The following is a 55546-nucleotide window of genomic DNA, read 5'->3' as shown; positions in this document are numbered from 1 at the left end:
TCCCGTAGCAGCGCGACCCGCTGTTCCTCCTCGTGCCGGTAGGTGATGGGCCACTCGACGCCGGTCAGCGGGCCGACCGCGTCGAAGTACTCCCAGACCTTGTCCAGGACCCGTTCCGGCATGAAGTGCGTGTGGACGTCGACCAGTCCGGGCAGCCCGAGGCGCTCCCGGAAGGCGCGGACCGCCTCAGCCGTTGCGGACAAAGCCGTGGCTCCGCTCGACCGTCGCGACGTGCAGGGTGTAGCTCTCGTACCAGTCGGCGCGGCCCTGCTTGATGGCCGCCCGGTGCTCCAGGTCCTCCCGCCACGCGGTGAGGGACTCGTGGTCGCGGAAGTAGGCGACGGTGATGCCGAGACCACCGGGGGTGCGGGCGGACTCGTACCCGAGGTATCCGGGATTCGTCGCGACCATCTCCTCCATGCGGGAGAGGGTCTCGGGATATCCGCTGTCGTCGTCGGTCCGGACATTGCTGAAAACGGCCATGACATAAGGCGGTTCGAAGGCCGGTACCGGCTGAATGCTCATGCCCTCCACCCTCCGCGGACCGCCCCGGCGTGTCCACCGCAAACAGCGCCGGAAGGCCAAAGGGATCCAAGTTTTGACCTTGGCCGACCACGTCTGACCGGGGCGGGCCGGGACGGGCGGTACGCCTCAGAACAGCCCGTCCTGCTCGGCGGGCGCGCCGGCGGCCGACGGGATCTCCGCCACCGGGACCGATGTCACCGCCCCGTCCCCCGGCGCGGTGAGCTCCCACCCGGCCAGCAGCCGGGTGTCCACGACGAGCCCGTCCCCGAGGTGCAGATCGGGACCGGCCGCGCCCACCAGCCGCCCCACGACGGCCCCGCCGGGAACCATCTCGGTGAGCACCCGCGCGGCGGCCGGCAACCCGTCCAGCCCGAACGCCCGGGCATGGTCGACGACTTCGCACCCCACCCGCTCCAGCGACTCCGGCCACCCGGACAGCGCCGCCGCCCGCGCGTGCAGCTCGGCCACCTCCCGGGCCCGGTCCGGTCCCGGCGGCAGCTGGGCCCGTACAGCGCGCTTACGGGCGTACGCGATCCGGTCCGGTACCCCGAGCGCCGCCCTCAGCAGCTCCTCGGTGCGCCGGGTCGCCATCAACGGACCGCGTCCCAGCCAGGTCCAGGCCACCGCGCCCTGCTCCAGCAGCCGGGCGGAGCCGCGCTCCTCGGCGGTGATCCCGACCTTGACCATGCCGGGCCCGAACCAGGCCAGGTAGACCCGGTAGGTGCGCGGGTCGGCGGCGTTGGTGTCGGCCGCCACGGAGAACGACCTGTCGAGGCGGGCGCATTCGGGGCACTGCGCGTTCCCGGCACGGCCGGGCACGAGGGCCGCGGTCGGACAGGGTGTCCGCCTCCCCGCCCGCCACACACCGAGGCAGTGCCGCTCCCCGATCGCGGCGAAGGCCAGCTCCTGCCCGTACGCCGGCACGCTCGTCCGCTCGCCGCGCCCCTCTCCGTACCACCCGATGGCCGGCCGGCCGTCCTTCCACCGGATCCCGGTGCACCACCAGGTCACAGCGGGAGCGGCCGTTCGAAGAAGGTGTCCAGCACGACCGTGGCGTGCGTGCCGCTGACTCCCTCGATGGCGTAGAGGCGGCGCAGGACGTCCTGCAGCTGCTCGGTCGAGGCCGTGCGCACCTTGACCAGCACGGAGGAACTGCCCGCGATGATGTGCGCCTCCTGGATCTCGGGGATCGCGGCGAAGTCGGCGCCGGACTCACCCATCCAGGCGTTGGAGTCGACCATCACATAGGCGAGCACCCCACTGCCCACGGCCGCCGGGTCGACGTCGATGGTGGTCCGCCGGATCACCCCGCGCTCCCGCAGTTTGCGTACGCGCTCGTGAGTGGCCCCGGCCGAGAGCCCGACGGCCGTGCCGAGAGCGGCGTACGACTGGCCGGCGTCCTGCTGCAGGCGCAGGACGAGCGCACGGTCGATGTCGTCCACGCAATCTTCCTCTCTTGGGCCTGTCGACCCTTGCGAAGACGGTACCTGATCCTGCAATCTCACCATCAGACCGAACAGAATTCGGTAGAACTGTCTCAGGGGGAATCATGTCTGCCATTGCCGACCTCACCTTGTACGAGATCCTGGACGAGCGCTTCCGGACCGGCCGCTGCGCCAACGGCGACGCCCGGCTGGAGCGGCTCTACGACGACTGCCGCTGGGCGGAGGGCCCGCTGTACCTCCCTGCCTGGCGGCAGCTGGTGTGGAGCGACATCCCCAACGACCGCATGCTCCGATGGGACGAGGAGAGCGGCGCGGTCTCGGTCTTCCGCTCCCGGGCCGGCCACTCCAACGGCAACACACTGGACCGCGAAGGCCGCCTGATCACCTGTGAGCAGGGCAACCGGCGCGTCACCCGCACCGAGCCGGACGGCACCATCACCGTCATCGCCGACCGCTTCGACGGCAAGCGGCTCAACAGCCCGAACGACGCGGTGGTCCGCTCGGACGGCTCCGTCTGGTTCTCCGACCCGGACTTCGGCATCACCAGCGACTACGAGGGCCACCGCGCCCCCAGCGAGATCGGCGCCTGCAACCTCTACCGGGCCGACCCCTCGACCGGCGAGGTCCGCATGGTCGCCGACGGCTTCCTCGGCCCCAACGGCCTCGTCTTCTCCCCCGACGAGAGCGAGCTGTACGCCGCGGACACCCGCGCGGGCCACATCCGCGCCTTCAAGGTCACCGACGACGGCGCCCTCACCGACGACCGCGTCTTCACCGCCTGCCCCCGCGTCGACAACATCCGCTTCGACGACGAGGGCCGGCTGTGGGCGGCCGCGATGGAGAACGGCGTCCAGTGCCACGCCCCGGACGGCACCCTCATCGGCCGCGTCCACGTCCCCGAGCCGGTCTCGAACATCACCTTCGGCGGCGCCAAGAACAACCGCCTCTTCATCACCGCCACCACCTCCCTCTACTCCCTGGTGATGTCGGTGACCGGCCTCCCCCGGGTCCTCTAGGCCGTCTCTTTCGGATCCAGCCCCCGCTACCGGGCCACGAACTGCGTCAGGATCGCCTGCACCTCGTAGATGTCGACACCCTTGGTGAAGGTCTTCTCGATCGGCGCCGGGCTCCCGGATATCCAGATCTTGAGCTCGGCGTCGAGATCGAAGTGGCCGGCGGTCTCCACGGAGAAGTGGGTGATGCTCCGGTAGGGGACGGAGTGGTACTCCACCTTCTTCCCCGTGAGCCCCTGCTTGTCGACGAGCACCAGCCGCCTGTCGGTGAACAGGATCGTGTCGCGGATCAACAGGAAGGCGGCGTGCACCTGCTCCCCCTGCCCCAGCAGTCGCGCGTAGTCCCGCTGCGCCGACACGGGGTCGACGGTGTGCGCATTCCCGAACAGTCCCATGAGTGCCCCCGTTTTCCAGCTTCGGACGATCTTCGAAAACCGTACCGAGGCCGGCGCGTGGTCGGCATCACCCGCCAGAGCCATCCCACCCCTGAGTACCTCCGGGGGACCCCCTCCCCATCGAGGAGGAGAGGCCCCCGACAGGACGTGCGCCGTCGATGTCACCGATCACCGGGGGCGGGGTGCGGGGTGCGGGGTGCGGCCAGCCTCCCTCGATGGCCGGGCCACTGCCCGCGGGAACGTTCGCGGCCACCAACGCCGCGGCTTCGCGAGCGCCGAGGCGGGAACCAAGGACGCGTGAGGGTATCTGCGGCGACCACCGCGAGCAGCGGAGAACCACGTTCCACAGATCGTCTCCGCTTGGCTCTACCCGCGGAACCTCCTCGTAGAACGGAACCTTGGTACTGCTGAGCAGGCTGAACTGACCGTGCGACGGGAAGGGGAAGAAGACGCGCAGGGTCGGCTGCGCGTACAGGGCCTCGGCCAGTTCGGCGTCGCCCAGCCTGATCGCCGGCGAGCGATCCAGAGTCAGCCGCCAAGCGGTCGACACCACCCTCCCGGGAGGTGCCGCATCCAGAGGATCCGCCGCCAGCAACGTCCACTCACGGCGTAGTTGATCGATCGGCGCCCCGTCACGCCAGGCGTGCAGGATGGCGCTCACCACCGCGAGGTCGTCGGTACTGCCGAAGGCACCCCAAGGCCGTCCGTGTACCGCTGAGATCTCGATACGGAACTCGCGTTCGTCGGCATTGGTGGCGTACACGGCGAACCGCGCCTCACCACGTGTGCCGCATGCGGCAACCGCGGGGTCGAACCCCTCGACGGGATCCAGCGGACCGGCATCGTGCCCGCGGCGAGCCGCCTCGCCGGCCAGCGCTTCCCGCAGGCCGCCCGGCGCCGCCAGCTCCGGATAGAGGCCGGACAGCGCTTCCCTCGAAGGTTCGATCATGCACGTACCGTATGCAGCGGGACCGGCAAACGGCAGAAGCCCCAGACTTTCGTCTGGGGCTTCTGGCCTGCTGTGCACTCGGCAGGATTCGAACCTGCAACCTTCTGATCCGTAGTCAGATGCTCTATCCGTTAAGCTACGAGTGCTTGGGCTTCTCGGGGTTTTGCGCCCCGTTGGCCTTGCGAGAACAACAATACATGGACCTCGCCGGGACGCGAAATCCATTAGCCAAACCCCTGCTGACCTGCGGAAACACCCCGGACGAAGATCGTCCGGATGGGTTCGCACAGAGGTCGGAGCCGAGCGGATTGCCCCGGAAAAGCATCGAAGCCCCGGTCCGTCAGGACCGGGGCTTCGATGAGGTGCGGAGGCGGAGGGATTTGAACCCTCGATGGGGGGTAAGCCCCAAACCGCATTAGCAGTGCGGCGCCATAGACCGGACTAGGCGACGCCTCCAGCACACCCCCGCGTACGAAGGTGCGTGCAGATGATGACACAGGCGCAGGGCCCCTCACCAATCCGCTCCCACGGTACTAGGCGGGACGGGCAGAGGGCAAAGCCTTAAAGCAGCCGCAGCACGCAACGTCGGCGGGCCCCCGTCGTTGGTCAGGCGTACGACGTACGGACGACCTGGAGTGCCCCATGCTGCGTCTCGCCGCCTTCGCCGTCACCTCCGCCCTGGCCGCCGCGGCCGCGGGCCCGCTCCCACCCCTGACCGTGCCCCTGGGCGGGCTGCTGGCGCCGCCCGACCGCCTCACCATCGCCATGGCCGACACCGGGAACCGCCAGTTGGACCGGGAGTACCGGCTCGAATGCGACCCCGTCGGCGGCGACCACCCCCAGGCCGCGGGCGCCTGCGCACGGCTGGACCAGCTCGCCAAGGAGCGGAGGGACCCCTTCGCCCCGGTCTCCAAGCGGCAGCTCTGCGGCATGCAGCACGGCGGCCCCGCCACCGCCCGCATCACCGGAACCTGGAACGGCCGCAAGGTGGACGCCACGTTTCGGCGGACGAACGGATGCGAAATCAGCCGCTGGGACGAGTTGGAACCTCTGCTTCCGAGTGGGCGTTCCTGACCTGGGAGGATGCGCGGAATGTGCGGTATCCACCGCACATCGGCCGCCCCGCCGCGGGCCTGTGGCCTTAGACTCCTCCCGTGACTTGCCGGTAGTTGTGGTCAGGGAGGAAGCTCGTCGTGAGCAGCAGGCCATCCCGAGGCGCTGCTCGCCTCGCAGCAATACTCGACGCTCTTCCGGACGCGCTGTTGCTCGTCAACGCCAACGGCACGGTCGTCAACGCCAATTCGATCGCTCTCGAGGTCATGGAGAGTCCCGGCACGGGACTCGTCGGCCGGGGCGTGCTCGACCTCCTGCCCGAGTTCGACTCCAAGCTGATCCCCGGCTCCATGCGCCGGCCCGGCGAGGACGACGGCGGCCGCGCCAAACCCAAGCGGATGATCGCGCGCCGCACCGACGGCTCCGAGTTCCCCGTCGAGATCACCAGCGCCCATCTCGACGGCCGCGACGCCTACCGCGAGCCGCAACCCTCGTACACCGGTGACGAGCTGCTGATGCTCGTGGTCCGGGACCTCTCGCAGACCGTGGACACCGAGGCCGAGCTGGCCCGCTCCCAGCGGCAGACCGAGATGATCCTGCGCGCCGCCGCCGAGGGCGTCGTGGGCACTGACACCGACGGCCGGGTGGTGCTGGTCAATCCGGCCGCCGCCCAGATCCTCGGCTACCGCGCCACCGACCTCGGCAACCGCGAACTGCACGGCCTGGTCCAGCACTCCCGCGCCGACGGCTCGCCGTTCCCCTTCGAGGAGTCCCCGCTCGCCGACACCCTGCGCAGCGGGCGCAAGCACCGCGTACGCGGGCAGGTGTTGTGGAACAAGGCCGGGCAGCCGGTCGCCGTGGACCTGACGACCTCTCCCGTACGGGACGGGGAGCAGCTCGTCGGCGCGGTCATGACCTTCACCGACCGGCGGCCCTACGACGCTCTGGCCGCGCGGCACGCGCAGCTGCTGGCCGTCCTCGGCGACTCGCTGCGCGGCCCGCTGGACGAGCTGCGCGGTGAGCTGGCGACCCTGGCCGCCGACGACGCCGGACAGCTGTGGCCCGAGGCCAACCAGCTGCTGCACCACCTGGCCGCCGGGTACTCGCGGATGACCACGCTGGTGGACAACGTGCTCGGCTTCCAGCGCCTGGACTCCGGCGGCGCCCGGCTCGCCAAGAAGAAGGTTCTGATCAACACCGTCGTGACGGCGGGCGTCGACGGCGCGGTCGATCTGATCGGTCCGGGCCGCGTGCAGTTCGCCGTCCACGCGCCGACCATCGAGGCCGAGGTGGACGGCGCCCGTATCGCGACCGCGCTCGCGCACCTCGTGGCGGACGTCGCCGGGGTGGACGCCACCGGCAAGACCGCCCAGGGCAGCGGGTACGGCGACTCGACGATCGTGGTGGCCGCCGCCCAGCGCGGGGACGTCGTACGGATCGAGGTGCGCGGGCCGTACGAGGGCGGGAACCCGGTCCACGAGCCGATCGTGCGGGGGATCGTGACCGCGCACGGAGGCGTGCTGCAGACGGTGGAGGTTCCGGGCGCGCCCGGCGGGGCGTACGTGCTGGAGCTCCCGCTCGGCTCGGGTGCCGGGACGGTCACGCTGCCGGAGCCCCCGGAGGAGCCGCCGGCCGGTCCGACCACGGACGGCGCCGGCACGTCCGGGGGCGCCGCCCCCGGCAAGGTCTCGGGCGGCCGGCGGGGCCGGCGGGGAGTGGACGCCTTCCTGGACGACGAGGCCACGGGTCCGGCCGCCGCGCCGGCCGGCCAGGGCGGGGGCGCGCTGGCGCTGCCGTCCGGACGGCGGCGCGCGGGAGAAGCGGGCCTTCCCGACGCGGGCCCGGAGCTCGCGCAGTCCCCGGTGAATCCGGCCGGACTCGGTACCGGGCGCAGGCGCGGCCGGGCCGGCGACGGCAGCGGCGAGGCCGACGGCACCGGTGGTCCGGGCGGAGTCCGTGGCCCCGGCGCCATCGGAGGCCCGGGCGGTCCCGAAGGCCACGGCGGATCCGGGCGGCCCGTGCCCCCGCAGGGCACCGCCGTGCCCGCGCTCCCGCCCGTGCCCGCGGTGCCCCCGGTTCCGCTGACCGAGCATCCCGCCGGGCGACGGCGGGCGCTGGGTCCGGCCGGTCCGGCGCAGCCCGGCGGCCCCGTTCCGGCGACCGGGCTCGGGCCGACGCCCGCTCCCGCGCGGCCCATCGCCCCCGAGGGCGGCTTCGCGCTGCCCGCCGGTCCGACTCCGGCCCCCTCCGCTCCGCAGACCCCCGCCATGGCCGGCCCCGCCGCTGCTCCCGCCGAGGGCGACGCCGACACCCCGGCCGGGCGCCGCGGTCGGCGCCCGCTGGGCGCTCCGGGCGGCGAACCCGAGGCACCCGCCGCGCAGCCCGCCGAGTCCGCCGAGAATCCGACCGGGCGGCGCCGAGCGCTGTCCGGCACCCCGGCCTGGCCGGTTCCGGCGGCCCGTACCGCTGCCGAGGACGACGAGGCCTCCGGCCCGGCCGCCGTGCCCGGGGCGCGTCGGCCGCAGGACACTCCGGCGGAGGGTCAGGCCGCGCAGCCGATCAGCGTGCGCGCCCTCGGCACCCTCGGGCAGGGCATCTCCGTGGACCCCAACGCCACCGGCGCCGGGTCGGGTGGCGGCTCCGGCCGTCGGCGCCGGCTCGCCGAGCCCGCCCCGCAGGGCCGGGCGTTCGCCATAGGGGCCCCGGAGGCGGGCTCCGACGAGGGCCCCGAGCCGCTCGACGGCCCGGGCGGCGCCGTCGAGGTGGTCAACCGGCCCGTCCCCCAGCCCGTGGACGACGAGCTCCCGCCGGAGCCCCTGGACAACCCGCGCCGGCTCCTGGTGTGGCCCGCGCCCGATGTGCAGACGCAGCAGGCGCTCAGCGACCGCGGCTACCGCCCGGTGATCGTGCACTCCCGCGAGGAGGTGGACGCGCAGATCGCCGCGTTCCCCGCCGCGCTGTTCGTCGACCCGCTGACCGGGCCGATCACCCGGACCGCCCTGCAGTCGCTGCGCCAGGCCGCGGTGGCCGCCGAGGTGCCCGTACTGGTCACGGCCGGGCTGGGGCACGCCACGCGCGAAGCGGCGTACGGCGCCGATCCGGCCGTCCTGCTCAAGGCGCTGGCACCGCGCGACAGCGAACAGCACCCCTCCCGGGTCCTGCTGATCGAGGAGCACGACGAGATCGCGACCGCGCTGACGGCGGCCCTGGAACGGCGCGGCATGCAGGTCGCCCGGGCGGGCGCCGACACCGACGCCGTGGAGCTGGCGACCCGGATGCGGCCCAACCTGGTGGTCATGGACCTGATGCAGGTGCGCCGCCGCCGGGCCGGGATCGTGGACTGGCTGCGTGCCAACGGGCAGCTGAACCGCACCCCGCTGGTCGTCTACACGACGACGGGCATCGACCCGGCGGACCTGCCGCGGCTGGCCTCCGGCGAGAGCGTGCTCTTCCTCGCCGAGCGGGCCACGACGGCGGACGTACAGGGCCGCATCGTGGACCTGCTGGCCAAGATCGGCACCAACTAGTAATCCTGGCCCGATGGCCATCACCAAAACGACCGAGCACACCGTCCCCGCCGACAACGGGGAGGTGAACCTGCTCATCGCGCGCCAGGTGGACCCGGGGCACGAGGAGACCTTCGAGGCCTGGGCCCACGGGATCCTGGAGACGGCCGCCGGCTTCCCGGACCACCTCGGGTACGGGCTCTTCCGCCCGGCGACGGAGGGCGGGCCGTGGTTCCTGGTCCACCGCTTCCGCAACCAGGCGGCGTTCCAGCGCTGGCAGGACTCCGCGGAGCGGGCCCAGTGGTTCTCCAACTGCCTCGGTCACCACCACACGGAGATAGCCCGCCGGGAACTGCACGGCATGGAGACGTGGTTCGCCAAGCCGGGTACGACCCGGCCCGCGCCGCCGCGGTGGAAGATGGCGATCAGCTCGGGGCTGGCCATCTTCCCGATCTCGCTCGCCGGCAACGCGGTGCTCGGGCCGTACCTGGTGGATCTGCACTTCGTGCTGCGGACGGCGGCCTTCGCCGTCGTCTTCAGCACCCTGATGACCTACGTGGCCATGCCCGCCGTCAGCAAGCTGCTGCGGCCGTGGCTCACCCGGGGCTAGCGGGCGGCGGCGCGTCAGTCGAGCTTGGTGACTTCCAGTACTCCGTCCGCGTACTGCTGGCGGATCACCTTCTTGTCGAACTTGCCGACACTGGTCTTCGGCACGGCCTCGATGACCGTCCAGCGCTCCGGCAGCTGCCACTTGGCGATGGACTGCGAGAGGAACTCGCGCAGCCCCGTGTAGTTCACGGTCGCGCCCTCCCTGAGGACGACGGTGGCCAGCGGACGCTCGCCCCACTTCTCGTCCGGGACGGCGACGACGGCGGCCTCGGCGACCTCGGGGTGCGCCATCAGCGCGTTCTCCAGCTCCACGCTGGAGATCCACTCACCGCCGGACTTGATGACGTCCTTGGCGCGGTCGGTGAGGGTGAGGAAGCCGTCGGGGCTGATGACACCGACGTCCCCGGTTTTGAGCCAGCCGTCGGCGCTGAACTTGTCCTCGGGCCGGAAGGGTTCGCCGGACGCGCCGCCGTAGTAGGAGCTCGCGATCCAGTTGCCGCGCACCTCCAGCTCGCCCGCCGACGCTCCGTCCCAGGGCAGGAGGTCGCCGGCGGGACCGACCAGGCGGGCCTCGACGCCTGCGGGGAAGCGGCCCTGGGTGATCCGGTAGGGCCACTCCTCCTCGGCCGTCAGTCCGGCCGGCGGGTGGGCCATCGTGCCCAGCGGGGAGGTCTCGGTCATGCCCCAGGCGTGGCAGACGCGGACGCCGATCTTGTCGTAGGCCTCCATCAGGGAGGGCGGACAGGCCGACCCGCCGATGGTGACGTGCTTCATCGAGGTCAGGTCACGCGGGTTGGCGGTGACCTCGGCCAGCAGGCCCTGCCAGATGGTGGGGACGGCCGCGGCGTGCGAGGGCTTCTCCCGCTCGATCATCTCGGCGAGCGGCGCGGGCTGCAGGAAGCGGTCCGGCATCAGCATGTTGACGCCGGTCATGAAGGTGGCGTGCGGCAGCCCCCACGCGTTCACGTGGAACTGCGGGACCACGACGAGGGTGGTGTCCCGGTCGGTCAGTCCCATCGACTCGGTCATGTTGACCTGCATGGAGTGCAGGTAGAGCGAACGGTGCGAGAAGACGACGCCCTTGGGGTCCCCGGTGGTGCCGGAGGTGTAGCACATGGCCGCTGCCTGGCGCTCGTCCAGCTCGGGCCAGTCGTAGCTGTCGGGCCGGCCCTCCAGCAGCTCCTCGTACTCGTGCACGCGCACGTTCAGACCGTCCAGCGCGGAGCGGTCGCCGACGCCGGAGACCACCACGTGCTCGATGGTCGGCAGGTGCGGCAGCAGGGGCGCGAGCAGCGGCAGCAGGGTGCCGTTGACCAGCACGACGCGGTCTGCGGCGTGGTTGACGATGAAGACCAGCTGCTCGGGAGGGAGCCGCAGGTTGAGCGTGTGCAGAACGGCGCCCATGGAAGGGATCGCGAAGTACGCCTCGACGTGCTCGGCGTTGTTCCACATGAGCGTTGCGACCCGGTCGTCCTGCTGTACGCCGAGTTCGTCGCGCAGGGCGCTTGCGAGGCGGGTGGCGCGGGTGCCGATCTCGGCGAAGCTGCGGCGGTGCGGCTCAGCCTCCCCGGTCCAGGTGGTGACCTGGGACTTCCCGTGGATCGTCATTCCGTGACGGAGTATGCGGGTGACGAGGAGCGGTACGTCCTGCATGGTGCTGAGCAAAGCGTCCTCCCGATGAGCGCTGCGGCGCTGCGGCGGCTACGGATGCTGCCGATTCTGCGCACATACCGCTCGGCATGTCACTACCCGGGGGTAGAAACCGCGTCGTGTTTCACGTGAAACATCCTCTGGTTTCACGTGAAACATTCCCCGCCTCACCGGACCGGAGTGAGCTCCGGATCCTCACGGAGCTTGCCCAACGCGCGGGAGACCGCGCTCTTGACCGTGCCGACCGAGACGCCCAGCAGCTCCGCGGTCTGCACCTCGCTCAGGTCCTCGTAGTAGCGCAGCACGACCATGGCCCGCTGCCGGTCCGGCAGCCGGGTCACGGCGCGCCACATCGCGTCGCGCAGGGCCTGCGCCTCCGCGGGATCGGAGGCCGGCGCCTCCTCGGTCTCCGGAAGCTCGTCGCAGACGAACTCGTCGACCTTGCGCTTGCGCCACTGGGAGGTACGGGTGTTGACCAGGGTCCGCCGGACGTAGCCGTCCAGGGCCCGGTGGTCCTCGATGCGGTCCCAGGCCACGTACGTCTTGGCCAGGGCGGTCTGGAGCAGGTCCTCCGCATCGCACGGGTTGGCGGTGAGGGAGCGCGCAGTGCGCATCAGGACCGTGCCGCGGGTCCGGACGTACGCCGAGAACGACGGGTACGGCGTCGGGTTCGAGGCGAGCGTGCACACAGGCGTGGTCATGTCTCCACGCTAGGAGCGCCCGCCCGCCGTGGGATCGGCCGCAGGTGCCGATGGGGGATCCATCTCAGGTTGTAGGAGTAGGGCGGGCCCCACCCCCTGAAGGTGGAGGGGGTGGGGGCCCTGAGGACCGGGTCTCAGCCGTCGGCGCCGAGGATCAGTCCTGAGGTCGGCACCCCGGTCCCGGCCGTGACGAGGGCGTGCGCCGCGCCCGCCACCTGGTTGACGGAGGTGCCGCGCAGCTGGCGGACGGCCTCGGCGATGCCGTTCATCCCGTGCAGGTACGCCTCCCCGAGCTGACCGCCGTGGGTGTTGATCGGCAGTGCGTCCGCGGCCACGAAGTCGGCGGCCTCGCCGGGCTTGCAGAAGCCGAACTCCTCCAGCTGCATCAGCACGAAGGGGGTGAAGTGGTCGTAGAGGATGCCCACGTCGATGTCCGAGGGGCGCAGTCCGCTGGTCCGCCACAGCTGGCGCGCGACCACGTCCATCTCCGGCAGCCCGGTGAGGTCGTCGCGGTAGAAGGAGGTCATGGCCTCCTGGCGGCGTCCGGCTCCCTGCGCGGCCGCGGTGATCACGGCGGGCGCGTGCCGCAGGTCCCGGGCCCGCTCGGCCGTGGTGACGACGAGGGCCTGGCCGCCGTCGGTCTCCTGGCAGCAGTCCAGCAGCCGCAGCGGCTCCACGATCCAGCGCGAGGCGGCGTGGTCGGCGAGGGTGATGGGCTGGCCGTGGAAGTAGGCGGCCGGGTTGTTCGCGGCGTGCCGGCGGTCGGTGACCGCGACGTGTCCGAAGGCCTCGGGGGTGAGGTGGTAGGTGTGCAGGTAGCGCTGGGCCGTCATGGCCACCCAGGAGGCGGGGGTCAGCAGCCCCCAGGGCAGCGACCAGCCGAGGGCCGCCCCCTCGGCCGAGGGCTCCCGCTGCTGGACGCCGGATCCGAAGCGGCGCCCGGAGCGCTCGTTGAAGGCGCGATAGCAGACCACGACCTCCGCGACCCCGGTGGCGACGGCGAGGGCGGCCTGCTGGACGGTGGCACAGGCCGCGCCGCCGCCGTAGTGGATGCGGGAGAAGAAGGACAGGTCCCCGATGCCGGCCGCCTGCGCGACGGTGATCTCGGGGCTGCTGTCCATAGTGAAGGTGACCATGCCGTCGACGTCGGCGGGGGTCAGCCCGGCATCGTCGAGGGCGGCGTGCACGGCCTCGACGGCCAGCTTGAGCTCGCTGCGGCCGGAGTTCTTGGAGAACTCGGTCGCGCCGATGCCGGCGATGGCGGCCCGGCCGCCGAGCTCGTCCCGGGTGCGCACGCTCATGCCGGCACCTCCGCGGTGACCGTCCCCGACACGTGGTGGCCGATGCCGTTGGCACCGACGACCCGGATCTCGACGGTGCTCCCGGACACGGCGGTGACCGTCCCGCTGAGGGTCATCGTGTCGCCCGGGTAGTTGGGGGCGCCGAGGCGGATGGCCACCTTGCGCAGGACGGCGTGCGGCCCCAGATGGTCGGTGACGTACCGGCCGACCAGGCCGTTCGTGGTCAGGATGTTCATGAAGATGTCCGGGGAGCCCTTCTCCTGCGCGAGCGCCGCGTCGTGGTGCACGTCCTGGTAGTCGCGGGAGGCGATCGCGCCCGCGACGATCAGCGTGCGGGTGACCGGGATCTCCAGCGGCGGCAGCGTGTCGCCGATGTTCATGCGTGTTCTCCCTCGGCTGTCGAAGCGATCGAAGCTCCCAGTTCGGCCAGCAGCTCGCTGCCACAGCCCAGGTAGGCGTCCAGCTGGCGCCCCCACAGGAAGTGCCGGTGGACGGGATGGTCCAGGTCGGCGCCCATGCCGCCGTGCAGGTGCTGGCCGGCGTGCACGACCCGCTTGCCCGCCTCCGAGGCCCACCAGGCCGCCGTCAGCGCGTGCTCACGGGCCGGCAGGCCCTGGTCGATGCGCCAGGCCGCCTCGTACGTGGTCACCCGGATCGCCTCGGTGTCCATGTAGGCGTCGGCCGCGCGGAGCATCACCCCCTGGTTGGTGGAGAGCGGCCGGCCGAACTGCTCACGGGTGGAGGTGTGTTCCACGGCCCGGGCGAGCGAGCCCGCGCAGACGCCCGCCTGGAGCCCGGCGAAGGCGGTCCGGGCGGCGGCGAGCGTGTCCTCGTAGGCGCTGTCGCTCCCGATGCGTTCGGCCTGGGCACCGGTCAGGGTCAGCCGGCCCGCCGACCAGGGGGCGGTGGTCTCCACCGGTGCCGTCCCCACTCCGGGCGCGTCGGTCCGTACGAGCCACAGAGCCCGGTCCGCGTCCGGGACCAGGACGTGCGTGGCGTCGCGCAGCCAGGGCACGGCGGGGGCGGTGCCGGTGAGGCGGCCGTCGGAGGAGGCGGCGATCCGGCCGCGGGCCGGGAAGGCTCCGGTGGCGACGGCCTCGCCCGTGCCGAGGGCGGGCAGCAGCCGGGCGCGCTGCTCGGGGCTGCCGTGCGCGGCCACGGGGAGGATCCCGTACGCGCAGGTGGCGGCGTACGGGACCTGCGCGGTGGTGCGGCCCTGTTCCTCCAGCAGCAGGACCAGCCCGAGCAGGCCGATCTCCTCGACGGCGGCGGTCAGTCCGGCCGTGGTGAGGGCCTTCCACAGTTCGGCGTCGCTGCCGGTGCCGACGGCGGCGAGGCGTTCGTGGGTGGCGAGATCGGCGAAGATCCGGGCGGCGAGACCGGCCGCGGCGGCCTGTTCCTCGGTGGGGTGGAAATCCATCAGCCCTCACTCCCGCGGAAGACGGGGAGTTCGAGGTCGTCGTCGACGCGCAGGAACTCCAGCTGGACGGGCAGGCCGATGCGCACCTTGTCGTACGGCACGCCGGTGATGTTGCTGATCATCCGGACCCCCTCGGCGAGCTCGACGAGTGCGACCGCGTAGGGCGGGTCGAACGCGGGGAAGGGCGGGTGGTGCATCACGACGTAGCTGAACACCGTCCCGGCTCCGGAGGCCTCGACGGTGTCCCAGTCGGGGCTCGCGCAGGCGTTGCAGCCGGGCAGCCACGGGAAGCGGAGGGTGGCGCAGGAGGTGCAGCGCTGGATCAGCAGCTTGTGGTCGCGCACTCCGTCCCAGAACCCCTGGTTGTCGCGGTTGACCACCGGGCGGGGGCGCCGGGCCTCGGGCTTCTTCTCCCGCTTGGCCGCGGGGGCGTACTTGAGGATCCGGAAGCGGTGGGTGCCGGCCGGTTCCCCGTCCGCCCGGACGTCCATGCGGGTGGTCACGAAGTGGCCGGTGCCCAGCTTGGTCGTCTTGCGGGGCGACACGGATTCGATGACGGCGTCGAAGGTGATCGCGTCACCGGGGCGCAGGGGACGGACGTACTCCTGCTCGCAGTCGGTGGCGACGACGGAGGTGAAGCCGGCTCCGTCGAGGAGCGCGAACAGGTCGTCGTAGGCGGAGGAGCGGTCGGAGTGGCCGGAGAGACCGCCCATCGTCCAGGCCTGGAGCATGGTGGGCGGGGCGATGGCCTCCGGCCCGGTGTAGGCGGGGTTGGCATCGCCCATCGCCTCGCACCAGTGGCGGATCATGGGTTCGTTGACCGTGTCCTTGCCCCGGCCCGCGGTGGCGGCAGGCTGTCCCTCGAAGGCCGCCAGCAGTGCGTGGAACCGGGCTGCCTCCTCGGCCGTGCCGGTTCCGGCGTCGGTACCCACGCCGGTGCCGGTTCCCGTGCCCGTGCTCGTGGCGTCCGCCGTCATCGCTTCCTCCCCTTCATGCCGAGCCGCATCATGGCGACGATCTCCCGCTGGACCTCGCTGACCCCGCCGCCGAAGGTGTTGATCTGGGCGGCCCGGTTCATCCGCTCCAGCTCGCCGCCCGCGAAGGCGCCGGGCCCCGGCCCGCGGATCAGGGCCTCCTCGCCCACCACCTCCTGGCACATCCGGTACACCTCGACGGTGGACTCGGTGCCGAGGAACTTCACGCCGCTGGCATCGCCGGGGGCCAGGCTGCCGCCGGCCACGTCCTGGACGAGGCGCCAGTTGAGGAGGCGTACGGCGGCCAGTCGCGCGCGGGCCTCGGCCAGGCGGGCCTGCACCCAGGGGAGGTCGGCGGGCCGGTCGCCGGTGACCGGGTCGGGGGTGCGGGCACGGCTGAGGGCGTACCCGTAGAAGTCCTCCGCCTGCATGCCGATGGCGGCGAGGGCCACGCGCTCGTGGTTGAGCTGGTTGGTGATCAGGCCCCAGCCGCCGTGCTCGGGGCCGACGAGGTTGCCGGCGGGCACGCGGACGTCGTCGTAGTACGTAGCGGTGGTCGTGAGGCCGCCGACGGTCTCGATCGGGGTCCACGAGAAGCCGGGGTCGTCGGTGGGCACCAGGATGATCGAGATGCCCTTGTGTTTGGGGGCCTCGGGGTCGGTGCGGCAGGCGAGCCAGATCCAGTCCGCGTTCTGGGCGTTGGAAGTGAAGATCTTCTGCCCGTCGATCAGCCAGTCCGCCCCGTCGCGGACCGCGCGGGTGCGCAGGGAGGCGAGGTCGGTGCCGGCCTCGGGTTCGGAGTAGCCGATGGCGAAGACGATGTCGCCGGCGAGGATCCGGGGCAGGAAGTAGTCCTTCTGCTCCTGGGTCCCGTACTTCATCAGGGTCGGACCGACCGTGTTGAGCGTGACCATGGAGACGGGGGCGCCGGCCCGGTAGGCCTCGTCGAAGAAGACGAACTGCTCGTCGGCGCCGCGGCCTTGGCCGCCGTACTCGACGGGCCAGCCGAGGCCGAGCAGCCCGTCGGCGCCGATGCGGCGCAGCAGTTCGCGCTGGAGGGCCGGGTCCTCGGGGACTCCGTCCGGCAACAGGTCCTGGAAGTACTCGCGCAGTTCGGCACGCAGCCGCAACTGGCCTTCGGTCGGGGCGAGGTGCACGGCGCTGGCCTCCCGGCATCACATCATCGAGGGAACCTGACTGTCCGTCAGATTCACCCGTGGTGTCAAGGTCGGGAAAGGGGGCGGGAGCGGCGAACTCCCCTCGGCCCCGGAAGGCGGGCATGCGCGAGGGCGCCTGCGCTACCGGACCCCAGCCGGTCCGGTCGCACAGACGCCCTCAAGAATCGGAGCGGCTCAGGCCGCATCTACCACCAGGGGTGGAAGTTGACCGCCACGTTCGAGTTGGCCTGGTGGATCGCCGTGAAGGCCGAGCCGTTGACCTGCGCGGTGTTGTTCTGGTTGGAGGCGCCGGAACCGGTGGCCACCTGCTGCGAGGTGGACGAGTTGCCGGCGTTGTTTCCACCCACGCCGCTGCCGATGATGCTGGCGACGCTCGCATTCGATCCGTCGTTCGCGAAGGAGCCGTTGTCGGCCGATGCCACACCGCCGAAGAGTGCGACGGCGAGGGGGAGAGCGGCGACGGCGGCGATGACGCGGGCGGTACGGATGCTTGCCATGTCTTTATCCTCCAGAAAACCGAAGTGGGACTCGCTCCAAGGCAGTTGGCCGACCGCCTCGGTCGTTCGTGGTGACGACGTCGCGAGACCAGAGTTGCCCACCGAATCCCCGGCGAACCACCCCGGAATCCCCGATTCCCCCGCAAGTATGACCAACATCGGATAAACCTCATTCGCGCCCCCGAAGGCCCAGGCCAGCCCCCTGGAACGGACTACCCCCCGTGGCACACAAGGGAGGAAGCGTTCCGCCAGACCGACCGGACCCGGACATGCCGAAAAGGGCCGCGCCGTCCGGGAACCCCACCGTCTCCCGGGCCTGCGGCCCTGCAATGCCAAGCTTCACGCCCCCTGCGCCCCCCGGCGCACGCCGGGGTGTTCCATCCGTGCCCCGCTCCGGGGGCACCACGCGGCGCGATCCACGGTCGCGACGACCGGGCTCCAGCGCCGTACAACTACAACTGCGGGTACGACGACAGACACGACTACGACTACGACTACGACTACGGCTACGGCTACGGCTACGAGTACGGCTACGACTCCGAGTACGGGATCACGCGGCCAGCGCGAGCGCTCCTCGGGCGGGGGCCACGGGGGCTCCGGCTGCGGCTCCGACTGCGGCTCCGACTCGTGCTCCGGCAGGGGATGCGACCGAGGTAAGGAGCGGAGCGGCGGTTCCCGCTCCGGCACCCATGGCGGCCGCGGTGGTCGAGCGGCGGACCGAGGGGGTCTTGCCGTGGGCCTCGGCGCGGATCCGCTGCTTGATGGTCGGCGGCAGCGAGCCGCCCCGCATCATCGCCCGCCAGGTCCGCCGCGCCGCGACGGCCGGCCGGGCGACGGGGACCACGGCCGCCGGGGCCGGGACTTCGACAGCCGGGGCGGCGGCCAGAGCCGCCTTGCCGCCGAGGCCGAGGGAGGAGAGGAAGGCCACGAGGACGGTGAGGACGGAGGTCCAGATCGACGTGAGGACGCTGCGGTGAGCCATGACGGGGTGCCTCGATTCGCGATGTTCCGACGGGCGGATCTGCATACATTCGTCATGATGTGTTCGCAACCGGAGCGCCCCCGCCTTCCGCGCCGATGTTCCGACAAACACCACCCGGAAAGACGTATGAACGCGAAAGCAGACCCGGGTCTTCGACCCGGGTCTGCTTCGGAACAGCGGAGTACGACGGAAGACGGGGAGCCTGGCGGGGGGGCCTGGTGCGGATCAGAGCCAGCCCTGCTGGGCTGCCTTGAGGCCGGCCTCGAAGCGGCTGGTGGCGTGGAGGCGTTCCATCAGCGCGGCCATCTGGCGTCGGACGGTACGCAAGGACACCCCGAGGCGTTTTCCGGCCGCTTCGTCCGTCATGCCCGAGGCCAGCAACTTGAGGAGTTCGAGCTCACCCGCCGAAGGGGTGGAGTCGGTGGCGCGGGGGCGGTCGGCGCCGAGGGGAACGGCAGAGTCCCAGGTCTGATCGAACAGGGTCAGCAGGGACGCCACGATGCCCGGCGCGCTGGTGCACAAAGCCCCCAGGCGCGAGTTGGCCGGGTCGATCGGGACGACCGCCACGCTGCGGTCGAAGATCAGCAGACGGGGCGGCAGCAGGGGGCTGGTGCGCACCTGGCCCCCTTCCTGCGTCAGCCACCGGGCGTAGGCCAGGGTCATCGGATCATTGCGCGCGCTGTCCTGGTAGATCGAGCGCATCTCGATGCCACGGCCCAGTGCTCGTCGGTCGAGCGGGCGTGACGCCTCCAGACTGGCCTCGGACAGGGCACCGCCGGGCAGGATGGCCAGGCACTCCCGCGTCAGCCCGTGGGCGAGCCCTTCAAGCCGGCTCTGGATGGCGTCTATGCCCACCAGCCGTTCCGCGCCGTCGACCTCGGTATTGGGGCGGAGCTCGGCGAATTCGGACACGGCCTGGGCGGCGGCGGCCTTGCTGCGGGCCAACTCCCCCTGACGTCGAGCCAGCTCCTCCTCCTGGCGGCGCAGCAGCAGTTCCAGACCCAGCTCGGGACTGACCGCGCGCAGCGAACCGGGGGTGTCCCGCGAAGGCCTCAGCAGGTCGAGGTCGACGAGCCGGTCCAAGCCCTCCCGTACCTGCGCCTCGGTGAGTCCGAGGCTCGCGCACAGCTCCGCGATGCCCCCCGACGGATCAGCCAGCATCCCCCGGTACACGGCTTCCACGTCCGGTCCCAGCCCCAACGATTGCAGCATCCCAGCCCCCCAGCCGATGTCGACCGCATGAGGGCGGCCGCTTCCATGATCGTAAGCGCAGAGTGGCACCAAGGTGACAGTCCCCTTGGTGCCAGCTCAAACCCCTTCTGCGCAGGTCAGGCGCACAGCAACATAGTGATCACCGGAACGGCGGGGGCGAAAGTCCCCGACTCAGGCCAGAGCCGCAAGGACGATCCGGAGCAGCGCGCAGCAGCAGTCACCCGAACCGCCTCACACCTTCGTCCCAGGGGAGATCCGATGTCCCGCACCGCCCGCATCACCGCTGCCGCCGCCCTGTCCGCTCTGCTCTGCGCCGGCGTCGCCACGACCGCCGTCACCGATGGGAGCACCAAGATCAGCGCCTCGGGTCCGAGCAGCATCAACTGGGACACCGCCCCGAAGGCCGGCGCCAACAGCATCAACTGGGACTAGCTCTGATGCGCGTCATCCGCGCCTCGATCGCCGGGACTCCCATGGGTCCCGCCCAGGACGACGTGCTGGCCCTCGTCTCCGATCTGATCTGGGCACACACCGCCCCGTCCCACGGCCTGGAGCACCTGCGGGCCAAGGCCTCCGACGAAGGCATGGACGTCTACTTCTTCCTGCGAGCCCCATCCGAGGACGCGGCCCTGAAACAGGCGCACGCCATCCTCACCGGCGCGCACGCGCCTCTCAGCGCGCACGGCTACCACGCCGCCACGATGCACCGCTGACGCCTTCTCCGTGCAGCGCCCCCGATTCCCCCGCTCAGCGCCCCCTGCTTCCCTGCACCGAGGCCCCCTCGGCCTGCCCACTTCCAGGAGACCCGCCATGTCCCGCACCGCCGCGTCCCGTCGCGTACGTACCGCCGTGCTCGCCAGCGCGGGCGTCCTCGCCGCCGCCACCGTCTATGGGCTGGCCCAGCACGCCGACGCGTCCGACGCACCGCTGAGCCCCACGGCGGGCAGCGCGGCGAGCGTCGACGTGCCGCCTGCCGCCGAACCCGGGGCGAGCACCCCTGCGGGACAGACGCCGTCGAAGCAGCCTGCGGCCGATGCCACCCCCAGCGCTTCCGCGTCGACCGGAAAGAGTGCGGCCAAGAGCACGGACAAGGCCTCGAAGCCCGTCAAGAGCGGCGGCGGTGCGGTTGCCGTCCTGGAGGCCGAGCGGGTGGAGCCCGCCCAGCTCCCGGACAACGCCCAGCAGAAGTGGAAGGAAATCGCACCGGCCGTCACTCAGCCGCTGACGCAGGACTTCCAGCTCAACGAGTGCGTATCGGTGCCGGGCGCCACCAACTGGCGACAGCAGGGCTTCATCAGTTCGCACAAGACCCCGGCCATCCAGAACTCCCTCTCGTTCAAGGACGAGTCGGCGGCCAAGGCCGCGTACCAGAAGGTCCTCGACGGCATGAACTCCTGCGCCCAGACCAGTCAGGCGCTGCAGAAGCAGTACCGGCTGACCCCCGACGCCGCAGTCCAGCAGACGGCCGCCATCGACAACGGTCGGGCCTGGTCACGCCGATGGAACGGGGTCCAGGGTGCCTCGGCGGCAGGCGCCCAGACCAACCACATCTACGTCGTTCAGCGCGGCGCCGTGCTGACGCTCCTCACCTTCGACGAGTGGGAATCCGCCGCACCGGCGTCCTACGACCCCCGCGCGGACGCCTCTGTGCTGGCCATGCTCACCAGCTGACGTCCGCCCCCTCGACTTCGTACGACTTCGCACCATCACCACCTCCGCACCACACGCTTCCCGACACCTGCCAGGAGACACCCATGTCCCGCACCAAGCGTTCCAACGTCCTGCGCTGCACCTCCGCCCTGATCTCCGCCGGGCTCGCCGCGACCGCCCTGACGACCGTGGCGGCTGCGCCCGCCCAGGCCGCCTCCTCAAAGGGCGGAAAGATCAGCCGCAGCGAGGTGATGGCCAGAGCCCAGTACTGGGTGGACCAGGGAGTCCCGTACAACCAGTCCGGCTACCACACCGACGGTGCGGGGACCAGCTACCGCGAGGACTGCTCGGGTTACGTGTCCATGGCCTGGCACGCCACCCAGTCGTACAACACCTGGACTCTGCCCAGCATCTCGTCCGAGATCAGCAAGTCTTCGATGCTTCCGGGCGATGCCCTGAACTACACCGAGGCCCACGTCATCCTCTTCGGTGGCTGGAAGGACAAGGCGGCAGGCACCTTCACGTACTACGCCGAACAGAACAGCAGCGTCCTGACCAACAAGTACACGGCGAACATCAACAGCAGCTCGGTCGCCGGCTGGCCGACCAACCTCTACAAGGCCCTCCGCTACGACAACATCGTCGACGACACGAAGCAGTCCTTCGCGGGTGTGTACCGGCCGTCGAACCAGACGTTCTACGAGCGTGACGGTTCGGGTGGCACCCTCGGCTCGGCCATGTTCGGCAACCCGGGGTGGACCCCGCTGATCGGTGACTTCAACGGCGACGGCACGGACTCGGTCGGCGTGTACGACCCGGCGACGGGTGACTTCCACCTCTCGAACGACAACGGCACCGCGGCCATATCGGTACGGTTCGGCAACCCGAACTGGAAGCCGGTGGTCGGTGACTGGAACGGCGACGGCAAGGACACCGTCGGCGCGTACGACCCGGTCGGGCAGAAGTTCTACCTGTCGAACGACAACAGCTCCGTCGCGGCCAGCTTCGTCTACGGCAATGCGGGCGACGTTCCGCTGGCCGGCGACTGGAACGGCGACGGCAAGGACACCGTCGCGGTCTACCGCCCCGACAACGCGACCTTCTACGAAGGCGACCTCGCCGGCAACACCGTCGGCAACGCAATGTTCGGCAACCCCGGATGGACGCCGCTGATCGGCGACTGGAACGGCGACGGCGTGGACTCCATCGGCGTCTACGAACCCGCCACCCAGAAGTTCACCCTGTCCAACGACAACGGATCGGTCGCCACCAGCTTCACCTACGGCAACCCGGGCGACATCCCCATCACCGGCGCCTGGTAAGGCGCTCGGCCCGAGGTGCCAGAGGTCAACGGGTGGGCGCGACGCGCAGTCGGCGCCCACCCGGTACCCGCACCCGAGCTCACACCCCGTCGCCTTACCCCCGCCTGTCCGTACCCGTACAAGGAGCCACACCCCCATGCGCAACGCCCTGTCGAACACCACCCGCGCGGCTGGTTCACTCGCCCTCACCCTCGCCACGGCCTGCCTCGCGGCCGTCGTCGCCCAGCCGGCCCAAGCCGCCTCGGTGAGCACCTGGGACAAGGTCGCTCAGTGCGAGTCCACCGGGAACTGGGCCATCAACACGGGCAACGGTTACTACGGCGGGCTTCAGTTCAGCCTGAGCACGTGGAAGGCATTCGGCGGCAGCCAGTACGCCGCCTACCCGCACCAGGCCACCAAGCAGCAGCAGATCCTGATAGGCGAGAAGGTGCTGGCCGGCCAGGGACAGGGCGCCTGGCCGAGCTGTGGTCCGGCCGCCGGTCTTGGCGCGGACAAGGCCGACCCGTACCCGACGTCCAGCCCCCGGAAGTCCTTCGCGGGTGTGTACCGGCCGTCGAACCAGACGTTCTACGAGCGTGACGGTTCGGGTGGCACCCTCGGCTCGGCCATGTTCGGCAACCCGGGATGGACCCCGCTGATCGGCGACTTCAACGGTGACGGCACGGACTCGGTCGGCGTGTACGACCCGGCGACGGGTGACTTCCACCTCTCGAACGACAACGGCACCGCGGCCATATCCGTGCGGTTCGGCAACCCGAACTGGAAGCCGGTGGTCGGTGACTGGAACGGCGACGGCAAGGACACCGTCGGCGCGTACGACCCGGTCGGGCAGAAGTTCTACCTGTCGAACGACAACAGCTCCGTCGCGGCCAGCTTCGTCTACGGCAATGCGGGCGACGTTCCGCTGGCCGGCGACTGGAACGGCGACGGCAAGGACACCGTCGCGGTCTACCGCCCCGACAACGCCACGTTCTACGAAGGCGACCTCGCCGGCAACACCGTCGGTAACGCAATGTTCGGCAACCCGGGATGGACGCCGCTGATCGGCGACTGGAACGGCGACGGCGTGGACTCCATCGGCGTCTACGAACCCGCCACCCAGAAGTTCACCCTGTCCAACGACAACGGATCGGTCGCCACCAGCTTCACCTACGGCAACCCGGGCGACATCCCCATCACCGGCGCCTGGTAATGGTCTGCTGGTAGGGCAAAGCAATAGCCCCGGGTCTGTGACCTGGGGCTATGCCGTGATCCACTCCGGGGTGGACCCCGTGGACCAGGAGTGAGACGGGGTATGCGCAGAGGGCGAGTCCCAGAACCTGGGGCCCGCCCTCTGACCTGCTACTTCTCTGACCTGCAAGCGGTGGGTGTGGGATTTGAACCCACGGTGACTCGCGCCACGACGGTTTTCAAGACCGTTCCCTTAGGCCGCTCGGGCAACCCACCCTCGCCCCTGCCGACCAGCGGCGGAGCGGGTACAGAGTACCGGCTGGCGGGGCTGCTCGCGGCTCGGTTGATCCGCCGTTGCCACTTGCCAGGTGGGGAGCCCTGCTCGCACGCAGGTGAGCGGGGCTCTGCCGGGCTCCCCACACCGTGTCAGGACGTCTGGGCCTTGTCGTAGGCCGCCTTCGCCTCGTTGCCGAAGTAGGGGCCGTACATCCGGTTCGGCAGGAAGGTGTAGCCGAAGCTGTTCACCGAGACCTGGGTGCCCAGGCCCGTGGCCTCGTTGAAGTCCTGGAACCAGGGGCCGCCGCTGGAGCCGCCGGTCATGTTGCAGGCCAGGCTGTGGTCCCGGGTCAGCAGGAAGTCCTTCCCGCTGTTGCCGCTGCAGTAGACGAGCTTCGTGCCGTCGTACGGGGCGGCCGCGGGGAAGCCGAAGGAGTACATCTTCTTGTTGTAGCCGCCGTTGAAGAGGATGCCCTGGGCGCCGACGGCCTGGCTGAGGGTCTGCCCGTTCAGAGGGGCGACCACGGCCAGGCCGACGTCCATGTTCATGTCCTCGCTCGCCGCCCACTGGTCGGTGGCGAAGGTCTTGGTGGCCGACCACTGACCGTAGGGCGCGGAGCCGTTGTTGTAGGCGGGGACGAAGACCCAGTTCGTGTGCCAGGCGCCCTGGTACTTCACGCAGTGGCCGGCCGTGATGACCGTGCTGCCGTTGGCGCTGGTCACCGAGTCCCCGGAGCAGGAGGCGGTCCGGTCACCCATCGTGAAGAAGACGCGGCCCGAGGTCTTCACGACCGCGCCGCCGCCCGTCCACGCGCCGCCCGCCTGCGGGAAGGCCGTGGGGGACGCGGCAGCCGTCGGGGCGATCCTGGTGGGCGCCGCCGCGGTGGCGACCGCGGTGCGGCCGGTGCCCGGGGCCGCCGTCACGTCGAGCGGGGTGGCGCTCCGCATCCGCTCGGCGGTCCAGAAGCCGGAGGTGTGCTGCTGCCGGAAGGACGCGGGGGCGTCCGCCGCGACCGAGGGGGTGGCCGCCGTCAGGACGCCCGCGACCAGGGCGCCCGCGGAGAGCAGGACGGATAAGGCCGTGCGATGACGATTCACGCATGACTCCTTCTGCCGTGCCCGGTCCGGTGGAAGCCGGGCAGGGTGGGGGTGAAGAGCGGTCGGTGCGGATCGGCTGTGCATGGTGCGGCCTTGCCGGGGCAGAGTGGCACGGCCGCGCGTCAATGTCAGGGGCCAGTCAGAACGTTCGGTCGGTTCCGGCCAGGAAATGGCCAACTCCCTGCCGTTGCGCCGTCATACGGTGAGCATCACGCCCGCGTACGAGACGCCGGCCACCACCACCCACGCCCCGAGTCCCAGCGCCGCCGCCCGTCCCCCGGTCCGGGCCAGCGTCGGCAGGTGCACGGCGCTCCCCAGGCCGAACAGGGCAGCCGCCAGCAGTGCCTCCTGCGCGGTGTGCGCCCACTCCAGCGCCACGTCGGGCAGTGCGCCGGTGGCGCGCAGTGCGGCCGCGGCCAGGAAGCCGGCCACGAACAGCGGAACCGGGGCGGGGCGGCGGCCCGAGGCCGTGCGTACCCCGCGCCGCCGGGCCCGTACGGAGAAGGCCACGGCCGCCACCAGCGGGGCGAGCAGGGCCACCCGCATGAGCTTGACCAGCACCGCCTCGCCCAAGGCGTCCGGGCCCGCGGTCTGCGCGGTCGCCACCACCTGGCCGACGTCGTGGACGCCGGCGCCGACCCATCGGCCGAAGGCCGGGTCGGAGAGCCCCAACGGGCCCTGGAGGAGGGGGAGTACCGCGATGGCGAGGGTCCCGCACAGGGTGACCAGTGCCACCGATGCGGCCACGTCCTCCTCGTCGCTGCCCGACACCTCGCTCACCGCCCCGATCGCCGAGGCCCCGCAGATCGAGTACCCGGTGGCGATCAACAAAGGCTGATCGCCCGGGAGCCCGAGGCGCCGCCCGAGCCAGACGGTCCCGAAGAAGGTGGCCGCGACCACCGCCACCACCATCGCCACCGTGGCCCAGCCCAGCCGGAGCACCTGGTCCAGCCCCAGGCCGAGGCCCAGCAGGACGATGCCGATGCGCATCAGCCGCCGGCCGGCCAGGGACAGGCCGGGGCGCGCGGTTCTCCGTACGAAGGTGCGCAGACCGGGGAGGTGCGCCACCGCGATGCCCAGCACCACCGAGGCGGTCAGCATGGGTACGGCGGGCACGATGCGGTGGATGCACCATGCGGTCAGCGCCCCGCCCGCAGCCATCGCCAATCCGGGCCAGGGAGTGGATGTTTCACGTGAAACATGCCGGACCGCCGCGCCGTGCGGGCGGTGGAGGAGGGCCATCAGTCGACGGGGAGTGTGTAGACGCGGCGGATGCTGGTGCCCAGCCGGGACACGTCGGCGCCGTAGACGTGCACGGATATCGCCTTGGTGTCACAGGAGTTGCGCACCTTGTGAATGTCTCCGGGGGGAGCGAAGCCACAGACTTCCCCCTGGGCGTTGACCACGTCCTCGGTGGCCACCAGGCGGGCCGGGCCGACACCCGGCGCCAGACGGAAGCGGCGTTCGCTCTCCTCGCCCTGGTGCACCCCCGCCACGCACCACGACACGTGGTCGTGGATGCAGGTCTCCTGCCCGGGCAGCCACACCAGGGCCACCACCGAGAAGCTGCCGTCCGACTCCGCGTGCAGGATGTGCTGGCGGTACCGCTCCGGGTCGCCTTCCTGCTGCGCCGGCGCCAGGAGGTCGGGCGCGCCCAGGTGCGGGGCGAGCTTTTCACCCACCAGGTACGCGGTGAGGTCGGGAGCCAGGCCCCGTTCCACGACCGTGCGGATCTCACTGACGAGGGCGGCCATCCTCGTGGTGGTGCGGGCCGGTGTGGTGGTGGTCATATCGGCAGCGTGCTGCCGTCGTTCCATCACGTCCAACGACAGTTATGACCTGAAATCCCAAGCACCGCTTATGGGTTGATCAGCAGCCGATCCGATTCGCCGCCACCTGCTTCAGTGCGTCGAGCACCACGGCCGTCGCCGGAATCCGCAGGTGGTCCCGGTAGACGTAGGCGGCGATGTGCCGGCGGGCGGCGGGCTGGAGCGCCCGCCCGCAGACGCGGTTCAGCGAGAGGGAGGGCAGTACGAGCGCGGGCATCATCGCGACCCCCAGGCCCTGCGCGACCAGGCTCTGCACCACCAGGTTGTCGTCGGTCGCGAAGCGGATGTCGGGCACGAAGCCCAGCTCCGCGCACTCGTGCAGCAGGTTCGCCCGGCAGCGCGGACAGCCGGCGATCCAGCGTTCCTCGGCGAGGTCGGCCAGGTGCACGGCGCGGCGGCGGGCCAGCGGATGCCCGGTCGGGAGCAGCACCGTCAGCTGGTCCTCCAGCAGCCTTACCTCGGCGACCTCCTCCGGGATCTCCTCGTGCAGGCCCGGATAGGTGAAGGCCAGGGTGATGTCGCACTCCCCGCGCTCCAGCCGGCGCAGGGATTCCGGCGGCTCGCCCTCCAGCAGCTCCACCTGTACGCCCGGATGGTCCTTGGCCAGGCCGCTCAGGGCCTCCGGGACGAGAGTGACGTTGGCGCTGGGGAAGCCGCACAGCCTGACCCGGCCGGTGCGCAGGCGGGCGTACGCCCTCAGCTGGGCCTCGGCGGCGGAGAGGTTGCCGAGGATGGTCTCGGCGTGCCGGGAGAGCGACTCCCCGGCCTCGGTGAGCTGCATCTTGCGGCCCACGCGGGTGAACAGCGGGGTGCCGACGGCGCGTTCGAGCGCCTTCATCTGCTGGGTGATGGCGGGCTGGGTGTACCCCAGTACGCGGGCGGCGGCCGAGTACGACCCGGAGGCGACCACCGCGTGAAAGGTCCGTATGTGCCGAGAATCGAACACCAACGAAGCATAAGCGGACGTTGGAGGGGGCCGTAGGCAGATTCCGCCTACGGCCCCCTCTTCATCGGGCCACCGCCGTGGCCTGTGGTGCTACTTGTCGCCGACCCGCGAGCCGAGCGTGATGTCGACCGTGGTCGGCTTGCCGCTGCGCAGGTAGGTCAGCTTCACGGTGTCGCCGGGCTTGTACGTCCAGATCATGCTGATCAGGCTCGGGCCGCTGTCGACGGGCTTGCCGCCGAATTCGGTGATGATGTCGCCGGGCTTCAGACCGGCCTTGCCGGCCGGGCCGTTGGGGTCGACGAGCTCGTTGGCCGCCGCGCCCTGCTCGGAGATCTTGGCGCCCTCCGCCTTGGCCTGGAGGTCCACGGAGACCGAGATCACCGGGTAGACCGGCTTGCCCGTCTTGATCAGCGATTCGGCGACGTTCTTCGCCTGGTTGATCGGGATGGCGAAGCCGAGGCCGATGGAACCGGCCTGGCCGCCGCCGAAGCCGCCGTTGCCGGCCGACTGGATCGCGGAGTTGATGCCGATGACCGCGCCGCGGCCGTCGAGCAGCGGGCCGCCGGAGTTGCCCGGGTTGATCGAGGCGTCCGTCTGGAGCGCGCTCATGTACGAGTTCTTGCTGCCGCTGCCGTCTCCGGAGGCGACCGGGCGGTTCTTGGCGCTGACGATGCCGGTGGTGACCGTGTTGGACAGGCCGAAGGGGGCGCCGATCGCGATGGTCGAGTCGCCGACCGCGACCTTGTCGGAGTCGCCGAGCGGCAGCGGCTTGAGGCCGGCCGGCGGGTTCTTCAGCTTGAGGACCGCGACGTCGTAGCCCTGGGCGCGGCCCACCACCTCGGCGTCGTACTTCTTGCCGTCGGAGAAGGTCGCGAAGAGCTTGCCGCCGTTCGCGGCGGAGGCCACCACGTGGTTGTTGGTGAGGATGTGGCCCTGCTGGTCGTAGACGAACCCGGTGCCGGTGCCGCCCTCGCCGTCGCCGGCCGAGGCCTCGATGGTGACCACGCTGGGCAGTGCGCCCGCGGCCAGGCCGGCGATGGAGCCGGCCTCGCGCTTGAGGTCCTTGGGGGTGTTGGTCGCGCTGATCGTGGTCGAGCCGGTGCCGTTGTTGCTGCGCTCGGCGGCCCAGTAGCCCACGCTGCCGCCGATGCCGCCCGCGAGAAGGGCAGCCACGAGCACGGCCGCGATCAGGCCGCCCTTGCCCTTCGGCTTGGGCGCGGGGGAGCCGTCGGCGGTCAGGGGAACGCCCCAGGCGCCGCCGTGGCCACCGCCGCCGTACGCCGGCACGGTGGGCGGCGGGGGCGGCCAGCCCTCGGCTCCGTGCGCGGCCGGGGCGGGAGCCTGGCCGTAGGCCGGGGCCGCCGGGGTGGGCGGGATCTGCTGGGTGTGCTCCGTGCCCGGTGCGGGCGTCGGCGGCAGCTGCTGGGTCGCCGGCTCGGCGGCCGCGTACGCGGGCGCCGGGGCGGGCGCCGCGGCCTGCGGTGCGGCCTGCGGTGCGGCGTCGGCCGGCTGCGGAGCGGGCGCGGGTCCGGCCGCCTGCGTCTCGGAGGCCGGAGCAGGGGGTACGGACGGGGCCGCGGGGGGTGTGGGGGCCGCGGTGCCCTCGTTCTCGGTGCTCACAGCGCTCTCTCCTCGTCACACACGGCTTCGAAAAATCTCTGGCGATCGGTCCGACTGAACGTTCGACGTGCCGCACAAGTTCCTGGGCAAAGCCTTTCCCATGACCCGTCAGAGCACTGTAAGCCGGACCTGTGCATCTCTCCCCATTCTTTATATCCGACATTTCGGACGGATCCACAGGATGGACCTCGACGCCGGTGGCCCTCGCGGTGGCACGATGACCCGGTGACCCACGCAATGCCTCGCACCATCCAGGTCGTCGCCCACCGCGGCGCTTCGGAGGATGCCCCCGAGCACACCCTGGCCGCCTATCGCAAGGCGATCGAGGACGGCGCCGACGGCCTCGAATGCGATGTCCGGCTCACCGCCGACGGACACCTGGTCCTGGTCCACGACCGCCGGGTGAACCGCACCTCGAACGGCCGCGGCGCCGTCTCGGCCCTGGAGCTGGCCGATCTCGCCGCCCTCGACTTCGGCTCCTGGAAGGACCGCGAGGAGTCCCCCGACTGGGACGCGGACCCCGAACGGACCTCCGTCCTGACCTTGGAGCGCCTGCTGGAGCTCGTCTCCGACGCCGGCCGGCCGGTGCAGCTCGCGATCGAGACGAAGCACCCGACCCGCTGGGCCGGACAGGTGGAGGAGCGCCTCCTCTTCCTCCTCAAGCGCTTCGGACTGGACGCCCCGCCCGCCGGGGGGCCGCACCCGGTCCGCGTCATGAGCTTCTCCGCACGCTCCCTGCACCGGGTGCGGGCGACGGCCCCGACGATCCCGACCGTGTACCTGATGCAGTTCATCTCGCCCCGGATGCGGGACGGGCGACTGCCGGCGGGGGTGACGATCGCCGGTCCCGGCATGCGGATCGTGCGCAACCACCCCACCTACATCCGCAAGCTCCAGGACGCGGGCCACTCCGTGCACGTATGGACAGTGAACGAGCCGGAAGACGTTCAGCTCTGCGCTGATCTGGGTGTGGAAGCGATCATCACGAACAGACCCCGTCAAGTTCTGTCCCAACTGGGGCGCTGACGTCCCGTTTTGCACACCCGTCACCCCCGACCCGCAAGTAACAGGGTGTGCTCCGGCGCATCCGCTCCGCATTCGTTCGGCATGAATGCGTCAGAGCGGCCCGCTTCGGCGGTTTCCGGTCCAGGCCATTGGGGCATCCAGACCATGCGTGGGGCTAAGGAGGTTCCGGGGGTGGCGTTGGTGGTGGCACAAGAAGTGCCCACGTCGTCGTGCATGGACGTACGCCATGGTCCTGCGGGCGTGGGCGAGGCGAGACACCGGATGCGCGAACAACTGCGTATCAGCGGTGTGCCCGAATCGGTCGTGGACGATGCCGTACTGATCCTTTCCGAACTGCTCAGCAACGCCTGTCGACACGGCAGGCCCTTGGGCACACGGGAAGTCGGGGACGGGGAAATACGCGCCGCATGGCGCGTCGACAGAGCGGGGCGGCTGACGGTCGAGGTCACGGACGGGGGCGGTCCCACCCGCCCTGTTCCTGCCACGCCCTCGGTCACCGCGCGCGGCGGCCGGGGGCTGAACATCATCAGCGCCCTTGCCCAGGACTGGGGTGTCCGGGACGGAGCGGCGGGCGAGGTCACCGTGTGGGTGGTCGTTGCCTGTGGGCCCCGGCACGAGGATTTCGCTACGCGCGTTGCGCCCCCGGCGATCGACTTCAGCACGGCGTTCGACGACCTGGATCCCTGACCGCGGGATCCCTGACAGCACACAGCCCCGCAGCACGCGAAAAGCACGGCAAAGGCACAGCGGAAGCACAGCGAACAGAACAGCGGAAAGCTCAGCGAACAGAACAGCAGTACCGGTCATCCGTACAGGCGGCCGTCCGGGAGCGCACGCCGACCGTGCTCCCGGCCGCACCCCACCGGTTCCGGCGGTACGAACGGCTAGGCTCGCGCCCAGACACGACGCCGTACCGCCGCAACCGGGAGACACGCACGATGGCCAAGAAGCGCCCCGCAGCCAAGACTGCAAAGCCGCAGCTCAACAACGGTGAGATCCCCGTTGTGGGCGCGCGCGAGCCCTGCCCCTGCGGATCCGGGCGCCGCTACAAGGCCTGCCACGGCGCGGCCGCCGCACACGCCGTCACCGAGCACGTGCGCCGCCCGTTCGGGGGTCTGCCGGGCGAGTGCGACTGGGTCGCGCTGCGCGAGCTGGTGCCCGCCGCCACCGTCCCGCTGACCCTCAAGGGCGGTCTGCCCGAGGGCGTCCCCTCCGTCACCCTGGTGACCGTACTGCCCATGGCCTGGCCGGCACTGCGCCGCGAGGACGGGTCCGTCCTCCTCGGCCTGCAGAACGAGTCGTCCAGCGGGGACCTCGGCCGCGACCTGGCCGACACCCTGGAGCGCGCGCTCGTAGCGGAGCCCGGTACTCCGGTCGCTGCCCGCCGGGTTCCCGCCGAGGGTCCCCGACTTCAGGATCTCCTGGACGCGGACGGCGGTTTCGAGCCGGTTGTGCACAGCGGCTTCGAATTCTGGATTCCGGAATCCGAGAGCGCTCAGAACGCCTCCCCGGAGATCGCCGCCTCGCTGGAGCGCGCCAACGCGGCCGCCATTCCCACCGTCAAGCTGACCGGCGTGGACGCGGCCTACTGGTGCGAGACGCCGGACAAGAACCACCTGCGTTGGGTCATGCCGCACCCCGAGGAGAAGCTGCTCGACGCCCTCGCACGCCTGCACGCGGCCGGCACGTCCTCGCTCGGCGAGGGCACGAAGCTCGTCGGCTCCTTCCGTGCGCACGGCCTCATGGTCCCCGTCTGGGACCTGCCCACCGGGGTCACGGCCGACGACGTCGAGAAGCCCGCGGCGGAGCTCGCGGAGCGGCTGGCCGGGGCTCTGGCCACGGACGCCCCGCTGACCACGGAGGAGCGCCGGGCACGCGGCGGACTCACCAACCGCCAGGTGACCCTCAGCTGACCGCGCGCACGCGTGGAGCCGGTGACCGGAGTCACAACTCCCGCTAATCGTCTGCAAATCGGTGTCTGAATATCAGAGATCGAATTTGCGAACAGGCGATCTCTTGTTACCGTTCTTGTAGCCCGGTCGCTGGTGCATCCCCCGTCGCCAGCGACCGGGCCCTTCCATTTCCGGCGGTACTCAACCGTCACCCGGTACGGATGAGTTGCTCCCGGACCGCAGCAGCAGCTCCCCTTCATCATCCGGAACTGCAAACTCCGCTACGGCCGAGTAACTGTCCGGATCTCCGGCCGAGTCCTCCTTGGGCGTCTCGCACAGGCCCGGCTCGTCGCCCGCGCCGACCGCGCACCGGATCTGCACCGTGCGCCCGGCCGGACCCATCATCGTCAGCACGGCATCCAGCGCGCGCCCACTCGTGTTCCTGTAGTAACTCCGGCCCCACGTACGGCCCTCACCGATCAGCACGCAGGTCTGCGCCTCCACGCCGTGCGGCGAGGACACTTCGGGACCGCAGCGGGAATCGGTACGGGGCTGCTCGGCCGGCCCCGGCTTCCCGGGCTCCACCACCCCTCCCGCGGGCCGTTCGGGGGCCGTGGGGGAGGTGCGGGAAGAGTCCGAAAGCCCGAGCGCCGAGAACAGGCCGCCGCCCTTTCCGTCATCCTGACCGGCGAAATCCGGCCCGGCGATCGCTCCGGCGAGCGGGAGCGACAAGATGATCAGCACACCGGCGCCGATACCGATCAGGCGGAGATTCATTCGCCGAAGATAGCGACGCGGGAATGGGGCACGGAGATCCCCGCGCCCAATTCCCCGCGAAACTCGTCCCGCTGGCACCCGTACGAGTGATCCGACGACGCCCTGCGGGTCAGTACGCGAGCCTGCTGCCGCCGCCCGGTGCGCCGCTGCTCGCCTCGACCAGCGCGTCCACGACCGCCTCGACGTCGGGCAGCCAGAGCTTCACCGCGCCCTGCGGCTGCTCCTCCACCGGTGAGTGCTGCCGCGCCCACCGTTGTTGCCTCCGCTGCCGGGACTGGGGCTGGGGCTGGGGCCAGGACTGCGGCTCCCGTTCCCAGCGCACCTGGCCACCACTGGACGCGGCGGACGGCGGCAGCAACAGGTAGCCGCCCTCGCCGTGGAAGCGCAGCGAGGAGGGCACGTGGTCCTTCGCGTAGAGGAGTTCGCCGAGCCGCTCCAGCGAATACGGCGCCACCAGGAGCGACCAGCGGGTGGGGGTGGCCACGACCGGACCGAGCCGCATGCCCTGCGCGTCCAGTCGTACGAGGGCCCGTGCGGCCGCGCCGGCCGGCAGGCTCACCGCGCACGGTGCGGTCCCGCCGGTGGCCATCAGAACGGGGGCCGTGGGCCGGTTGGTCCACCACCAGGCCACCATCCGGGGGTCGGTGGTGGCGGCGAGCAGTCCGGGGTCGAAGGGGTGGGCGCCGGGGACGACGCAGTCGGGATCGGGGCAGGCGCACCGCGAGCCGTCGGTGGCCGACCGGCCGACACCGGGCAGGACGGGCCACTGCCACGTGGTGGTGCAGACGAGCGCCGCATCGAGGAGAGCGGACGCGGTGCCGCCCTGTCCCGTATCGGGGCGCAGGGATTGAAAGCGATCGCGGAGCCGCTGGAGACGCCTTCCGAGGATCTCGCGCATGAGCGCTCGTTCCTTTCCGTTGAACGTCGAGGGCCACATCACACCATGTAACCGGTGTCTCACCACACGTACAGGTTTCGCGTCACTGTCCGCCAGAAGCAGGTTCACACGGTTCGTGCAGTTTTCTTACGGGTCCATCAAACGTCCGGCGGGGGCGGAGCGCGACCCGCGCCGGCGGCCGAGACCGGCTGCCGCCGCTAAGGACGACGACCCGTGCCGGGTGGTTCCCATCGGTTCCCGACGGCACCAACTCGCCCCGGGCGCCACCGAATACGTACCCGAGCCCCCTGTGGCGCCCGCCCAGTCGACCTCAAAAACCGACCGCTTCCAGCTTTTTCCGGCCAAGTTCTAGCCTTGGCTCGACCGTGAGTTGCCGTACCACGGACACCAGGATTCCCACCTGGGCAATGCTGGACATGCATCCACGTCTGCGTGTAGATGTGGATTCCTTGATGGCGGCGCAGCACGATCTGGGGGTTTGCGATGCTATATGGCGAATCGCACCAGGTGGAAAGGCGGACGCCATGAGCGCCCCGCATCTGCCGAAAGTGGCTGGAATCGATCCAGCAGTTACCGCGTCACCGCACACTGCGGCAATCGCGTCCGCCCGCACCACCCCCGCACCGGCCCCGCCGCCCGGCCCGGGCAGCGTCATCCAGGACCGGCTGGCGGGCATGGTCTCGGATCTCACCACCTTGCACGAGCTCACCGAGCGGCTGGCCCGCACCTGTGACCTCGACGCCTCCCTCCACGAGTTCCTGCGCGCGGGAGCCGCACTCGTCGGCGCCCGCCGCGGACTGATCGTCCTGGAGCCCTCGGACGGGCTCGGCCCCACCAGCACGATCGGCCTCGGTCTCGGCCACGCCGAACTCGGCCACATCGAGACAGTGCCGCGCAGCGCGACCTCGTACGGCCGGATCCTCGACGGACTCCCCGACGCCCACGGCGGCTCCGAGGTCCTCCCCGAACCGGGCGAGCCCCCCGGGACCGGGGGCTTCGCCGCCCCCGTCGACCCCCGTCACCGCGAGGTCGCGGCCCGTCTCGGCTACGCCGCCAGCTACGCGCTCCCGCTCACCGCCGAAGCCACCGGCCGGCTCGGCGCCGCCGTCTGGCTCTACGACGAACAGGCCGAGCCGAGCGACCGCCAGCGCGACCTCGCCGGGCTGTACGTCCGGCACGCCGCCGAGCACCTGGCCCGGATGCTGGAGGTGGAGCGCTCGCGCTCGCGCCTGGCTACCGTCGCCGAGGAGCTGCTGCCCAGCCGGCTCCCCCGGATCCCCGGGGTGCAGCTCGCGGCCCGCCACCACACGGGTCCGCGCGGCGGGGGCGACTGGTACGACGCCCTGCCGCTGCCCGAGGGCGCGCTCGGGCTGGCCGTCGGCTCCGTGACCGGATCGGGGCCGAGCGCCGTCGCCGCCATGGGGAGGCTGCGCGCATCGCTGCGCGCCTACGCCGTCATGGAGGGCGAGGACCCGGTGGCGGTCCTGTCCGACCTGGAGCTGCTGATGCGCCTCACGGAGCCGGCGCGCTCGGCCACCGCGCTCTTCGCCTACTGCGAACCGGCCGGGGGCCCGCACTCCGACGGCCAGGGCCACAAGATCATCCTGGCCGGTGCCGGGCACACCCCGCCGCTCCTCATCGGCGAGCACCGCACCGAGTACGTGGAGACCTCGCTCTCCGCTCCGCTGGGCATGCTCTCCTGCTGGGAGGCGCCGAGCGTGGAGATCGAACCCGCACCCGGAGAAACGGTGCTGCTCTACACCGACGGGCTGCTGCACCACACCGGAGACCCGATGGACCGGGCCTACGCGCGGCTGCACGCGGCGGCCGCGGGCGTGCCCCGCAGCGCCCGGGAGGACCCCGCGGCCCTGTGCGAGCACATCCTGCGGACCGTGCTGCCCGACGGGGAGCCGGCCGACGCCCCCGAGGACATCGTGCTGCTCGCCGCCCGTTTCGAGTGAGGCGTTGCGAGTGAGGCGTTACGAGTGGGCCGCTCCGGGTGGGCCGCTGCGCGTGCGGCCGGCTCGCGGTCCACGGTCCGTATCGTGACGGACGGCACGATACGGACCGGCTCTCTCCGTACACGCATACGATGGATGCGGTCCACACCCAGGTCCGTACCGTCGTAGCTGAGGAGAAGACGTGGCTGACGAGCTCACCCCGGAGACCCCGGAAGAAGAGCAGCCCAAGAAGACGCACAAGCAGCGCAAGAACGGTCTGTACCCGGGCGTCAGCGACGAACTCGCAGAGAGCATGCGCACCGGCTGGGCCGACACCGAGCTGCACGGACTGGAGCCCATCGCCCAGGCCGGGCACACCGCCGACCGCCGCGCCGCGCTGTCCGCGCGCTTCCCCGGTGAGCGCCTCGTCGTCCCCGCCGGCCGGCTGAAGACCCGCTCGAACGACACCGAGTACCCCTTCCGCGCCTCGACCGAGTACGCGTACCTCACCGGTGACCAGACCGAGAACGGCGTCCTGGTCCTGGAGCCCACCGGGGCGGCCGGGCACACCGCCACCATCTACCTGCTGCCGCGCTCCGACAGGGAGAACGGTGAGTTCTGGCTGTCCGGCCAGGGCGAGCTGTGGGTCGGCCGCCGCCACTCCCTCACCGAGGCCGAGCAGCTCCTGGGCATTCCCGCCAGTGACGTGCGCGAGCTCGCCCAGGCCCTCACCGAGGCCGAGGGCCCGGTCCGGTGCGTCCGCGGCCACGACTCCGTGATCGAGTCCGCCCTCACCGACAAGGTGACCAAGGAGCGCGACGAGGAGCTGCGCGTCTACCTCTCCGAGGCCCGCGCCGTGAAGGACGCCTTCGAGATCGGCGAGCTGCAGAAAGCCGTCGACTCCACCGTCCGCGGCTTCGAGGACGTCGTGAAGGTCCTGGACAAGGCCGAGGCCACCTCCGAGCGCTACATCGAGGGCACCTTCTTCCTGCGCGCCCGCGTCGAGGGCAACGACGTCGGCTACGGCTCCATCTGCGCCGCCGGCCCGCACGCCTGCACCCTGCACTGGGTCCGCAACGACGGCGACGTCCGCTCCGGCGACCTGCTGCTGCTCGACGCCGGTGTGGAGACGCACTCCCTCTACACCGCCGACGTCACGCGCACGCTGCCGATCAACGGCACGTACACCGACATCCAGCGCAAGATCTACGACGCGGTCTACGCGTCCCAGGAAGCCGGCATCGCCGCGGTGAAGCCGGGCGCGAAGTTCCGCGACTTCCACGACGCCTCCCAGCACGTGCTGGCCGAGAAGCTCGTCGAGTGGGGTCTGCTGGAGGGCCCGGTCGAGCGCGTCCTGGAGCTGGGCCTGCAGCGCCGCTGGACCCTGCACGGCACCGGCCACATGCTCGGCATGGACGTCCACGACTGCGCCGCCGCGCGCACCGAGGCGTACGTCGACGGCACGCTGGAGCCGGGCATGTGCCTCACCGTCGAGCCGGGTCTCTACTTCCAGGCCGACGACCTGACCGTGCCGCAGGAGTACCGCGGCATCGGCGTCCGCATCGAGGACGACATCCTCGTCACGGAGGACGGCAACCGGAACCTGTCGGCCGGGCTGCCCCGCACCTCCACCGAGGTCGAGGCCTGGATGGCGCGCCTCAAGGGCTGACGCCTGCGCCGGTGCTCTTCGATGGGCGGGACCCCGTACGGGGTCCCGCCCATCGCCGTCTCTACGAGACCTTCAGCAGCGCGTCGTCGCGCCACTTCAGCATCTTGTCGAAGCTCACCACCGCGCCGCGGCCCGGCCGGTTGCGAAAACGGACGTGGTCCGCGAGTTCGGCGATCAGGTCGAGGCCCCGGCCGTGTTCGGCCAGGGAGGGTCTGCGGCGGGGCTCCGTGGCGGGCGGGAACCCCGGACCGGAATCGGTCACCTCGATGCGGCAGCGGTCCCCGTCCAGGTAGGCCGTGACGTGGTACGCCGCGGTCTCTTCCGGAAGGTCACCGCCCCCGCCGTGCTCCACGGCGTTCGCACACGCCTCGCTCAGTGCCACCGAGAGGTCGAAGGAGATGTCCGGGTCCACCCCCGCGGTCTCCATAGTCCCCAGCAGCAATCGCCTGGCGAGCGGCACGCTCGCGGCTTCGCGCCTCAAGTGGAGAGACCACCAGATGCTCATACGGATACCTATTGCCGCCCGCAGGGGGCCGTAAGCGCCCTGCGGCCGTCCGGGACCGCATTGCCCTCGTTCGGCCGATGCGGCTCTCCCGGGGAGCGGTGTATGCGTCCCGCCGGCGCGCACCCACCCGGGGCCGGAGCCGGACGGTCTACGCAGAGGGGACCATGTGGACCTTCCGGACCTGCCGTATGGACGCCCTAAGCGCAGTGCGATGATGGCCCGGCCATGTCTGACCCCCACGCGACGCACGCCGGAGCCGGCCTCCGGCTCATCCGGGCCGCGGTGTTCACCGCGGTCTGCGTCGTGCTGTCCGCGGCCGGGCACGCGCTGGCGTCCTGCGCCACCGTGCCCTGGTGGTCCCTGTGCATCGGCTTCCTCGCCGTCTTCGCGGTCTCGGCCGCGCTCGCCGGCCGCCGGCGCACACTGCCCGGCATCGCCGCCGCGCTCGCCACCGGACAACTGGCCCTGCACACGCTGTTCGGCCTCGGCCAGCACAGCACCGTCGCCGCGCAGGCACCGGCCGGCGCCTCCGACAGCTCGCTCGCGGCGCTCGCCGCCCGGCTGGTCTGCGGGGGCAACTCCGTACCGCTCAGCCAGGCAGACGCCCGGCAGATCCTGGAGGCCGCGGGCCTGGACCCGGCCGCCCTGGCCCAGCAGGCCGGGCAGGTCGCCGCGCAGGGACACGGCGCCCACGCGCACGTGGCCCAGGCCGCCACCACCGGCCCGGCGACGGGCCTGTTCAGCCCCGCCATGCTGCTCGGCCACCTGCTGGCCGCACTCGCCGCCGGCTGGCTGCTCGGCCGCGGCGACGCCGCCCTCTTCCGCCTCGTGGAACTGTCCCGGCTCTCCGCCGAAGCCGCCGCCCCGGTACGCCCGCTGCGCGCCGCCCTGGCCTTCGTACGGGCCCTCGGCGCCGGTCTTCCGGGCACGCCCGGCCGACTCCCGCGGGCCCTGCGCACCGGGTCCGACCCGGCCGCCCACACCGGCCGGGAAGCACTCCAGCACACGGTGATCAGGCGCGGGCCGCCCACGGCCCTCGCCCTCGCAGCCTGACGCGGCACCCTCCTCCCCGGGACACACGGTGGGAGCACCGGTGCCGCGAACTCCGCGCGCGCCCGTGCGCGGAGCCACCGTCACCACTGCTTCCGTGGAGTGTTTCTGCCATGAAGACCTCTCGCATCTCCTTCGCCGCCGCCCTCGCTGCCGGCTCCGTCCTCGTCCTGTCCGGTACCGCCTTCGCGCACGTCGGCGTGCAGCCCGTCGGAGAGGCCGCCAAGGGTGGCTACGCGACGCTCAACTTCAAGGTCCCGAACGAGCGCGACAACGCGTCGACCACTCAGCTCGAGGTCAACTTCCCGGTCGACCAGCCGCTCACGTCGGTCATGCCGCAGGACATCCCCGGCTGGACGTCCAACGTCGAGAAGACCAAGCTCGACAAGCCGCTGACCGTGCACGGCAAGCAGGTCAACGAGGTCGTCACCAAGGTGACCTGGTCCGGCGGCAAGATCGAGCCCGGCAAGTTCCAGCAGTTCCCGGTCTCCGTCGGCAAGCTGCCCGAGAGCGCCGACCAGATGGTCTTCAAGTCCATCCAGACCTATGACAACGGCGAGGTCGTCCGCTGGATCGAGGAGGCCAAGGAAGGTGCCGCGGAGCCGCAGAACCCGGCTCCCGTCCTGAAGCTGACCGCCGCGAAGGGCGACGACCACCACAGCGACGCCAAGGCCGACGAGGCGAAGAACGCGGAGAAGGACGCCGGGCACGGCCACGACGAGGCCGCCGCCGAGCACGGCTCCGACACCACCGCGCGCGTCCTCGGCGTCGCCGGCATCGTCATCGGGCTCGGCGGGGTCGCCTTCGGCGTCGCCTCGCGTCGCCGCTCCGCCTGACCTCCGGCGCCCGTGCGCGCCACCGCTCCGCATCCGAACCATCCCCGATCCCAGGGACTCCTCTCCATGCGCACCACACGTGTGACGGCCGCCGCTCTCCTCGCAGCGGCCGCGCTCACCCTCACCGCCTGCGGCGGTGAGCCCGCCAAGCCCGGCTCGGTCACCCAGATCGCCGGCGGTCAGAACAACGCCAAGGCCGCGACCGTCCTGGACCGCCCCTTCAACAAGCCGGAGCTCGTCCTCACGGACACCACCGGCAAGCCGTGGAACCTGCGGGAGCAGACCAAGGGCAAGCCGACGCTGATCTACTTCGGCTACACCCACTGCCCCGACGTGTGCCCCCTGACGATGAGCAACATCGCCGTGGCCAAGAAGGCACTCCCCCAGGCCGACCAGGACAACCTCCAGGTCGTCTTCGTCACCACCGACCCCGAACGGGACACTCCCGAGTCCGTCGGCTCGTGGCTCAAGATGCAGGACCCGTCCTTCATCGGACTCACCGGGGACTTCGCCGCCATCCAGGCCGCGGCGCGCACGCTCGGCATCGGTATCGAGGCCGCCACGAAGGACGCCAACGGCAACGTCGTCTCCATGCACGGCGCCCAGGTCATCGCGTTCTCGCCCAAGACCGACGAGGGCTACGTCCTCTACGGCGAGGGCACCACCGTCGACGACTACACCAAGGACCTGCCGAAGCTCATCAAGGGAGAGACCCCGTGAACGCCCGCACCACCCGCACCCTCGCCGCCGCCCTCTCCCTGACGGCGGCCCTCGCCCTGTCCGGCTGCTCCGGCGACAGCGAGCCGAAGGTGGCGGTCAGCGGCGCGTTCATGCCCCAGCCCGTGAACGACAAGATGGCCGGCGCCTTCATGGTCATCAAGAACAACACCGAGACCGCCGACAAGCTCACCGGCGTCACCTCCCCGCTCTCCGACGATCTGCAGATCCACGAGACCAAGGACCAGAAGATGCAGCAGGTCCAGGCGATGGACGTGCCGGCGAACGGCGAGCTCCGGCTGGAGCGCGGCGGCAGCCACATCATGTTCATGGGGCTCAAGAACACGCCGAACGTCGGGGACAAGGTCACCGTCGAGCTCCGCTTCGAGAAGGCCGGCCCCGTCAAGGTCGAGCTGGACGTGAAGGAACGGACGTACGACGCGCAGACTCCGAAATCCACGGCTGGCAAAGCCCACTGACGGACCGAGGAACTGACACGCCATGACGGCCACCGCCCCCGCCCCCTCCGCGGCCCGCACCCGTGCCACGGCACTGCTGCCACGGCTCGCGCTGGTCCTCGCAGCCCTGCTGGCAACCCTGTTCACCGCGGCCTCACCGGCCACGGCGCACGCCGCACTCACCGCGAGCGACCCCAAGGACGGGGCGGTGGTCGCCACGGCACCCGCCCAGGTCACGCTCTCCTTCTCGGAGCAGGTCGCACTGGGCGACGACTCCATCCGCGTCCTCGACCCCCAGGGCCGGCGGGTGGACACCGGTGAGCTGCGCGACATGTGCAGCGGGAACACCGTCCGCTACGGCACCGCCCTGCACACCGGCCTGCCCGACGGCACCTACACCGTCGCCTGGCAGGCCGTCTCGGCCGACAGCCATCCGATCTCCGGCGCCTTCACCTTCTCCATCGGCGCGCCTTCGGCCACCGATGTCACCCTGCCCACCGCGCAGGCGGGCGGCGGCCCCGTCGGCATCGCGTACGGGATCGCCCGGTACGCCGCCTACGCCGGCTTCACCGTCCTCGTGGGCGGCGCCGCCTTCATCCTGCTGTGCTGGCGCCGGGGCGCCGCCGAACGGCCGCTCCAGAAGCTCGTCGTGCGCGCCTGGGTCACCCTGACCACGGCCACCCTCGTGATGCTGGTGCTCCGCACGCCGTACACGGGCTCCGGGAAGTTCGCCGACGCATTCGACCTCGACGGGCTCCGGGCCGTCCTGGAGACCAAGACCGGCGCCTCGCTCGTCTCCCGGCTCCTCCTACTGGGCGCCGCCGCCCTGTTCGTCGCGGTCCTCTTCGGCGTCTACGCACGCCGGGTGCAGGGTGCCGGCCCCGAGGAGGAGGCGCTCTCGTCTGAGGGGCACGCGTCGGAGGGGCACGAAGAAGAGGCGCACAAGGAGGCGGACGCGGAGGCCAGGGCCACCAACGACCTCACCTTCGGCCTGGCCATCGGCGGCGCCGTCGTCGCCGGCGGCATCGCCGCCACCTGGGCCCTCTCTGAGCACGCCTCCACCGGGATCCAGCCCGGTATCGCCATGCCGGCCGACATCCTGCACCTGCTGGCCGTTGCCACCTGGCTGGGTGGTCTCGCCGCGTTGCTCGTCGCGCTCCACAAGGTCCCGGGCATGGAGCGCGCGGCCGTCCGGCGTTTCTCCACGGTCGCCTTCGTCAGCGTCCTGGTCCTCGCCGTCACCGGCGTCTACCAGTCCTGGCGCCAGCTCGGCAGCTGGTCCGCCCTCACCGGCACCGACTACGGACAGCTGTTGCTCGTGAAGGTCGGACTGGTCGCCGTCCTCCTCGGCATCGCCTATCTGTCCCGGAAGTGGACCGCACGGCTCGCCGATGCCCCCGAGGCGACCGAGGCCGCCCCTGCGGAGGTGGCCAAGCCGGACGATGTTTCACGTGAAACAGGCTCCGACGACGTGGACGGCTCCGATGTTTCACGTGAAACAGAGCCCGTCACGGTCCCGGCGGACCCGGAGCGCGCCGCCCAGCTCGCCCGGCAGCGCGCCGCCCGTGAGAGCGCGCGAGAGAAGCAGGTCCGTGACGCGGATCCCAACCGTGCCGGCCTGCGCCGCTCCGTCCTCGCCGAAGCGGGCATCGCCGTGATCCTGCTCGCCGTCACCACGGTGCTCACCAGCACCGAGCCCGGGCGCACCGTGGAGCAGGAGGCCGGCCGCGGCAGTGCCGGCGCCACCGCCGTCCCCGACCGTGCCATCAAGATCACCCTGCCATTCGACACCGGCGGCCAGAACGGCAAGGGGTCGGTCCGACTCGAGCTCGACCCGGGCCGGGTCGGCGCCAACACCCTGCACCTCTGGGCGGACTCCAGCGACGGCAAGCCCTTCGACCTCCCCGAGATCAAGGTCGCCTTCACCCTCCCGGCCAAGGACATCGGTCCCCTGCCGCTCGTCCCCGAACAGGCCGCCCCCGGGCACTGGACCGCGTCCGGTGTACAGCTGCCGCTCGCCGGCGAATGGCGCATCGACGTGACCGTCCGTACCTCCGACATCGACCAGACCACCGTGCAGAAGACAGTGAAGATCGGCTGAGCAGCGTGACCGAGAGCAACCCCGACATCGAGATCTCCCGGCGCCGGCTGCTGGGCACCGTCGGCGCCGCGGGCGCCGCCGGACTCGCGCTCGGCGCCGCCGGCGGTGCCCTCGCGCACTCCGCGCTCGCCGACTCCGGGAGCGGCTCCGCCCCGGGCACCCCTGCCCCGAGCACCGCCGGAAGCCTGTCCTCCGTCGGCGCCACCAAGGTGGCCTTCCAGGGAGACCACCAGGCCGGCATCATCACGCCCCTGCAGGCCAAGGGGCACCTCATCGCCTTCGACCTCACCGCCGGGGCGGGCCGGACCGAGGCCTCCGCACTGCTGCGGCGCTGGTCGGACACCGCACGGCGGCTCATGGCGGGCGAGCCCGCCGCGACCTCCGACAGCGGTATCGCCCTGGATGCCGGCCCGTCCTCCCTCACCGTCACCTTCGGCTTCGGCCACTCCTTCTTCGAGCGCACCGGCCTCGCCGCCCGCCGCCCCGCCGCCCTCGATCCGCTGCCGGATTTCTCCTCCGACCGGCTCGACGCCCAGCGCAGCAACGGCGACCTGTGGGTCCAGATCGGCGCGAACGACGGACTCGTCGCCTTCCACGCCCTGCGCGCCCTGCAGAAGGACGCGGGGGACGCCGCACGCGTGCGCTGGCAGATGAACGGCTTCAACCGGTCCCCCGGAGCCACCGGCACCCCGATGACCGCCCGGAACCTCATGGGTCAGATCGACGGCACCGGCAACCCGAAGCCCTCGCAGCCCGACTTCGACAAGCGGATCTTCGTCCCCGCGGCGGGCCCGGGACCGGCTGAGCACGCCTGGATGGCCGGGGGCTCGTACGCCGTCGTACGGCGCATCCGCATGCTGCTCGACGACTGGGACAAGCAGTCGCTCGCCCAGCAGGAGCAGGTCATAGGCCGTACCAAGGCCACCGGCGCGCCGCTGACCGGCGGCACGGAGACCACCGAGATGGCGCTCGACAAGATCGGCTCGGACGGCAAGCCGGTGATCCCGTCCAACGCGCACGCCCGGATCTCCGCCCCCGCGCAGAACGGCGGGGCGGCCATGCTGCGGCGTCCCTTCTCCTTCCACGACGGGATCGGCCCCGACGGCGCCCCGGACGCCGGACTGCTCTTCGTCTGCTGGCAGGCCGATCCGCTGCGCGGGTTCGTGCCCGTCCAGCGCAAGCTGGACCGCGGGGACGCCCTGTCGGAGTTCATCCGGCACGAGTCCAGCGGTCTGTACGCGGTTCCGCCCGGCCCCCGCAGCGGCGAATACGTGGGGCAGCGCCTGCTCGAAGGATGAACAGGACCCCGGTGGGCGCGGCCCCGGCATTACGCTGATCGCATGTCAGCCACCCGCTTCACGTATCTCGGTCCCGAGGGCACTTTCACCGAGGCCGCCCTGCGCACCCTGCCGGAAGCCGCGACCCGGGAGCTCATCCCGATGGTGTCGGTACCGGCCGCCCTGGACGCCGTGCGCAACGGCGAGGCGGCCGCCGCACTCGTCCCGATCGAGAACTCGGTCGAGGGCGGGGTCACCGCCACCCTCGACGAGCTGGCCTCGGGCGAACCGCTGATGATCTACCGCGAGGTGCTGCTGCCCATCGCCTTCGCCCTGCTCGTGCGGCCCGGGACCGCCCTGTCGGACGTCAAGACCGTCACGGGACACCCGGTCGCCCAGCCGCAGGTGCGCAACTGGCTGCGGGCGAACCTGCCCGACGCGGTGTGGGAATCGGCTGCCTCCAACGCCGACGGCGCCCGGCTGGTCCAGGAGGGCCGCTTCGACGCCGCCTTCGCGGGCGAGTTCGCCGCTGCCACCTACGGGCTCGTCCCGCTGGTCACCGAGATCCACGACGCGGAGAACGCCGAGACCCGGTTCGTGCTCGTGGGACGCCCCGCGCGGCCCGCCGCGCCGACCGGCGCCGACAAGACCTCCGTCGTGCTGTGGCTGGGTGACGACCACCCCGGTGCGCTGCTGGAGCTCCTCCAGGAGTTCGCGGTCCGCGGGGTCAACCTGATGCTGATCCAGTCCCGTCCAACGGGACAGGGCATCGGCAACTACTGCTTCGCCGTCGACGCCGAGGGCCACATCTCGGACCGACGGGTCAGCGAGGCACTGATGGGCCTCAAGCGGACCTGTCCCCAGGTCCGCTTCCTCGGGTCCTACCCGCGCGCCGGCGTCGCTCAGAGTGATGTCCGGGCACCGCGCGCCGGAACCTCCGACGGTGACTTCACGGACGCCTCCGACTGGCTGACTCGCTGCCTCGACGGCCGCGCGTAGGGGTTCGTCCACCGTCCCGTCCACTGTCCACAGAGTTATCCACAGGGCGAGATGGGGACCTGGGGACAAGTCGACAGAACGGCATGACAAGGTCGACAAATCGGTCGGGGGGCCCAGGTTTCGCGCTGGAGAGCGGGAGGTGAACGGTGTCACCCCCGTATCACCGATCAACTCTTTGGGGCGAGTCATTCCCACCCGAATGAGTGTGTGAGGGTGGTTTGAACCCTGATTCGCCTCGGCCATCCGCCGATCAGGAATGATCTATTCCTGTGTCCACAGATGCAGCACACAGCCTGTGGATAAGTTGCGGACCGCGGCAATTCCTGTGGACAAGAACGGCCTGCGGCCCTGCTCAGGGACGGCCCGCCCGCCGGCATTGTGCCCCTTTTCGGGGAATGGAGCCGCTTTTATTGACGGTCCGAGAAGGTTCACTTCCGGTCAGCGATCAAGACTTATCCATTCGTTGCAATTAGGACATAGCGACACGCAGCGTGATATCGATGTGATCCCGGGAAGCCCCGCCCGGTAGCCTGGAGGGGTGATTGACCTCCGGCTGCTCCGTGAAGACCCTGACCGTGTCCGCGCCTCGCAGCGCGCCCGTGGAGAGGACGTCGACCTCGTCGACGCGCTGCTCTCCGCCGACGAGCGCCGCAGGTCATCCGGCATGCGCTTCGACGAACTGCGCAATGAGCAGAAGTCCCTCGGAAAGCTCATCCCGAAGGCCTCCCCCGAGGAGCGGGCCGAGCTGCTGAAGAAGGCCGAGCAGCTCAAGCAGGACGTCAAGGCCGCGGAGGCCGAGCAGAACGAGGCCGACGAGGCCGCCAAGCAGCTGCTCCTGCAGCTCGGCAACATCGTCCACGAGGACGTCCCGGTCGGCGGCGAGGAGGACTTCACCGTCCTGGAGACGCACGGCACCATCCGCGACTTCGCCGCCGAGGGATTCGAGCCCAAGGACCACCTGGAGCTCGGCGAATCGCTCGGCGCCATCGACGTCGAGCGCGGCGCCAAGGTCTCGGGCTCGCGCTTCTACTACCTGACCGGTGTGGGCGCCCTGCTGGAGCTGGCGCTGGTCAACGCGGCCATCGCACAGGCCACCGAGGCCGGCTTCATCCCGATGCTGACCCCGGCGCTGGTCCGTCCGCGCGCCATGGAGGGCACCGGCTTCCTCGGCCAGGCCGCGGAGAACGTCTACCACCTGGAGAAGGACGACTACTACCTGGTCGGCACCTCCGAGGTCCCGCTCGCCGCGTACCACATGGACGAGATCATCGACGCCGAGAAGCTGCCGCTGCGGTACGCCGGCTTCTCGCCGTGCTTCCGCCGCGAGGCCGGTACGTACGGCAAGGACACCCGCGGCATCTTCCGCGTCCACCAGTTCGACAAGGTCGAGATGTTCTCGTACGTCGCGCCGGAGGAGGCCGAGGCCGAGCACCAGCGGCTCCTGGAATGGGAGAAGCAGTGGCTGACCAGCCTGGAGCTGCCGTTCCAGGTGATCGACGTCGCCACCGGCGACCTGGGTGCCTCCGCCTCGCGCAAGTTCGACTGCGAGGCCTGGATCCCGACCCAGGGCAAGTACCGCGAGCTGACCTCCGCCTCGAACTGTGACGGCTTCCAGGCCCGCCGCCTGTCGATCCGCTACCGCGACGGCAAGAAGACCCAGCCGCTGTCCACGCTGAACGGCACCCTGTGCGCCGTTCCGCGCACGATCGTCGCGATCCTCGAGAACCACCAGCAGGCCGACGGTTCGGTGCGGGTGCCCCAGGCGCTCCGCCCCTACCTGGGCGGCCGCGAGGTCCTGGAGCCGATCAACAAGTGAGCCCGGCCCCGTTCCCGTACAAGCTCGTCGCCACCGATCTCGACGGCACGCTGCTGCGTGGCGACGACACCGTCTCGGAACGTACCCGTGAAGCGCTCGTCGCGGCCACCGCGGCGGGCGCGGCGCACATCATCGTCACCGGCCGTGCCGTGCCCTGGACCCGGCACGTGCTGGACGATCTCGGCTACAAGGGGATCGCCGTCTGCGGGCAGGGCGCGCAGGTCTACGACGCGGGTGCACACCGGCTGCTGACCTCGGTGACGCTGGACCGGCAGCTGGCCGGTCTCGCCCTGTCGAAGCTGGAGGCCGAGGTCGGCCCGCTGGCTCTGGCGGCCAGCCGGGACGGGGTGGACGGCGAGGTCCTGTTCGGGCCCGGTTACCAGGTGCAGGAGGGCCTCCCGGCCCTCTACCTGGAGGACACCGCCGCGGTGTGGACGGCTCCGCTGAACAAGCTCTACATCCAGCACCCGGAGCTCGGCGACGACGCGCTGGTCAAGGTCGCCCGGGAGACCGTGGGCTCGTTGGTCGACATCGTCATGGCCGGTCCGGGGATAGTGGAGATCCTGCCGCTGGGGCTGACGAAGGCCACCGGCCTGTCGCTGGCCGCGCGCCGGCTGGGGGTGAAGGCGGCGGAGACGATCGCCTTCGGTGACATGCCCAACGACATCCCGATGTTCGGCTGGGCCGCGCACGGGGTGGCCATGGCCAATGCCCATGCGGAGCTCAAGGCGGTGGCCGACGAGGTGACGACCTCCAACGAGGAGGACGGCATCGCGGTGGTGCTGGAGCGTCTGCTGGGCGCCGCGTAACCGCTACGGACGTACGAGAGGTCCGGGACAGCCCGCGCCGCGAGGCGCGCTCGAAGTGGCTGTCCCGGACCTTTTGTTGCTCCCCGCACGACTCACTCTGCCCCGGGCGGAAGTCGCGTACCAGCGAATTTCCGCGCATCAGCCGTGAATCCGGCGGCGCCGCCAGTAGGCGACGGTGAGGATGCCCAGCAGCGGACCCCAGAGCAGCAGGGGCACGTAGGACAGGTTGAAGATCCACAAGCCGGGTCCGGTGGGCGCGTCGGGATTCGCGGCGTTGACCTCGTTCCAGGTCGAGGCGCCCAGCACCGTGATGCCGGTGAGCGCGATCGCGCCCAGCGCCGCGGGAACCACCGCCACCAGGGGGTGGAACCGGCGTCCGCCCAGCGCGGGGATCCAGCGGGGCAGCTCCTCGCCCCAGCGCTGGACCAGCCCGAGGCTCAACAGGGCCAGGCACTCCTGCAGGACGCTGACGAAGATCAGGACCAGGGATTCCCGGCCCGGGTAGTACGAGTGGTGCAGATCGCTGCCCGGGCCCCATCCCATCGGAACGCCCGCCGCGACCACGAGCCGCCACACACAGCTGGGCAGCACCGTCAGCGAGGCGAGTCCGGCGAGCCGACGGAGCTGGGGGGAGACTCCGGGAGCGGTGTCCGAAGCGTGCGCGGCGGCGTTGACGGCCATCGTTCAAGTCCTGTCCGGGAGGGGCTGGTTGACGACTCAAGCCTCGTCGGCCGGGACCCTCGCGGCCATCCGCCGATCAGCAGGTCCGAGGCCCGGCCGGCCCGTGCGTCTGTGCCGATCGGCAGATGGCCGGCCCGCGGCGTGCGGTCGTAGGGTCGGCCCATGACCGTCAACCTCCGTGCCGCGCATGCCCCGTTGCTGGCCGTGGCCGCACTGGCCGGCATCGCAGCCGCCGCCCTGCGGGTGCCCCCGTCGTGGCTGCTGGTCTGGCAAGGTCCTCTGCTTCTCCTGCTGGTGCTGGTCGGCCGCTGGTCCCCGGTGCGCCCGGCGGTCGTCGCGGGCGCCCTGGGCGTGGCGGCCGCCGCGTTCTGGCCCGTTCCCCTGGTGTGGGAGAGCGGATCGTGGCTGGAGGCGTGTGGAGCGGCGGCGTTCTGGGCGCTGCCCGCCCTCGGTGCGGTGCTGGCCGGTGGCTACCTGCGCCGCCAGGCGGGCCGGGTGCGGCAGGCCGTCCGGGACGCGCGGCGCGACCAGCAGCTGGAACTGGCCCGGGATCTGCACGACTTCGTGGCCCACGACGTGAGCGCCATCGTGGTGCAGGCCCAGGCGGCCCGGTTCGTGGCGGCGCAGGACCCCGGCCACGCCGTCCGTGCGCTGGAGCGGATCGAGACGGCGGGGCTGAGCGCGCTGGCCTCCATGGACCGGACGGTCCACGCGCTGCAGGAGGCCGCGGGCGGGCCGACGACCCCGGTTCCGGGCCTGGACCGACTGCCGGAGCTGGTGGAGCGGTTCGAGGGCGGAGCGCTGGACGCCGACCCGCAGGCCGTACGGGGACTGTCGCGCGAGGCGGACACCACGGCGTACCGGGTGGCCGTCGAGGCGCTGACGAACGTACGCCGGCACGCGCCCGGAGCGGCCGAGGTGCGGGTCGCCGTCCGCCGGACCGGGGCCGGCATAGAGCTCAGCGTGGTCAATTCCGCGGCGCGCCGGGGCGCGGGCGGGCTACTGGCCCGCCGGAGGCGCAGCGGTACCGGACTGGCCGGTCTGCGCGGGCGGGTGGAGGCGGCGGGCGGGAAGCTGCGCGCCGGAGCGGACGCGGACGGCGGGTGGCGGGTTTGCGCGGTCTTCCCGGCGGAGGAGCACCCCCTCGGGTGATCATGGCGGTGTGACCACACGCATCCTGATAGCCGATGACCAAGAGGACATTCGCAGCGGATTCCGGCTGATCCTGGATTCACAGCCGGACATGACCGTCGTGGGGGAGGCAGCGGACGGGGAGCGCGCGGTGGCGCTGGCCCGGGAGCTGCGGCCGGACGTGGTGCTGGCGGACATCCGGATGCCACGGCTGGACGGGCTGGAGGTGACCCGGCTGCTGGCGCCCGAGACCCGGGTGATCGTGGTGACCACCTTCGACCTGGACGAGTACGTGCACACCGCACTGCGCAACGGGGCCTGCGGATTCCTGCTCAAGCGGTCCGGGCCGACGCTGCTGATCGAGGGGGTGCGGGCGGCGATGGCCGGGGACACGCTCATCAGTCCGCAGATCACGGTGCGGCTGCTGAGCCGGCTCACGGAGGCGGGACCGGTAGCCGGCCGCGCGCCGCATCCGCTGACGGAGCGGGAACTGGACATCGTGCGCCTGGTGGCGCGGGGGCTGACCAACGCCGAGATCGGCGCGGAGCTGTTCATCAGCGCGGGGACGGCCAAGACGCACATCGCGAACGTCCAGGCCAAGATCGGGGCCAGGAACCGGGTGGGGATCGCCGCGTGGGCGTGGGAGCACGGCGTGGCGAAGACGGGGGCCGACTCCTGACGTTTCACGTGAAACGGGGTCGTGTTTCACGTGAAACATCGTGGCGGGTGAGCGGCCAGGCGAGCAGGCCGACGGAGAGCGCGATGGCGTGGCCGAGATCGGTGAAGGTACCGCCGGTGGCGAGGGGGAGCCCGAAGAAGGCGACCGCGCCGGCCAGGTAGAACCACCGCCAGGGGCTGGGGAGCCGGTAGGTGAGGACACCGACGGCGGCCGCCAGCCCGTAGCTGACGCCGATGTCGACGACATGGGTCATGCTGCGCGGGGCTCGGTGGTCCTCGATGGCCATCAGCAGGACCCGCTGGCTGACCAGGGTGGCGATGATGTGGGCGCTCGCCACGATCAGGAGCCAGCGCTGCGTGCCGAGCCAGCGTTCGACGGGGGCGTAGAACAGCTCGAAGAGGACGGCGTAGAGGGCGAGCGAGGCCGGGTTCTCGATCCAGAACGCGCTGCTGAGGAGCGCCCGTACGGGGTGTTGGACGAGCTGGTGGATGTTGCTGCTGTTGCGGTGGAGCAGGACGTGCTCGACCCGGTCGGGCGCGATGACGACGACGATGCTGGTGACGGCGATGATCAGCAGCCAGATGTGCGTCCCGGGCGAGGAGCGTATCCAGGACCGCAGGGGCCTGGACGGCTCCGGCTCGCTGTGCTCGATCATGCACCGATGATGACCCGCAAAGCTGTGCCCCGCCTGGCCGGTGGGCCGGGCGGGGCACTGTTTCGCAGGTGCCGCGGCGGGACTTACTCCTCGCCCGCCAGGGTGAGGCGGCGCAGCTTCTGGCCCGCGTAGACGGTGGCGCCGACGGTGACCACGGAAAGCAGGACCGCGGCGGTGGGAAGGCCCACGGTGGCGTCGACGTACCCGTCACCGGCGACCTTCTCGGCAAGGGCCAGGGCCCACTGCTGGACGCTGAGGGTCTTGGCGCCGGAGACCAGGCTGCCGAAGAGCGACTCCCAGATCAGGGCGTAGACCAGACCGAAGACGACCGCGTGCCGGCTGACCGTGCCGAGCAGCAGGAACAGCGCGCTGTAGGCGATCGAGGCCACGAGGGCGGCGATCGTGTAGGCGACGGCGATCTGCTGGCCGTTGCCGTTGAGGATGAACCCGGCGATCAGGGTGGGGATCGCGGAGAAGGCCATGGTGACGGCGATCGCCACGATCAGCTTGGTCATGATGATCGTCGGGCGCTTCAGCGGCTTGGAGAGCAGGTAGACGATGGAGCCGTCGTCGATCTCCGGGCCGATGGCGCCGGTGCCGGCGATGACGCCGATCAGCGGAACCATGGTGGCGAGGGCGAAGCCGCCGAGGAGGTCCGCGGCAACCTTGTCGTCCACACCGGCGAAGGCGCGGACGGCAAGGGCGATGACGATCAGCAGGGCGGGCAGCGCGAAGAGGATCAGTGCGCGCCGCCTACCGAGCAGGGCCCGGTAGGTGAGCCGGGCAACGGTGGGGTCGTACATGGGTGCCAGCTCCTTTCAGGCCGAGACGAGGTAGGAGAAGACCGACTCGAGGGACTCGTCGGAGGGCGAGACCGTCATCAGCCGGATGTCGTGCGCGCGGGCCACACGGGGCAGCAGCTCCGTGAAGCGGCCGAAGTCGACGGCCTGGATGCGCAGCGCGCCCTCCTTCAGATCGACCTCGATACCGGCCGTGGAGGGGTCGGCGATCAGGGCCGCGGCAAGGGCCCTGTCATCGGAGGACCGGACGAGATAGCGGTGCGGGCGGTCCGTCATCAGGCGGCGGATCTTGCGGAAGTCACCGGAGGCGGCGTGCCGGCCGGCGACGACCACCTCGATGTGCGAGGCGAGCTGCTCGACCTCCTCCAGGATGTGGGAGGAGAACAGGACGGTGCGTCCCTCGTCGCCCATGCGTCGCAGCAGGTCCATCAGCTGCATGCGCTGGCGCGGGTCCATCCCGTTGAACGGCTCGTCCAGGAGCAGCACGGACGGGTTGTGGACGAGGGCGGACGCCATCTTCACGCGCTGGCGCATGCCCTTGGAGTAGGTGGAGATCTTGCGGTCCTGTGCGTACTCCATCTCGACGGTGGCGAGGGCCCGCTGGGCATCCGCGTCGTCGAGGCCGTGCAGCTCGGCGTTGGCGACGACGAACTCCCGGCCGGTGAGGAAGTCGTACATCGCCTCGCGCTCGGGCACGACGCCGATCTGCTTGTAGACCTGCTCGTTCTGCCAGATCGGCGCTCCGTCGAGGGTGACGGTGCCCGTGGAGGGGGCGAGGAAGCCGCCCATCATGTTGATGAGGGTGGACTTCCCCGCGCCGTTGGGCCCCAGGAGCCCGGTGACACCGGGTCCGATGCTCATGGTCACGTCGTTGACGGCGACGACGTTCCCGAACCAGCGGGAGGTGTGGTCGATGTCGATGGTGGTCACAGCCCGGCCTTCCGGTAGCGGGCCATCAGGGCGGCGTAGGAGCCGGCGATGAGGCCGAGGGCGACGAGCAGGTAGACGGCACCGACACCGGCCGAGGGTCCCTCGCCGCCGGGGAAGGCGGAGGTCGCGTTGAGGAACGCGGTCTGTACGCCGTCGATGAGGGTGATCGGGGAGAACAGGCCCATCCACTCGATGGCCCCGGCGTTCCCGGTGCTGTAGGCGATCCCCTGGACCGCGGTCACCGCGCCGAACGGGATCAGGAGCACCGCGATGATCGCGGCGACGCCGAACCCGCGGCGCGGGGTGAGCGCGGCCATGACCAGGCCGAGGCCGGCGAAGAGCAGCGACAGCAGCAGAACCGACACGAGTCCCTGCCCGAATCCCTTGGTCTGGTGGGCGAAGTCGAACTTCGCCAGGAGCGAGCCGATCCACATGATCAGCAGCGGGGTCGCGGTGAGGATGAACAGGGCCGAGGCCATGGCCGCGTACTTGGCCACGACGTAGTCGACGCGTTCGATGGGCCGCGAGAAGTAGAGCGGCACCGTCTTGAAGCGCAGGTCCCGGGAGACGGACTGCGGTGCCTGGGACGCGAGGAAGAGGCCGATGATCACCTGGGTGGTCAGGGCGTACGTCGTGTACTTGATCGGCAGGTCGGTGGAGCCGGGCACCGCGATGGCGACCGCGACGATGATCAGCGCGGGGACGCACATCACCGCGAAGAGGATCATCGGCAGGACCTTGGACTTGGCCGAGCGGCCGAGTCCGTAGGCGCCGCGCAGGGACTGCGAGAACAGCGACTTGCGGGCGTAGGCACGGCCGAGCCGGGGGCCGTCGTAGGACCGGTAGCCGATGTTGTGGATCTGGGTCGAGGTCTCAGGCGCCATCGGAACCGGCTCCCTTCTGCTGGACGGAGTGCGCGGGCTGATCGCTGTCGCGGAAGACCTCCGCGATGTGGTGGCGGCGCTGCTCCATGCGGACCAGGCCGATACCGAGATCGGCGACCGTGTCGCGGACGGTGTCGTAGGTGTCCTCGCCGGAGGCCTCGACGAGGAGGATGTGGCCGGCGCCGGGCAGGCCCTGCTCGCTGCCCTCGTGCAGGACGACGCCCGCCTCGGCGAGCGCCTTGCGCAGGGCCGCGGTGCCGTCCGGGTGGGTGTCGGAGTCGGTGACCTCGACCGCGAGGGTCGTGGTGATCTGGGTGAAGTCGCTGGTGGAGCTGGAGCGCAGCAACTTGCCGCCGTCGACGACCACCACGTGGTCGCAGGTCCGCTCCAGCTCTCCGAGGAGGTGGGACGTGACCAGGACGGAGATGCCGAAGTCCGTGTAGACGCGGCGGATCAGGCCGAGCATCTCGTCACGGCCGACCGGGTCCAGGCCGTTGGTCGGCTCGTCGAGGAGCACCAGCTGGGGGTCGTGGACGAGTGCCTGGGCGAGCTTGACGCGCTGCTTCATGCCGGTGGAGTAGCCGCCGATGGGGCGGTAGCGCTCCTCGTACAGCCCGACGTGGCGCAGGGTGTCGGCGGTGCGCTCGCGGGCCGCGGTCGGCGGCAGCCCGGACATGCGCGCCATGTGGACGACGAACTCGGTGGCCGAGACGTCGGGTGGCAGGCAGTCGTGCTCGGGCATGTACCCGACGCGTTCACGGATGGCACTGCCATGCGTTTTGACGTCGAGGCCGAGCACGGCGGCGCTGCCCTCGGTGGCGGGGGACAGTCCCAGCAGAATTTTGATCAGCGTGGACTTGCCGGCTCCGTTGGCACCCACGAGGCCGGTCACACCAGGCCCGATGTCCAGGGAGAGCCGGTCGAGGGCGGTCACTCGGGGGTACCGCTTGCTCAGGCTTTCGGTCGCGATGACAGTCACGAGCTCGACGTTAGTGGCGGAGCTCTCGCGAAGCGTCAGACCTTGAGTGGGATCCCGTATCCGCCTTGAGGCGTACGCACCCGTACTGGAGGCTGATGTGGACCGGACAACTTTATCCACAGGTCTGTGCACGACCCTTGACGTGATCTCCGGTCATTGTCACATTCATCAGTGTCAAGTTACGGGCGCGTACGGCTAGACGGATGGACGGGCTGACATGGCTGGGGACACCAAGCAACGCACCGCGCGACTCTCCGGACGACTCTCCGCCGATCTGGGCGGGTTCAGAGAGGTGCAGCGCCTCTCGTACGAGTGCGCCGAGGCAGTCGCGGCCCAGCTGCGGCCCGGCGTGACCGAGCGCGAGGCGGCGCGCATGCAGCGCCAGTGGCTGCGCGACCGTGGCGTACGGGACTGGTTCCACCTCCCCTTCGCCTGGTTCGGGGACCGCACTGCGTTCGCGAACTTCAAGATCCCGCTGCAGTTCTTCCCGACCAACCGGAAGCTGGAGCCGGGGATGCCGTTCATCCTCGACATGGCGCCGGTCTTCAAGGGCTACGCGGCCGACATCGGGTATTCGGGCAGCCTCGGACTGAATCCGGTGCAGGACCGGCTGATGTCCGACCTCCAGGCCCACCGCGTACTGATCCTGGAGCAGGTGCGCGAGCGCCGCTCGCTGCGCGAGATCTACGAGAACGTCGAGCGGCTGATGACCCGGC

Annotated in this window: 55 protein-coding genes, 3 tRNA genes and 1 pseudogene (2 of these 59 cut by a window edge); 26 read left to right on the top strand and 33 right to left on the bottom strand. The window is 71.0% G+C overall.

The genetic code is table 11. The features are described from left to right. The 4 genes from AB0D29_RS22260 to AB0D29_RS22245 form a co-directional block, all read right to left on the bottom strand. A protein-coding gene (locus AB0D29_RS22260; RefSeq protein WP_362856491.1) for an amidohydrolase family protein crosses the window boundary here: on the bottom strand, positions 1 to 203 show its start. 679 nt of this gene lie to the left of the window's left edge; 203 of the gene's 882 nt are visible here — the first part of the coding sequence; the start codon lies at positions 201 to 203; its stop codon lies off the left edge, out of view. Next, positions 187 to 525 (bottom strand): antibiotic biosynthesis monooxygenase, encoded by a 339-nt coding sequence (locus AB0D29_RS22255; protein WP_362856490.1) that lies wholly within the window; start codon positions 523 to 525, stop codon positions 187 to 189. Before AB0D29_RS22255 ends, AB0D29_RS22260 begins: the two co-directional genes overlap by 17 nt. 126 nt (positions 526 to 651) lie before the next feature. Beyond that, positions 652 to 1536, bottom strand: coding sequence for a DUF2797 domain-containing protein (locus tag AB0D29_RS22250; protein WP_362856488.1), 885 nt, complete (start codon positions 1534 to 1536; stop codon positions 652 to 654). Then, positions 1533 to 1967, bottom strand: coding sequence for an Lrp/AsnC family transcriptional regulator (locus tag AB0D29_RS22245; protein ID WP_351287821.1), 435 nt, complete (start codon positions 1965 to 1967; stop codon positions 1533 to 1535). Before AB0D29_RS22245 ends, AB0D29_RS22250 begins: the two co-directional genes overlap by 4 nt. 107 nt (positions 1968 to 2074) lie before the next feature. Here AB0D29_RS22245 and AB0D29_RS22240 point away from each other — a divergent pair, with 107 nt between their 5' ends. After that, positions 2075 to 2986: an SMP-30/gluconolactonase/LRE family protein gene (locus AB0D29_RS22240; RefSeq protein ID WP_362856487.1), complete on the top strand. Its 912-nt coding sequence runs from the start codon at positions 2075 to 2077 to the stop codon at positions 2984 to 2986. Between the two features lie 26 nt (positions 2987 to 3012). On the opposite strand, the gene AB0D29_RS22235 is transcribed toward AB0D29_RS22240, so the two are convergent. From AB0D29_RS22235 to AB0D29_RS22220, 4 genes are all read right to left on the bottom strand, one after another. Then, positions 3013 to 3378 (bottom strand): PH domain-containing protein, encoded by a 366-nt coding sequence (locus AB0D29_RS22235; protein ID WP_319723656.1) that lies wholly within the window; start codon positions 3376 to 3378, stop codon positions 3013 to 3015. 67 nt (positions 3379 to 3445) lie between these two features. After that, entirely contained in the window at positions 3446 to 4327 is an 882-nt protein-coding gene (locus tag AB0D29_RS22230; protein WP_362856485.1) for a DUF6193 family natural product biosynthesis protein, read from the bottom strand. A gap of 73 nt (positions 4328 to 4400) precedes the next feature. Beyond that, positions 4401 to 4473 (bottom strand) — tRNA-Arg (locus tag AB0D29_RS22225). Positions 4474 to 4692: 219 nt separating this feature from the next. After that, a tRNA-Ser gene (locus AB0D29_RS22220) sits at positions 4693 to 4783 on the bottom strand. A 186-nt stretch (positions 4784 to 4969) separates the two neighbouring features. Here AB0D29_RS22220 and AB0D29_RS22215 point away from each other — a divergent pair. The 3 genes from AB0D29_RS22215 to AB0D29_RS22205 all read left to right on the top strand — a co-directional run bounded on the left by AB0D29_RS22215 (position 4970) and on the right by AB0D29_RS22205 (position 9496). After that, positions 4970 to 5401, top strand: a complete 432-nt coding sequence (locus tag AB0D29_RS22215; RefSeq protein WP_362856484.1) for an SSI family serine proteinase inhibitor — start codon at positions 4970 to 4972, stop codon at positions 5399 to 5401. Between the two features lie 119 nt (positions 5402 to 5520). Further along, positions 5521 to 8907 carry a PAS domain-containing protein gene (locus tag AB0D29_RS22210; RefSeq protein ID WP_362856482.1) on the top strand — a complete coding sequence of 1129 codons (3387 nt, stop codon included), beginning with the start codon at positions 5521 to 5523 and terminating at the stop codon, positions 8905 to 8907. Between the two features lie 13 nt (positions 8908 to 8920). Next, complete coding sequence (locus AB0D29_RS22205) at positions 8921 to 9496, top strand: antibiotic biosynthesis monooxygenase (protein ID WP_362856480.1); 576 nt, start codon at positions 8921 to 8923, stop codon at positions 9494 to 9496. A 14-nt stretch (positions 9497 to 9510) separates the two neighbouring features. Here the strand turns inward: AB0D29_RS22205 and AB0D29_RS22200 are convergent, their stop codons facing one another. The 10 genes from AB0D29_RS22200 to AB0D29_RS22155 all read right to left on the bottom strand — a co-directional run bounded on the left by AB0D29_RS22200 (position 9511) and on the right by AB0D29_RS22155 (position 19410). After that, positions 9511 to 11160, bottom strand: coding sequence for a long-chain fatty acid--CoA ligase (locus tag AB0D29_RS22200; RefSeq protein ID WP_362856479.1), 1650 nt, complete (start codon positions 11158 to 11160; stop codon positions 9511 to 9513). 152 nt (positions 11161 to 11312) lie between these two features. Beyond that, positions 11313 to 11846, bottom strand: a complete 534-nt coding sequence (locus tag AB0D29_RS22195) for a SigE family RNA polymerase sigma factor (RefSeq protein ID WP_362856477.1) — start codon at positions 11844 to 11846, stop codon at positions 11313 to 11315. A 134-nt stretch (positions 11847 to 11980) separates the two neighbouring features. Beyond that, complete coding sequence (locus AB0D29_RS22190; protein WP_362856476.1) at positions 11981 to 13147, bottom strand: lipid-transfer protein; 1167 nt, start codon at positions 13145 to 13147, stop codon at positions 11981 to 11983. Then, on the bottom strand, positions 13144 to 13527 hold the full coding sequence (locus tag AB0D29_RS22185; RefSeq protein ID WP_362856474.1) for a MaoC family dehydratase: 384 nt from the start codon (positions 13525 to 13527) through the stop codon (positions 13144 to 13146). The genes AB0D29_RS22190 and AB0D29_RS22185 overlap by 4 nt, the downstream gene beginning before the upstream one ends. Continuing rightward, positions 13524 to 14567: an acyl-CoA dehydrogenase family protein gene (locus AB0D29_RS22180; RefSeq protein WP_362856472.1), complete on the bottom strand. Its 1044-nt coding sequence runs from the start codon at positions 14565 to 14567 to the stop codon at positions 13524 to 13526. The genes AB0D29_RS22185 and AB0D29_RS22180 overlap by 4 nt, the downstream gene beginning before the upstream one ends. Next, a complete protein-coding gene (locus AB0D29_RS22175) occupies positions 14567 to 15544 on the bottom strand; it encodes a bifunctional MaoC family dehydratase N-terminal/OB-fold nucleic acid binding domain-containing protein (RefSeq protein ID WP_362856470.1) in 978 nt (325 codons plus the stop codon). The genes AB0D29_RS22180 and AB0D29_RS22175 overlap by 1 nt, the downstream gene beginning before the upstream one ends. Next, the gene (locus AB0D29_RS22170) at positions 15541 to 16698 is read right to left on the bottom strand and encodes an acyl-CoA dehydrogenase family protein (RefSeq protein WP_362856468.1); all 1158 of its coding nucleotides are present in this window, start codon (positions 16696 to 16698) and stop codon (positions 15541 to 15543) included. The genes AB0D29_RS22175 and AB0D29_RS22170 overlap by 4 nt, the downstream gene beginning before the upstream one ends. Before the next feature lie 206 nt (positions 16699 to 16904). After that, the gene (locus AB0D29_RS22165; RefSeq protein WP_351287883.1) at positions 16905 to 17216 is read right to left on the bottom strand and encodes a hypothetical protein; all 312 of its coding nucleotides are present in this window, start codon (positions 17214 to 17216) and stop codon (positions 16905 to 16907) included. A gap of 550 nt (positions 17217 to 17766) precedes the next feature. Then, positions 17767 to 18198: a DUF6344 domain-containing protein gene (locus tag AB0D29_RS22160; protein WP_362856467.1), complete on the bottom strand. Its 432-nt coding sequence runs from the start codon at positions 18196 to 18198 to the stop codon at positions 17767 to 17769. Between the two features lie 225 nt (positions 18199 to 18423). After that, positions 18424 to 19410, bottom strand: a complete 987-nt coding sequence (locus AB0D29_RS22155; RefSeq protein WP_362856466.1) for a helix-turn-helix transcriptional regulator — start codon at positions 19408 to 19410, stop codon at positions 18424 to 18426. Positions 19411 to 19668: 258 nt separating this feature from the next. Between AB0D29_RS22155 and AB0D29_RS22150 the strand changes: the two genes are divergently transcribed. From AB0D29_RS22150 to AB0D29_RS22130, 5 genes are all read left to right on the top strand, one after another. Beyond that, the gene (locus tag AB0D29_RS22150; protein WP_362856464.1) at positions 19669 to 19842 is read left to right on the top strand and encodes a hypothetical protein; all 174 of its coding nucleotides are present in this window, start codon (positions 19669 to 19671) and stop codon (positions 19840 to 19842) included. A gap of 5 nt (positions 19843 to 19847) precedes the next feature. Beyond that, positions 19848 to 20123, top strand: coding sequence for a hypothetical protein (locus AB0D29_RS22145; protein ID WP_362856463.1), 276 nt, complete (start codon positions 19848 to 19850; stop codon positions 20121 to 20123). Positions 20124 to 20220: 97 nt separating this feature from the next. Beyond that, complete coding sequence (locus AB0D29_RS22140; protein WP_362856461.1) at positions 20221 to 21081, top strand: hypothetical protein; 861 nt, start codon at positions 20221 to 20223, stop codon at positions 21079 to 21081. A gap of 83 nt (positions 21082 to 21164) precedes the next feature. Beyond that, complete coding sequence (locus AB0D29_RS22135; protein WP_362856459.1) at positions 21165 to 22382, top strand: hypothetical protein; 1218 nt, start codon at positions 21165 to 21167, stop codon at positions 22380 to 22382. Between the two features lie 136 nt (positions 22383 to 22518). Then, positions 22519 to 23574 (top strand): transglycosylase family protein, encoded by a 1056-nt coding sequence (locus AB0D29_RS22130; protein WP_362856458.1) that lies wholly within the window; start codon positions 22519 to 22521, stop codon positions 23572 to 23574. Between the two features lie 169 nt (positions 23575 to 23743). Here the strand turns inward: AB0D29_RS22130 and AB0D29_RS22125 are convergent. The 6 genes from AB0D29_RS22125 to AB0D29_RS22100 form a co-directional block, all read right to left on the bottom strand. Further along, positions 23744 to 23828: transfer RNA gene (locus AB0D29_RS22125), tRNA-Ser, on the bottom strand. Between the two features lie 150 nt (positions 23829 to 23978). Beyond that, positions 23979 to 24926 (bottom strand): peptidase, encoded by a 948-nt coding sequence (locus tag AB0D29_RS22120; protein ID WP_362856456.1) that lies wholly within the window; start codon positions 24924 to 24926, stop codon positions 23979 to 23981. A gap of 195 nt (positions 24927 to 25121) precedes the next feature. After that, positions 25122 to 26087: a putative sulfate exporter family transporter gene (locus tag AB0D29_RS22115; protein WP_362856455.1), complete on the bottom strand. Its 966-nt coding sequence runs from the start codon at positions 26085 to 26087 to the stop codon at positions 25122 to 25124. Between the two features lie 80 nt (positions 26088 to 26167). After that, on the bottom strand, positions 26168 to 26716 hold the full coding sequence (locus AB0D29_RS22110; RefSeq protein ID WP_362856453.1) for a cysteine dioxygenase family protein: 549 nt from the start codon (positions 26714 to 26716) through the stop codon (positions 26168 to 26170). 79 nt (positions 26717 to 26795) lie between these two features. Further along, positions 26796 to 27701, bottom strand: a complete 906-nt coding sequence (locus AB0D29_RS22105) for a LysR family transcriptional regulator (protein WP_362856452.1) — start codon at positions 27699 to 27701, stop codon at positions 26796 to 26798. 90 nt (positions 27702 to 27791) lie between these two features. Then, positions 27792 to 29321: a trypsin-like peptidase domain-containing protein gene (locus AB0D29_RS22100; RefSeq protein WP_362856451.1), complete on the bottom strand. Its 1530-nt coding sequence runs from the start codon at positions 29319 to 29321 to the stop codon at positions 27792 to 27794. A 237-nt stretch (positions 29322 to 29558) separates the two neighbouring features. On the opposite strand from AB0D29_RS22100, the gene AB0D29_RS22095 reads away from it, so the two are divergent. From AB0D29_RS22095 to AB0D29_RS22085, 3 genes and pseudogenes are all read left to right on the top strand, one after another. Beyond that, positions 29559 to 30347, top strand: a complete 789-nt coding sequence (locus AB0D29_RS22095; RefSeq protein WP_351287987.1) for a glycerophosphodiester phosphodiesterase — start codon at positions 29559 to 29561, stop codon at positions 30345 to 30347. Positions 30348 to 30432: 85 nt separating this feature from the next. After that, positions 30433 to 31034: pseudogene (locus AB0D29_RS22090) on the top strand (ATP-binding protein). Positions 31035 to 31285: 251 nt separating this feature from the next. Further along, positions 31286 to 32260 (top strand): DUF5926 family protein, encoded by a 975-nt coding sequence (locus tag AB0D29_RS22085; protein ID WP_362856450.1) that lies wholly within the window; start codon positions 31286 to 31288, stop codon positions 32258 to 32260. A gap of 180 nt (positions 32261 to 32440) precedes the next feature. On the opposite strand, the gene AB0D29_RS22080 is transcribed toward AB0D29_RS22085, so the two are convergent. Both AB0D29_RS22080 and AB0D29_RS22075 read right to left on the bottom strand, forming a co-directional pair. Further along, positions 32441 to 33016 (bottom strand): hypothetical protein, encoded by a 576-nt coding sequence (locus AB0D29_RS22080; protein ID WP_362856449.1) that lies wholly within the window; start codon positions 33014 to 33016, stop codon positions 32441 to 32443. Positions 33017 to 33125: 109 nt separating this feature from the next. Then, on the bottom strand, positions 33126 to 33914 hold the full coding sequence (locus AB0D29_RS22075) for a bifunctional DNA primase/polymerase (protein ID WP_362856448.1): 789 nt from the start codon (positions 33912 to 33914) through the stop codon (positions 33126 to 33128). A 407-nt stretch (positions 33915 to 34321) separates the two neighbouring features. Here AB0D29_RS22075 and AB0D29_RS22070 point away from each other — a divergent pair, with 407 nt between their 5' ends. Next, entirely contained in the window at positions 34322 to 35875 is a 1554-nt protein-coding gene (locus AB0D29_RS22070) for a PP2C family protein-serine/threonine phosphatase (RefSeq protein ID WP_362856447.1), read from the top strand. A gap of 181 nt (positions 35876 to 36056) precedes the next feature. Beyond that, on the top strand, positions 36057 to 37523 hold the full coding sequence (locus AB0D29_RS22065) for an aminopeptidase P family protein (protein ID WP_362856446.1): 1467 nt from the start codon (positions 36057 to 36059) through the stop codon (positions 37521 to 37523). 61 nt (positions 37524 to 37584) lie between these two features. Here AB0D29_RS22065 and AB0D29_RS22060 read toward each other — a convergent pair whose 3' ends face one another. Continuing rightward, complete coding sequence (locus tag AB0D29_RS22060) at positions 37585 to 38028, bottom strand: ATP-binding protein (RefSeq protein ID WP_351287916.1); 444 nt, start codon at positions 38026 to 38028, stop codon at positions 37585 to 37587. 225 nt (positions 38029 to 38253) lie between these two features. On the opposite strand from AB0D29_RS22060, the gene AB0D29_RS22055 reads away from it, so the two are divergent. The 9 genes from AB0D29_RS22055 to AB0D29_RS22015 all read left to right on the top strand — a co-directional run bounded on the left by AB0D29_RS22055 (position 38254) and on the right by AB0D29_RS22015 (position 48091). Further along, positions 38254 to 39081: a hypothetical protein gene (locus AB0D29_RS22055; protein ID WP_362856445.1), complete on the top strand. Its 828-nt coding sequence runs from the start codon at positions 38254 to 38256 to the stop codon at positions 39079 to 39081. Positions 39082 to 39191: 110 nt separating this feature from the next. Further along, on the top strand, positions 39192 to 39914 hold the full coding sequence (locus AB0D29_RS22050) for a YcnI family protein (protein WP_362856444.1): 723 nt from the start codon (positions 39192 to 39194) through the stop codon (positions 39912 to 39914). Positions 39915 to 39980: 66 nt separating this feature from the next. Then, positions 39981 to 40634 (top strand): SCO family protein, encoded by a 654-nt coding sequence (locus AB0D29_RS22045; RefSeq protein ID WP_362856443.1) that lies wholly within the window; start codon positions 39981 to 39983, stop codon positions 40632 to 40634. Continuing rightward, entirely contained in the window at positions 40631 to 41110 is a 480-nt protein-coding gene (locus AB0D29_RS22040; protein WP_362856442.1) for a copper chaperone PCu(A)C, read from the top strand. The genes AB0D29_RS22045 and AB0D29_RS22040 overlap by 4 nt, the downstream gene beginning before the upstream one ends. Positions 41111 to 41132: 22 nt before the next feature. After that, positions 41133 to 43190: a copper resistance protein CopC gene (locus AB0D29_RS22035; RefSeq protein ID WP_362856440.1), complete on the top strand. Its 2058-nt coding sequence runs from the start codon at positions 41133 to 41135 to the stop codon at positions 43188 to 43190. 5 nt (positions 43191 to 43195) lie between these two features. Beyond that, the gene (gene efeB / locus AB0D29_RS22030) at positions 43196 to 44488 is read left to right on the top strand and encodes an iron uptake transporter deferrochelatase/peroxidase subunit (protein ID WP_362856439.1); all 1293 of its coding nucleotides are present in this window, start codon (positions 43196 to 43198) and stop codon (positions 44486 to 44488) included. A gap of 42 nt (positions 44489 to 44530) precedes the next feature. Then, positions 44531 to 45466, top strand: coding sequence for a prephenate dehydratase (pheA, locus tag AB0D29_RS22025; RefSeq protein WP_351287936.1), 936 nt, complete (start codon positions 44531 to 44533; stop codon positions 45464 to 45466). A 538-nt stretch (positions 45467 to 46004) separates the two neighbouring features. Beyond that, a complete protein-coding gene (gene serS / locus AB0D29_RS22020; RefSeq protein WP_030707814.1) occupies positions 46005 to 47282 on the top strand; it encodes a serine--tRNA ligase in 1278 nt (425 codons plus the stop codon). Beyond that, on the top strand, positions 47279 to 48091 hold the full coding sequence (locus tag AB0D29_RS22015; protein ID WP_362856437.1) for an HAD family hydrolase: 813 nt from the start codon (positions 47279 to 47281) through the stop codon (positions 48089 to 48091). Before serS ends, AB0D29_RS22015 begins: the two co-directional genes overlap by 4 nt. 138 nt (positions 48092 to 48229) lie before the next feature. Here AB0D29_RS22015 and AB0D29_RS22010 read toward each other — a convergent pair whose 3' ends face one another. Next, the gene (locus AB0D29_RS22010; protein WP_362856435.1) at positions 48230 to 48772 is read right to left on the bottom strand and encodes a hypothetical protein; all 543 of its coding nucleotides are present in this window, start codon (positions 48770 to 48772) and stop codon (positions 48230 to 48232) included. Positions 48773 to 48934: 162 nt separating this feature from the next. On the opposite strand from AB0D29_RS22010, the gene AB0D29_RS22005 reads away from it, so the two are divergent. Together AB0D29_RS22005 and AB0D29_RS22000 are read left to right on the top strand one after the other, a co-directional pair. Beyond that, a complete protein-coding gene (locus AB0D29_RS22005; protein ID WP_362856433.1) occupies positions 48935 to 49924 on the top strand; it encodes a histidine kinase in 990 nt (329 codons plus the stop codon). A 10-nt stretch (positions 49925 to 49934) separates the two neighbouring features. After that, positions 49935 to 50582 (top strand): response regulator transcription factor, encoded by a 648-nt coding sequence (locus tag AB0D29_RS22000; protein ID WP_362856431.1) that lies wholly within the window; start codon positions 49935 to 49937, stop codon positions 50580 to 50582. 4 nt (positions 50583 to 50586) lie between these two features. Here AB0D29_RS22000 and AB0D29_RS21995 read toward each other — a convergent pair whose 3' ends face one another. The 5 genes from AB0D29_RS21995 to AB0D29_RS21975 all read right to left on the bottom strand — a co-directional run bounded on the left by AB0D29_RS21995 (position 50587) and on the right by AB0D29_RS21975 (position 54830). Beyond that, on the bottom strand, positions 50587 to 51237 hold the full coding sequence (locus AB0D29_RS21995) for a rhomboid-like protein (protein WP_362856429.1): 651 nt from the start codon (positions 51235 to 51237) through the stop codon (positions 50587 to 50589). 83 nt (positions 51238 to 51320) lie between these two features. Beyond that, the gene (locus tag AB0D29_RS21990) at positions 51321 to 52040 is read right to left on the bottom strand and encodes an ABC transporter permease subunit (RefSeq protein WP_030707808.1); all 720 of its coding nucleotides are present in this window, start codon (positions 52038 to 52040) and stop codon (positions 51321 to 51323) included. A 15-nt stretch (positions 52041 to 52055) separates the two neighbouring features. Further along, the gene (locus AB0D29_RS21985; protein WP_351287955.1) at positions 52056 to 52967 is read right to left on the bottom strand and encodes an ABC transporter ATP-binding protein; all 912 of its coding nucleotides are present in this window, start codon (positions 52965 to 52967) and stop codon (positions 52056 to 52058) included. Continuing rightward, complete coding sequence (locus AB0D29_RS21980; protein ID WP_362856427.1) at positions 52964 to 53851, bottom strand: ABC transporter permease; 888 nt, start codon at positions 53849 to 53851, stop codon at positions 52964 to 52966. Before AB0D29_RS21980 ends, AB0D29_RS21985 begins: the two co-directional genes overlap by 4 nt. After that, a complete protein-coding gene (locus AB0D29_RS21975) occupies positions 53841 to 54830 on the bottom strand; it encodes an ABC transporter ATP-binding protein (RefSeq protein WP_351287961.1) in 990 nt (329 codons plus the stop codon). The genes AB0D29_RS21980 and AB0D29_RS21975 overlap by 11 nt, the downstream gene beginning before the upstream one ends. 217 nt (positions 54831 to 55047) lie before the next feature. On the opposite strand from AB0D29_RS21975, the gene AB0D29_RS21970 reads away from it, so the two are divergent. Further along, positions 55048 to 55546: the 5' portion of a M24 family metallopeptidase gene (locus tag AB0D29_RS21970; RefSeq protein WP_319725750.1), read on the top strand. 371 nt of this gene lie beyond the right edge of the window; only the first 499 of its 870 coding nucleotides appear in the window; the start codon lies at positions 55048 to 55050; its stop codon lies off the right edge, out of view.

It is taken from the genome of Streptomyces sp. NPDC048424 (assembly GCF_040651555.1).
In the GTDB taxonomy this organism is placed as follows: Bacteria; Actinomycetota; Actinomycetes; order Streptomycetales; family Streptomycetaceae; genus Streptomyces.
This window is presented reverse-complemented; position numbering and strand designations above follow the sequence as displayed.

Excerpts from the sequence above, each read along its gene's own strand:
- AB0D29_RS22255 (WP_362856490.1), bottom strand. The coding sequence starts at position 525 with ATGAGCATTCAGCCGGTACCGGCCTTCGAACCGCCTTATGTCATGGCC.
- AB0D29_RS22240 (WP_362856487.1), top strand. The coding sequence starts at position 2,075 with ATGTCTGCCATTGCCGACCTCACCTTGTACGAGATCCTGGACGAGCGC.
- AB0D29_RS22235 (WP_319723656.1), bottom strand. The coding sequence starts at position 3,378 with ATGGGACTGTTCGGGAATGCGCACACCGTCGACCCCGTGTCGGCGCAG.
- AB0D29_RS22230 (WP_362856485.1), bottom strand. The coding sequence starts at position 4,327 with ATGATCGAACCTTCGAGGGAAGCGCTGTCCGGCCTCTATCCGGAGCTG.
- AB0D29_RS22215 (WP_362856484.1), top strand. The coding sequence starts at position 4,970 with ATGCTGCGTCTCGCCGCCTTCGCCGTCACCTCCGCCCTGGCCGCCGCG.
- AB0D29_RS22205 (WP_362856480.1), top strand. The coding sequence starts at position 8,921 with ATGGCCATCACCAAAACGACCGAGCACACCGTCCCCGCCGACAACGGG.
- AB0D29_RS22195 (WP_362856477.1), bottom strand. The coding sequence starts at position 11,846 with ATGACCACGCCTGTGTGCACGCTCGCCTCGAACCCGACGCCGTACCCG.
- AB0D29_RS22190 (WP_362856476.1), bottom strand. The coding sequence starts at position 13,147 with ATGAGCGTGCGCACCCGGGACGAGCTCGGCGGCCGGGCCGCCATCGCC.
- AB0D29_RS22185 (WP_362856474.1), bottom strand. The coding sequence starts at position 13,527 with ATGAACATCGGCGACACGCTGCCGCCGCTGGAGATCCCGGTCACCCGC.
- AB0D29_RS22180 (WP_362856472.1), bottom strand. The coding sequence starts at position 14,567 with ATGGATTTCCACCCCACCGAGGAACAGGCCGCCGCGGCCGGTCTCGCC.
- AB0D29_RS22175 (WP_362856470.1), bottom strand. The coding sequence starts at position 15,544 with ATGACGGCGGACGCCACGAGCACGGGCACGGGAACCGGCACCGGCGTG.
- AB0D29_RS22165 (WP_351287883.1), bottom strand. The coding sequence starts at position 17,216 with ATGGCAAGCATCCGTACCGCCCGCGTCATCGCCGCCGTCGCCGCTCTC.
- AB0D29_RS22160 (WP_362856467.1), bottom strand. The coding sequence starts at position 18,198 with ATGGCTCACCGCAGCGTCCTCACGTCGATCTGGACCTCCGTCCTCACC.
- AB0D29_RS22155 (WP_362856466.1), bottom strand. The coding sequence starts at position 19,410 with ATGCTGCAATCGTTGGGGCTGGGACCGGACGTGGAAGCCGTGTACCGG.
- AB0D29_RS22150 (WP_362856464.1), top strand. The coding sequence starts at position 19,669 with ATGTCCCGCACCGCCCGCATCACCGCTGCCGCCGCCCTGTCCGCTCTG.
- AB0D29_RS22145 (WP_362856463.1), top strand. The coding sequence starts at position 19,848 with ATGCGCGTCATCCGCGCCTCGATCGCCGGGACTCCCATGGGTCCCGCC.
- AB0D29_RS22140 (WP_362856461.1), top strand. The coding sequence starts at position 20,221 with ATGTCCCGCACCGCCGCGTCCCGTCGCGTACGTACCGCCGTGCTCGCC.
- AB0D29_RS22135 (WP_362856459.1), top strand. The coding sequence starts at position 21,165 with ATGTCCCGCACCAAGCGTTCCAACGTCCTGCGCTGCACCTCCGCCCTG.
- AB0D29_RS22130 (WP_362856458.1), top strand. The coding sequence starts at position 22,519 with ATGCGCAACGCCCTGTCGAACACCACCCGCGCGGCTGGTTCACTCGCC.
- AB0D29_RS22115 (WP_362856455.1), bottom strand. The coding sequence starts at position 26,087 with ATGGCTGCGGGCGGGGCGCTGACCGCATGGTGCATCCACCGCATCGTG.
- AB0D29_RS22110 (WP_362856453.1), bottom strand. The coding sequence starts at position 26,716 with ATGACCACCACCACACCGGCCCGCACCACCACGAGGATGGCCGCCCTC.
- AB0D29_RS22095 (WP_351287987.1), top strand. The coding sequence starts at position 29,559 with ATGCCTCGCACCATCCAGGTCGTCGCCCACCGCGGCGCTTCGGAGGAT.
- AB0D29_RS22085 (WP_362856450.1), top strand. The coding sequence starts at position 31,286 with ATGGCCAAGAAGCGCCCCGCAGCCAAGACTGCAAAGCCGCAGCTCAAC.
- AB0D29_RS22080 (WP_362856449.1), bottom strand. The coding sequence starts at position 33,016 with ATGAATCTCCGCCTGATCGGTATCGGCGCCGGTGTGCTGATCATCTTG.
- AB0D29_RS22075 (WP_362856448.1), bottom strand. The coding sequence starts at position 33,914 with ATGCGCGAGATCCTCGGAAGGCGTCTCCAGCGGCTCCGCGATCGCTTT.
- AB0D29_RS22070 (WP_362856447.1), top strand. The coding sequence starts at position 34,322 with ATGCTGGACATGCATCCACGTCTGCGTGTAGATGTGGATTCCTTGATG.
- AB0D29_RS22060 (WP_351287916.1), bottom strand. The coding sequence starts at position 38,028 with ATGAGCATCTGGTGGTCTCTCCACTTGAGGCGCGAAGCCGCGAGCGTG.
- AB0D29_RS22055 (WP_362856445.1), top strand. The coding sequence starts at position 38,254 with ATGTCTGACCCCCACGCGACGCACGCCGGAGCCGGCCTCCGGCTCATC.
- AB0D29_RS22050 (WP_362856444.1), top strand. The coding sequence starts at position 39,192 with ATGAAGACCTCTCGCATCTCCTTCGCCGCCGCCCTCGCTGCCGGCTCC.
- AB0D29_RS22045 (WP_362856443.1), top strand. The coding sequence starts at position 39,981 with ATGCGCACCACACGTGTGACGGCCGCCGCTCTCCTCGCAGCGGCCGCG.
- AB0D29_RS22035 (WP_362856440.1), top strand. The coding sequence starts at position 41,133 with ATGACGGCCACCGCCCCCGCCCCCTCCGCGGCCCGCACCCGTGCCACG.
- pheA (WP_351287936.1), top strand. The coding sequence starts at position 44,531 with ATGTCAGCCACCCGCTTCACGTATCTCGGTCCCGAGGGCACTTTCACC.
- AB0D29_RS22010 (WP_362856435.1), bottom strand. The coding sequence starts at position 48,772 with ATGGCCGTCAACGCCGCCGCGCACGCTTCGGACACCGCTCCCGGAGTC.
- AB0D29_RS22005 (WP_362856433.1), top strand. The coding sequence starts at position 48,935 with ATGACCGTCAACCTCCGTGCCGCGCATGCCCCGTTGCTGGCCGTGGCC.
- AB0D29_RS21995 (WP_362856429.1), bottom strand. The coding sequence starts at position 51,237 with ATGATCGAGCACAGCGAGCCGGAGCCGTCCAGGCCCCTGCGGTCCTGG.
- AB0D29_RS21990 (WP_030707808.1), bottom strand. The coding sequence starts at position 52,040 with ATGTACGACCCCACCGTTGCCCGGCTCACCTACCGGGCCCTGCTCGGT.
- AB0D29_RS21980 (WP_362856427.1), bottom strand. The coding sequence starts at position 53,851 with ATGGCGCCTGAGACCTCGACCCAGATCCACAACATCGGCTACCGGTCC.